Source organism: Paenibacillus swuensis, assembly GCF_001644605.1.
Taxonomy (GTDB): Bacteria; Bacillota; Bacilli; order Paenibacillales; family DY6; genus Paenibacillus_N; species Paenibacillus_N swuensis.
On sequence record NZ_CP011388.1, the window covers coordinates 80,001 to 137,500 of the forward strand.

A 57,500-nucleotide genomic window follows, 5' to 3' on the forward strand; every position below is an offset into this window, starting at 1 on the left:
CGAGTGGAATCCGTTCGGGAATATCCTGCATGTCGTCCAAAATATTTTGCACAACACCAATGGTTTCTGAAGTAATCTTCATATGTTCCGCGTAATTTAGCATGAAGCCCGTAACCTTACCATTCGCGTCTGTCTTCCAATCAATCAGTTTCTGCGAATTCTCCCCTTGCGCAATACGATCCGATATGGCTTTATTAATGGCCTGCGTCGCGATTTGCTTTACCCTGATTTTGGCGACTTTCATTAATGGAGGCCGGAGATTTTTCTCGATAAAAATAAAACTTTGCAACGAAAAGAAGAACATGATCACAAGCACGACGAAAAACACCTTTTTCCTGCTGCCGGGCTTGACTGTCTGGCTTCTCCATCTTTTTCTGCGCATCATGAGCAAGCACCCCCTGCACTTAAAGGATATGCCGCGCCCGTACAAAAAAGAAGAAGCCCCTCGAAGGGACTTCCCTATTGGATTACTGAACTCAATATTAAGTTGCCTCGTATGTATATTGAATGAGACTTAGAAGCTCTTCCCGCTGTATGCTTTGCAATAACTTGGATAAAACTTCGGTACCGTCGCCTCTTTCTTGTTCGATGACCAGATCCGTGAAGGCTAATGCATCCCAATGTTCTTTTTGGCCAAATGAGATCAGGCTCGCAGGTAATGAATGTCCTGTTGCAAGGCTGGACTCTATAGAACGTTGCACCTGATTCTGTGGATTCGTCCATCCGGTTAAGTGCCCCGCTTGGCGAAACCAGTATTTCGCGTTGGAGTAGTCTCCCTCCATCCTGTGCATAACGCCGTGCCAGTAGGCTCCGAGGGAATCCTGTTCGATCTGCTGGGCAAAGGCATGGGAACGGTTCAGAGAATCATTTAATAAATGTAAGCCTGCTTTTAACGCGACCGAAGCTACCAGATGTTGATTTCCTTCTATAGATAAAGAAGCAATTTCATCATCAAGCTGAGCATTCCAGACTGTTGTCGGTGTCAGGGGTTGCATGGGTGTACGCGCTTTGAAGATGTTTATCATCTGTTCAGGTGTCGATGTGCTCATTAAACACGCTCCGTTCAATTATAGAATGATATAGTTTCATTATAGTTGGAAATTTCTTTTTTTTCATGCGAAAATATATTAAACACAAATCTATTAAATGGAGAACAACATGAACGAATTCCCGATATATACATACAAAGGCGTGCTGGAGGAGAATTTCCCTTTCAAAATCAGTGTTCGTGAAGGCGCCGTTGTGAATACCATCCTGCACGCGCATGAGCATCTTCAACTCTGTTATGTGATGACAGGCAGTTGTTTACATTATACGGTGGGCAAAGAATTTAACCTTACCAAAGGTGATTTACTCTCCATCCCTCCCGGTTTGGAGCACAGGCTGTCCAATCGTGAAGAGTGGCCGATTCAGCTCATTCAAATTGACTTCATGCCCCATTGTATCAGCGAAAACATGAAGGACCTCTCCCTCATGCACACATTCATGGACTTTGCGTATATACAGCCCTTTATATCCGAGGAGAATGTGTTACCGAAGCTCCATTTTGCAGGGCATAAACAGATTCAGATTGAAGGGCTGATTGGTACGTTACTGACGGAATGGGCAGATCAGGAAGAGAACTTTCAACTGGCAATCAAAGCAGAGCTGCTGAAGCTTCTGGTGATGATCGGCAGAGAATATACCCGTTATAAAGAAGGCAGTGGTGAGAAACAGAAGATTGCTTATCATCACGAGGCATTCTATGAGGCTATAAGATATATCGATAAACATTATGATGAGGATCTAAGGCTTGAGGAGCTTGCGGCGTTGTCTCATATGGCCCCGTCTTCGTTCAGTACCATGTTGAAGATGGTAACCGGGACAAGCTATATAGAGTATGTGACGATCCTGCGGTTAAATAGCGCTGCCGATTTATTAAGGACAACCGACCTGAATGTTACGGAGATCAGCCTGCGAACAGGTTACAATCATCTTGGACACTTTACCAAAATGTTCAAAAGACATACGGGGCTCACGCCCGGCGAATACCGTAAACTCCAAAATACATTCACACCACCTAATTAACATTGAAACGCCCACCTCCTGAGAAGTGAGCGTTTCAATGTTTTCTTATATGACTACCAATATCCCTTCCCCTTGCCTAACAACCGCGTAACAGCTTCCGCAAAATAATAATCGCCATAAATCAACGAGCAATCGATATCCGATCCTGCGGGATGGTGTCCGCAAGCGTTAACCAGCAGACCTTCGTTGTCAGGCAGTTCCTTCGTGCTGTAATTATGATATAAACTTTGCAACGTGTTATCGGCGAATTGAACATACTTTTCCTTCTCTTCTCCCTCTACATGTTCCGCAAGTTCAAGCAAGGAGGCTGCCGCAATGGCTGCCGCGGACGTGTCTCGCAAAGCTTCCGAGGGGTTCGGTACAGAGAAATCCCACAATGGAATAAAATCCGGTTCCACACGGTCTATATACACCTCCGTCAGCTTACGTGCAAGTTCGAGGTATTTCTTGTCACCGGTGTACTTATAAGCATAAGTGTAGCCTCCGATCGCCCAAGTCTGACCGCGGGCCCAACAGGAATCATCGGCATAACCTTGAAAGGTTTGGCCAAACTTAGGTTGCCCGGTGGAAGGATCAAACACATACGTATGGAAGGTGGTGAAGTCCGGACGAATAATGGTGTTCGCGCAAGTGTCCGCGTGCGCTACCGCAACCCGCCGGTAATCTTCATCTCCTGTTTCTTCATACGCCCAGAACAATAAAGGAAGATTGTACATACAGTCAATAATGATTCTGCCTCTGTTTTCTTCACTGAATGCTTCACCTGACTCCCAGACGTTCCACGCTTGAATGAACTGCCCCGCTTCATTAAATCGCTCCTTTAGCCGGTCAGCCGCATCCAACGCGATCTTCCGTGCTTCCAGGTTTCCGGTTAATTTGTAATCCGCTACGAAAGTCGGCATGTAGAGAAACCCGATATCATGATCCAATGTTTCTTGTTGCTCATACAGTCTTTGGGTAAAGCGACTTTTGGAAGCCCGCGCAGCGGCGCTGAACTGTTGATCCCCGGAAAGTTCATAGCACAGCCAGTTTAGTCCGGTCCAGAATCCCCCGACCCAGAACCCGTTATCCGCGAATTTATATTTCCCTTCCGCCGTACCTGTTGGAAGCTGATCTCCGAAAGAGAGAATATTCTGTTTCGTCTTTGTCAGAATAAATTGTGCGGCCTGCTCCAATTGAGTTGTCATGCTTAAACCTCCATGCGCTTTTTCTTTTATGATAAGCCATAGGTTTTTGTTTTTCTTACACTTTTTGATGAAAAATGTGCACTTTTCTAAGCTTGTTTACGATAGGCCGATGGTGTGACACCTGTGTGTTTCTTGAATACGTCAATAAAGTGGCTCGCATTGTTGAAGCCGGATCGGGAGTACACTTCGGTTATTTTCATCTCGGTTTGCAGAAGCAAGCCCTGTGCGCACTTCACCCTTAGGGAATTGATATAGAATGTGAAAGGATGTCCTGTAATGACTTTAAATATACTGCTGAAGTAAGCTGGTGACATGTAGGCTATAGCCGCAACTTCGGCAAGGTGAATTTCTTCTGTAAAGTGATTCTCCATATATTCAATGGCTTTAATCAGCGCCTGTTTCTTGCTCTGGAATAGATTCCGGTTCTCTCTTCCGCTCAGAACTTCGTTAAACTCTCTCCCCGCAATGATTAATAATCGGAGCATCTCCGCACGAACAGCGAGTTGAAACATAGGTTGTTGCTGTTCCAACTCTTCCCTGATTCGATTAATGGTTCGCTCAACCTGTTGTTGCGACTCTAGCCGCAAATGCAGTCTCGGCAGAACATGTTCAGCCGAATTCAGCAGGGGGTGCAGATAGGCGAAATCTATAATCTTCTCTAGTTGATCTGTATGAATCAGTTCCTCTTGCAGGAAACTGGGCAAAAAGTCGATTTGTGCAATCCAAATTTCTTGACCATTCACCTTCTTTAGCCTATGGGTCATGTGAGGAGGGATGGAGAAGAAATCTCCCTTATATAACATGACCTCCATATTATTAATGTAATGATGACAGGAGCCTTTCAGCACATAGCAGATCTGGAAGAAATCATGCGCGTGAGCCTGCTCGGGCAGGGTGTCAGCTTCTCGGTATGTAAGGGTGAACGGAAACGGCTCTTTCAGAAAATGGATATGTCTGTAAAATGTAGTTAACCCTGTATGTAACTGTGTATTGATTGAGTTCATTGTGCTCATTGGGTTCCTCCGACTCTAAAACTTCTGATGCTACTGGATAAAATACCATAAGTACTTCAAAAAATACCGCAATTATTATATTCATTTAATCATTAAACTAGAGTAAAAGTTAGATTTAAGGAGGATTCACAATGAATTTCTTTATCACTTTACAGGAAGGCCCGCTTCGCGACCAGTTCTTTCCCGGAAATATCATAGATAAATTGAATGCGCTTGGGAATGTATCATTTAATGAACAGGGGCGAACGATGACGGAGGAAGAACTCGCGGAAAGCTTACGGGACACGGACGTCTGCATCACTCACAGTTGGCTCGGGTGTCCCGTTTTTAATGAGGTTTCTCTAAAGCATGCCTCCAGACTAAAACTGATTGCCCATGTTTGCGCTTCTGTCGGCCCCTTCATCACAGAACAAGTTTATAGCCGAGGCATTAAAGTAAGCAGCGCCAACGCTATTATGGCCCGATATGTCGCTGAAGGTACCCTTGCTTATATGTTGTCTTCGCTTAGAGACATTCCCCGGCATGATCATGCGATGAAACAAGGTTCCTGGACTTCTTTTCCGAAAGTCAGTCTAATGAACAAGAAAATCTCATTAGTCGGATTAGGCACCGTCGGGAGATACTTATTGGAAATGTTAAAGCCGTTTCAGGTATCCGTACGCATCTATGATCCTTATATTACAGAGGCGGATTTGTTGCCTTATCCGGAAGCCGAGCTGCTTTCCACGTTGCAAGAAACTCTGGAGTGGGGAGAGATTATATCCTTACATGCCTCCCGAACTAAAGATACATTCCATCTGTTAAACAGTGAGATGCTTCGCTTCATTCCGGACGGAGCCCTCTTGATTAACACTTCCAGAGGAGCCCTCATCGATGAGAAAGCCTTGATTGGGGAGTTAAGTAAGGGAAGGTTCCGCGCGGTACTCGACGTTTTCGAACAGGAACCGTTGCCGGCTGACAATGACCTGCCCGCGTTAGAGAATGTCATTCTTCAGCCTCATTGCGCCGGAGATACGGATTATGCAGGCTATACGCAAGGATTAATTGAGGAAATTGAACGTTTCATCGCAGGAGAACCTTTGCAGTTAGCTATACCCTATAAGCAATTTAAACTCATGACAGTGTAACGGAGGCAACCATGAAGCTTAGCTACACCACGTTGGCCACCCCCGGATACACGGCGAAGGAATCAATATTTGCTGCCAAAAAATACGGATATGCCGGAGTCGACTTACGTGTATCCGATCTCCAAACAAACATTGACATTAACGAGGTCAGGGACACAGCACAAGCTCAAGATATTGCCATAAGCAGTCTTCTATGTTATCCGCCCCGAATCCTTCCATCCCAATCGTCTTGGGAAAGCTTTAAACAAGATTTATTGCGAGATTTAAAATTGGCCGCCGCTGTCGGCGCTCCGTCCATTCGAACGTTCTGTCATATTCCGGATAACCTGACAACCGAGTGGTATTTTGCCAAAACTACGGAATTGTTGATTGAGATCTTGGAGCGGGATTCGTCGGATGTAAATATTTATATCCAAAATCATCGAACCCATGCGACCACACGACAAATCCTTAAATTATTGGACCTTGTTTCCCATCCCCGTGTCGGATTGCTGTTCTCACCGGATCATTGCATGAAACTGGAGGAGGATCTGCTGAAGCATCCTGAACCGTTGCTGCCCTACGTCCGTCAGCTTTACATAGCCGATGTTTATCCGAAAGAGGATGCGTTTCCCGATGTTCTGCCTGGATTAGGCAAAGTCCCGCTCGAGGAATTGGTGCATCAATTTAAAGAAGCCCGATTCCAAGGATGGGCCAGTTTTAAGTGGGAAAAGACGCATCATATGGACCTGGCTGGCCCGGAGATCGCCCTGCCTCATTTTATCAACTTTATGGCGAGAGTTCCCCTATAATATAGAAACAGCCCTCCCGGGAAATAACCCAAGGAAGGCTGTTTTTTTATATTCTAGAATGAGGTAGAACGACTGTAACCTTCGCGAGTCACGAGCCCCCGCGGCAAATCACCTGCTGTAAAGCGCTTCAGGTCTTCGACGACAAAATCGCCCATCGCGGTCTTGTATTTCCGCGCGAATCCGCCGATATGAGGCACACATAATACGTTATCAAGCTGAAGGAGCGGACTGTCAGGGAGTAGAGGCTCATTATGGTAGACATCGATAGCCGCGAAGAGGCGGCCGCTCTGAAGCTCATCCAGTAACGCTCGCTCATCCACTATGCGCGCTCTTGCCGTGTTCACAAACAGTGTTCCGTTCTGCATCAAAGCCAGCTCACGCGCCCCGATCATGCCTTCTGTGGAAGATGTCCATGTATTGTGAAGCGAGACAATCTGGCTGGTACTCAGCAGCTCCTCCAGACCACACAGTTTCACACCCATCGCTTCAGCCTGTTCCTGAGTGCAATACCGGGAAAACAGCTTGATCGTAACCGGAAATCCTTTCAGGAATGCAATAACATTGCTTGAGATTTCGCCGTAACCGATAAGCCCTATGGTCTGACCCCCAAGTCCCATCACGGTATCCTTGGCATTATTGCACCATGTCCCTTGTTGTAGTCGTGAACGGTACCCTGTCAAATCCCAAGCTCCAGCCATCATAAGGGCTACCGCCGCCTCCGCGGTTGATTTAGCCAATACAGGGTTAGCACTTGCAACAATAATATTTGTATCGTAAATATCCTCATTCACTACAGCTACAACCGTTCCCGCCACATGACCGACATATTTTAAATTAATACCTCTAGCCAACACTTCCGCCGTTACTCGCGGTGATCCCCAAGACGTGAGATAGGCGTCATAAGGAGCTATACGTTCCGCCAAATCCTCCGAAGTTACTCCTTCACCGATCTCGAACATATCAACATCAGAGAATGTACGTAAGTTGTTTAGAACCTGTTCTTGAAAGAACATATCCATTAATTCTTGGTTGTTAATGCCAATTAGCGTCCTCATGAGGTTCGTCTCCTCCCTTCGTATGCGTTCATGCGTTTCGTATATTCAGGAAAAATAACCTCTGGCTCCATGCCCGGAACCTGAAGTTCCTTCCGCCACTTCGTCTCCCACTCCAACGAATAGAATCCGTCGTAGCCAGCTTCTTCAAGTGCCTGGAGAATAGACTGTATCGGGGCTTCGCCTTCGCCGAACACCGTATACGTCCAGTCATGATCCAACGGATCCTCGGAACGAACTCCGTCTTTCATATGGACATGCGCGCAATCTTTGCCCAACAGTCGAATGGTGTCCGCGAATGACTCACCGTCCTCCAGCGGATGCAGGATATCGTAGATGACTTTGAAATTTCCCCTCCCGACCTCATCCAGTAAAGGACGGAGCACCCTTCCCATCGCGTATTCATTATGTGTTTCCAACCAGATTTCTCTTCCGTGCGCTGCCGCCGTATCACAAGCTTCCCGCAGAAGCAGCACCATATTCGCTTCATCCAAGGGTTGGAGCGGGGTGTTAAAACGCGCAGCGAAGTTTCCCAGGAAGACGCGAACCCCGATTGCTCCGACAGCCTCGGCAAGCAGAATCGCTGTTCGAAGATGCTCCATCTGAGGCTCTTCATCCCGAGCCCCTAGAAAGCACACACCTGTCCCTAGATCCGTAACCGCGATTTCCGCTTTCCGAAAGGCTTCGCCTACTGCCCTGGCTTTCTCAAGCTCCATTCCGAGGAAGATCAGACCCTCAGGGCCTTCTCGCAGTTCAATGCCGTTAAAACCATGTTCCTTGCAAACCGCAATATGCTTGTCTATGGACCAGCCATCGCATGGAAGCGAGCTATATGCTAATTTCATCAACAGAAATAACCTCCAATTCAAGTCTCTAGCACTCTAACTAGACTATACCTTGGAGGTCATGCGGAATAACGTACTATTCTACCGGAGTTCATCACAATTTCTACGACATTACTTTCCGGACCGATACTGCAAAGGAGTAAGACCCGTCGATTTCTTGAAGACGCGATGGAAATGGCTTGTATTGTTAAAACCCGTATCAAAACAAATCTGAGTCGTGCTCAAGTCCGTCTCGCACAGCAAATCCATGGCCTTGCGAATTCTCAGGTCATTGATATATTGCACAAAGGTCTGCCCTTTAAGCACTTTAAACATGTAGCTGTAATAGTTTGGCGATAGCGCGGCCCGCCGAGCGATGTCATCCAGTGACAAGGTTTCGTGCAGGTTCTCATGAATATAGCGCACCGTGTCCAGTAAGAGTCTGCGTGAACTGTTTCCCTCGAGAGTTTCATGACCGCCTTGATCTGTATGGCGTAGGGCTGTATTCTCCTTGCTTTCCCGAAACAAGGTAACCAGCAATTTCAATAAATCCCCTTTGATCACATGTTGATAACCTTGCTCCCGCTTCTCATGTTCCGTTTTCATGTTGTTCAGCAGTTCCTCAATTACGATCTGGTTCCTTGGCGAGATGCGTATTTTTGGAAACAGCGGGAAAACGAGATCTTCCTCCTTGCCTCCAAGAACCACAGGCATGTAATCCAGTTGCACAAGCTCCACTTCCTGTCCCTCGACCGGCTCGATCCTGTGGGCTAAAAAAGGTGGGATCGCCATGAGATCCCCTTTCACAAGGGCAAGAGACTGTCCCTCAACATGATGCATGCAGATACCCTTTGTAATATAGCATAACTGCAAGTGCTCATGAGCGTGATACTGACAGTTAATCGTTTCTTTGGTCCTGAGTTCCATCTTGAAAGGAAAATCAGCTTCCATCATATCCATATAGTAGTAAATCAGCGGCGTGAGCATAGCGATTCAGGCTCCTTTTCAGGATATATACACCATTTTATCACATTAACAGAGCTAACCCATAGCAACCCTTCGCATGTAAAGAATCTCAAGATGGTTGCTGAATTTCTCATCGTTTCTAGGGAATCAATACGTCTATAATAGAAAGACAGATAAACATGATTACAGAGGAGAACTGAACATGGGACAGACAAGCAAGGTGCGGATCGCGGTTGTAGGATTAGGGTTCGGTTCAAGCTTCGCCAAGATCTATAAAGACCACCCCGATGTGGAATATGTGGGTTTATGTGAGATTAATGAGACAAAGCTTCATGAAATAGGGGATGCGCTTGGCATTGAACGCAGACATACAAGTCTTGACGAGGTCATCGCTTCCGATGCTTATGACGCCGTACATCTATTAACTCCGATTCCGTTGCACGCCCAACAATCGCTGGCGATTCTGAATAGCGGGAAGCATTGCGCGTGCGCCGTCCCCATGGGTACGACCCTGGAGGAACTGCAAGCTATTGTGGATGCTTCCAGAACAAATCAGAGAAATTATATGATGATGGAAACCGCGGTGTATACATATTATTTCCTTATGGTGAAGGAGATGGTGGAGCGCGGCGAGTTTGGCCGCATTCAATTTTTGCGCGGCGCCCACTATCAGGACATGGAGAATTGGCCTGCCTACTGGTCCGGACTTCCTCCTATGCACTATGCTACGCATGCGGTATCTCCGTTACTTGCAATCAGTAAGAGCAGAGCCACCAAAGTTCACTGCTTCGGATCCGGCTATATGAGGGATGAGTTAAAACAAAAACACGGTAATCCTTATCCGATTGAATCCGCCATCTTTCAATTGGATGACGGTCTGCTAAGCGCGGAGGTTACGCGGACCTTGTTCCATACCGCTCGGGGCGGATTGGAATCATTTAATGTATACGGCGAGGAAACAAGCTTTGAATGGCATTTGCATAACGAATCTCCCATCTTGTTCAAGAAGAAAGAACAACCCCCCGGGGCTTGGGGTTTACAGTTCGAACCGCATCCGGTTTCGGAGAAGCCTGACTTTCGCCACCTTCTGCCCGAGCAAATCGCTCATCATGTGAACGGAGGACATCACGGTTCCCACCCTTACTTGGTGCATGAATTTATAAGCAGCATCGTGGAGAAGCGAAATCCTTGGATTGATGCGGTCACTTCCGCCAATTGGACGGCAGCCGGGATTTGCGCCCATCAATCAGCCATGAATGGCGGCGCTGAAATGATTATTCCTTCTTTCAGGTAGTTATAAGAGCCACGCTCTTGCGTAAATCGCAAGAGCGTGGCTCTTTGTTGTTTCTACACCAGTTGTTCTTTCTTTCTAAAGTCAGGAAGTTCGACTTTCACCCCGCCTTGCATCGCCGATTCATGGGCGCATAACCCCGCGCATGTCCAGTTGGCCGACGTAAACACATCCGGGAACGGGGCCCGCTCCTGCACAATACTCATGAGGAATTCATGTGTTAAGTGTGGATGCGAACCGCCATGACCACTGCCTTGCGTAAAGGAAAGATGCTGATTTCCGCTATCATCGTAAACCCCTTGGGTCGTAAACTTGCGGATTTCTTCCGGCAGCAAATGTCCGTAATCGGGTACGGTTACCCTTTCGCCTTTCTCGCCGGTGAAGAGGATAGGTTCTTCTTTCTCTTGCTGTTGCCATTCGAAGCTCATCCGGTCGCCATAGATATCAAAACTCTCGACATATTCCCTGGCGGTTTCAAACAGCGAACGGGTGACTTCCATCGCCACAGGCGAATCCTTCAGTTGAAACAAAGCCGATTCCACCGCGAACGGACTGCCATAACGATTGGCCAAGTTACTGTCAATCTCTCCGGAACCAAGGCATACAACACTTCCCGCTTCCTGGTCGGCAAGTGCAAGCAACGGGCTAACAGCATGCGTAGCGTAATGCATCGGGGGAAGACCTTCCCAGTAGCCGGGCCAGCCCGCCATCTCCTGCTGATGAGCTCCCCTCATAAATTGAATCCGCCCCAGTTTCCCGGTGTCCCGCAGTTCCTTCACAAAGAAATATTCACGGGTATAGACCGCGGTCTCCATCATCATATAGTTCTTTCCGGATTGTTGCTGAGCCGCGACGATGCGATAACAATCCTCCACCGAAGTTGCCATAGGCACGGTGCAGGCCACGTGCTTGCCTGCCAACAGCGCCTTAATGCTTTGATCCGCGTGATCCGGGATCGGGGTATTAATATGAACCGCATCAATATCCGGGTCCTGAAGCATGTCCTCATAGCTTACGTACCTTCTTTCAATGCCGAAGTGGTCTGCCACTTCGTTTAACTTATCAGCGGAACGTTGGCACAAGGCCACTAGTTCGGCATGGGGATGAAGCTGATAGATCGGAATGAATTCCGCTCCGAATCCTAAACCGACCAGGGCTACTCTAATTTTTGATGTCATTCATTATATCCTCCGCTTCCCTATTAAGCTTATTCAAAACCTAATCCTAGAATATCGCTAGGTCAGGTCGCAGTCGATGAGGAAATACGTTAACATCTTAAGCTTTTTTACATTGACAATAAAGGTAGAAAGTTTTATATATTAGGAAAGAGGTAATGTTAAGGAGATTATTACATGAACAATATTACACTTCCCGTTAAATCATGGGCAGAGCTGACCGACAAGCCTGTGAAGCATGTCGCCCTCCTCATTGAAACCTCCAACGAATATGCCCGCGGTTTGTTAAACGGGATCATTTCCTATACACGTACACATCGTCCCTGGTCTATATACCTAGGTGAACATAGTCGTCTCGATACGGATTTCTCATGGTTATCTCACTGGAACGGTGACGGGATATTGGCTCGCATTGAGACCAAAGAGATGGCCGAGCTTGTTCATTCTCTAAATTTGCCGACTGTGGATTTAAGCGCTTCCCGACTGTTGCCGCATCTGCCCTGCGTGGAAACGAATGATTGTACCATTGCTAAGTGGGCCGCTGAACATCTTGTGAGTCGCGGATTCAAATATTTTGCTTTCTTCGGGGATGAGGCTTTTCCTTGGTCGGAAGCGAGATTCCGTTATTTTAAGCAACAATTAGAGCAACAAGGGCATGAAGTTCATCTCTATCATCACCGAGCGAGTTCAACAGTAATCGAAGATCGTAAAGCGATGGCGGAATGGATTCAGCGACTCCCCCGGCCCGTGGGAATTATGGCCTGTTACGACACCGCGGCTCTGAAATTGCTGGAAGCCTGCAGATTAGCGGGAGTGAGTGTCCCTGAGGATGCCGCCGTCATTAGTGTGGATAACGACAGCTTACTCTGTAATCTATCGACGCCATCGCTAACCAGCATTCAACCTGACACGTTAAAGACAGGATATCAAGCGGCGGCTTTGCTGGATCAGATGATGTCCGGCGTAACCATTGAGCCTGCGGTGTATGCCGTTGAGCCGGTTGAAGTCGTTACCCGCATGTCCTCCGATATCATCGCGGTGGATGATCGTTATGTTGCGGAGGCCGTTCAATATATTCGTGAACATGCCTACGAAGATATCAAGGTTCAGGACTTGCTCCGGGTCATTCCCCTCTCCCGCAGATCGTTAGATCATCGTTTCTTGAGGGCCTTAGGCCGTACCCCCCATGAAGAAATTGTAGCAGTGAAGATGAAGCTGGTGATTCGGCTGCTGGTAGACACCGATTGGACATTACCTGTAATCGCGGAACAGATCGGCTTTAAGCATGCCGAGTACATGAGCGTCGCTTTCAAGAAGTTCACAGGCGTTTCACCTGGATCTTACAGAGAACTGCACACAGGAACCTCGCCCCAGCAACATTAACACAAAGAAGAAGCTGCGCGTATGGAGTGCACAGCTTCTTCTTTAAATCCTTTAGCGGTTCAATTGAACAATAACCGCTTCATTCGGCGGCAGGACAGCCGCGTATGAACCATTGCTTCCTTCCGGACCGGCGCCGTATAATGTCTTCTCCAAGTTCCATCCGTTCTGCAAAGTCAGTGTCGCCTCTCGGGGTTCAGGCGAATAATTAATCATCACCGCGATACAGGAATCGGCATCCTGCATATGCTCGGTAATCCCGACCTGAGGAACATCCACCGTCACCACGCGTTCATGTCTGATTTCTTTCGTAATTGAATCATACATTTTCCAGTAAGGAAACTCGTCCGGCTTATAACTGACGCCGGTTTGCTGCGACATCGCGAGCTCCAGGGGCAGGGAACAGAAATAAACAGTACCTTTCCCGTAAGACGCTTTCGTCAGCACCGGATTTCCATCCGGCTCAGCGGCCAGCACTTCAGCTCGATCATTGCGATACTCCAGCTTGAAGCTGCCTGGAAGCTTAAGCCCCACATCGCCATCCGCGCCTTTAAGTACAGCCTCCGCCTCTTGATCGCGGCGCCTGCGATTCTGTACGGTCAGACCGGTCAACTCAGCGAAATTCAGCATATATCCGTCATTGGACGAGATATATAAGGTCGCGCCGTCACGCACTTTGCCCAATAATTGCTCCCATCGTTGCTTCGCAACACCAAACACCCCGGTAACGCAAGGTAACAGATAAAATTCGGCATCCGGTAAAGCTTGCTCTTCGTATCGGAAATCAATATCAAACCCGGCTTGCTTCGACAGCAAGAACGCGCCCAGCGCTGTCGCCCAATAATCTTGCGCGCTGTTGAGGATACAGATGCCATCCACCCTTCTTGCCGGAAGACGATCGAACGGAAGCTCCTGAATCAGCTTCTTAATCCTGCCTAGCTCCTGCAGCGCCGGCTTCACTCGGCCCTCTTCTGTCATAAGCCCGAGTTCACCTTCGCAAGCTACCCAATCATACGGCGCATGTTGCAGTTTCGTTTGATCGTTGGCGCACCACCACAGCAAGCCGTTCAGTCCGTGAGCCCACTGGGAGAACATACTTGTGCGCGCGAAACTCGCCGCCACCTCTTCGCTGCATACCATCGGTCCCATTGTACCCATTTCCTCGGCAAAACAGGGCTTTTCCCCAATCTGTCCGTAGAACAAACTTTCTACAGTCGCGTGAATGGTGGGCCGCATGGTCGTTAACGGATCGTAATCCATGTATTCGGTCCAGAACGGGTAAGGATGAGTGGTCAAGATATCCGTCAGTTCCCCTTGATCCTGCATAGTCCACGCTCCGCCAGGCGATAGGCTGTGCATGCCGGAAATGAGCGGTCGGTCAGCATCGACGGCCTTAATCGCGTTCGCGATGGAAGCTGTCCACACATACGCCTCTTCCCGCTTGTTGACTTTACCCATTACGTTACATTCATTCCCCAAATCCCATGCGATGATGGTGGAAGAGAACTTCATTTGTTTGACAAAATAGTTCACGAACTTCACTTGCCACCGGATCGAATCCGGGTCTGTCAGGATCGGTTTCCCCTGCAAAGCGGGAGGCACGAACAATCTTCCGCTCATCCATCCGGTAATCAAACCTACGATGATTTTCAGATTATGGCGCTCCGCGATTTCCGTAAACTGTATAAATCTCTCCATCATGGGCTTGGACATTCCCGCGCGTCCCGCCTCATCCTCAGGCAACCGTTCTTCACCGAACCGATAGCCGAAATGCTCGCCTTCTCCCGCATACATACTATGAATCGGCTGAAAATCCGGCCACAGGGGGAAGACGCGAATCACTTCAATGCCGGCTTCGGAAAGCCTCTTTAAATCGATGTCAACCTGCTCTGGCCGCCAATCTGACCACATGGCTGTTCCCGCATGAGATGCCCAATAATTGCAACCTACAAAAAACGTACTGGGAAGTTGTAATAATACATTGTTGCCCATCTATAATTCGCCTCCGAATATTTAAATTAAAACCATACTCAGGTTACAAAATATAGCGGTTTCATTCTATAATAAACCTATCGAATAATATAACGATTCTATTTTTCCGGGCAAGGGAGTATACGAACAGCATGAAGCCTTATTTTGAACAGAATAAAAACCAGAGCGGTGACAAGGGTGTCGACCGTCCGTTCTATGTAGGTTACCTTTCCACGGAGCAAGAAGGATATTCTATTCCACCTCATTGGCATTATCATGTGGAGATCATTTATATGGCGCTTGGGTGCGCGGTGCTTACGACTGGGAGCCAAAGCTACGAGCTTAAGGAAGGAGATATGGTGCTCATCCATCCCTGTGAAGTACATTCGGTGACGGTGCCGACTCACATCCCTTCGCTGCATTATGTGGTCGGCTTCGATCCGGAGCTGCTCCGGCCTATGCCGAACCTGGCGTTACAATTCGGTTATCTGCTCCCCTATGCAGCATCGTTACCTCATCGGAACAAGGTGATATCCACGGAAGTTGAAGGGAAGAATCAAATTCGCGACTGGATCGAGGAGATGCATGATGAGTACCGGAATAAAGCTCACGGGTTTGAATTGGCGGTTACGTCGATGCTATACAAACTTGTTGTATGGATGTTGCGCCAGGGCGGAGAACGTGATGGGGAACATCCAACGCTCTCTATTGAAGATCCGGTAAAATTGGAGTTGTTCCGTAAGACGTTGGTGTACTTGAATGAGAATTGTCATGAACAGCTGTCGGCAACAGACGTCGCTCAGATCAGCATGATGAGTTACAGTCGTTTTGCCTATTGGTTTAAGCAGCTCATGCAAACTTCCCTCACTTCTTATATTCTCTTTCTACGCCTGCGCAAAGCTGAGCAACTGTTGCTGAACAGATCCCAAAGCATTACGGAAATCGCATTGGAAAGCGGATTTAATTCGCCAAGCTACTTTATCAAGCACTTCAAGCGCGCCAAAGGCGTTTCCCCCATGCAATACCGCAAGCAAATGCTTCAGCATACGGAAACGGAATCTCTTAAGAAATAAAACCTTGAGCTCAACGGCGTACTACTACTAAATCATACGGTCCACCACTGCGGTATACTACTAATTAGTTAACTTCACTTGATCCACATAAATCGTGCCTATTCCTCCCCACCCACCGGAGAATTCGATGTTATCAGCATTGCGGAAGCCGATACCGGATGCCTTTAGTTCATTATTGACATAATAATCAACTTTATCTGTTACGGGATTAGCAACCAGCTTGATCGTGTACCAAGTGTTAGGCGACAACGTCTGGAGCACTGTATCCGACCCTCCATTATTTCTATAGACTAGTCTGGAGGCTGCAGTAAACATTTCCACGGCATAAGTATCGTTATTCATCAATCCAAATTTGGCAAAAGGAAACAGCGTATTATAGATGAACTTCCACTCCGCCTCAATGAAGCCATGCTGGTCCGGGAAGAACTTTTTGGAAAAGTTGCCCCAGCAGTATTGGTGTCAGTAATCTTTAGGCATTTATCGGTCGTACCGGGAACGTCAAATACGGTAGCGCTGGAATTTGCAGAGTTCGAAATCGTCCAGCCGCTAGGCGGGCTTCCGGTTGTATGGGTATTAAAAAATTCTCATCAACCAGCTTGATACCCACTTTGGTAATTGTGGGGAAGCTCCATGCATAATGATGCCCAACATAAATAATCGACCTTCTCTCAGCTGCATAGGACTCGTAGTCCGGATCGTCGTAGTAGGAGGACATGGCTTCGAATAAATCGTAGCTCCACATCGCTGTTGTATCCGGAACCCCAGGGTTCGTATAATGAGGCCACTGACCAGGATTTTTTAAATAATATAACAGATAATCAAGAGCACTTTTCAGTGTTCTGCCGCTTGGAGAAGTCCACTGGAACAAATCTGTGCCTGTGGCTTCTTTCGCAATATGCGCTGCAGCTGTCATCGGCGCTAGTGCAAAGTAGGTATACCGAAGCCCACCATCTCCTCGTGCGGTCTCCTTGGGCATTGAACCATCTGCGGCAATACTCTTATCAATTTTGCCATTTAGACGAGTGATCTCATTATTCAGGTTTACTGTATCGTCTCTGTAATAATAGGCAGCCATGGCGCCATATGTACCCCAGTCTCCCCAGTTGTTCTCATGATTCTTAATATAGTTCGCAACCTTGGCAATATATACTGTATCAACCCAGTTCGCGAAGGCTGTCTTGCCTTCTGTGCTCCAACCGCCATATTTCTTAAGCAACTCAGCAGCGTGAATAAACCAATGCCTGAGTAGGTCATGACTAAAGTGCCGTCAAACCCACTAACCGAAGTATTATTAAAAGCCCAGTCATTTAGAAAAGTCTTTGCCTTGTCAGTATAAATGTTGTTGCCGGTAATTCGATACGCCAGAGCAGTGGTATAAGCAGCTCTCACATCCCTGTTCAGGAGCGCCGATGCGGCATTGCGTCCTGCTTTACTGGTAATAGCTTAGATCCGCTATAGCACTCGACTCTTCCGACATGTAGCTATCTGCTCTGGCAACCAGCGCATTCTTGGAATCCAACCAAGGTTGGATTCCATTCGAGGCGTTCCCTTTCGCCGAACTCAGTTGGAGCTCCGAATGCATTCCTCCTGAATGGTTAAAAGCCATTGCACCCGAGGCCGATACCAATTGAGCAACTAAGCTCAGGGACGTTAACATTAGCACCGGTTTACGAAACCATTTTCTTATGTAATTGTTCCAGCCGTACCTTTGCCTGATTTGTAATCGTTTTCACGAATAGAGAAATAAAAACTTCAAACTTCGGCGTATGAATGATGTTTATGTAAATTCAATCCCTCCTCCTGAATGCATTATGTATGTAAACACATGGCACAACAGCGATTATGCTATCATGCCATGTAGGATACAATGATTGTGATTATTTCAATGACTTTTTGGCTTATTGCTCCGGCCGAACCATATTGAAACCCGTTTTGTAATCATCGAGTGAAGTACTCACCTGATATACTCTTGCCTGATCCGTATAGTTGGTACGCTGTAATGTGCTGTTACTCCAGTATTGTCCGAAGGTGAAGTTGGGCGCCTTCACATCTATTCCTGCCAAGGAGCTGCTGTCCTGATATTTGTCAAACCATGTACTTCCATAGTAATTCAGGACTTGTTTATATCCGCCGCCATCTTCTGCCATCCAGATCTTAATAAACCCATCCGTGGTATGCCTGAATTTTGCATGTATGACAATGTCCGTCCATACACCCTTTTTAATGGGGATGAGAGTAAATTCTTTGTTGATCAGGCCTGCGCATGAAGCTTTCGCGGGGTCCTGATGCTGTAGCGAATATCTCCAATTCCCTTCCCAGAGTGTTAGGTGATGACCGGATCCCCCATGCCCTGACATTTCACAATTCGGCTTGGTAGCAGGGGCCGTTGTAATATTACTGAACCGCAATTGGCCAACGATTTGCCTCAGGGTATCCGTAAAGGTTCCATCATCCGGAATAAAGTAGGAAAGGCCATAGTAATAGCTGTTCGTCTTGGCATCGTACTTAGTCCAGTCATCATCAATCTCGGCACGTTTCGGATCCCCTGATGTAACATGCTTAAAGGAACTTGTCCCTCTCCTAACCGGATTGGACACATTTGTAATGGAACTGGTGCCCTGAATAACTGTTTTGAATGTTCCAAGATTGTCTAGCGCATACTCGATTATGGTACCACTTGGCGTACTCATACCTATAATCCGCACATCATCGAAGCAGCTGCTGCCGTATACAGAGAGCAGCCCTGCCTTACCGCTCGTAAAGGCAGTATCCTGCACCTCAAGTTCAAGCTTGCCATCCACATAAAAACGGATCGTGCTGCCGTTCATTTCGGCACGGAAAGTGTACCATTTATTCGTATTAAAGGTAAATGCCTTGCTCTGCAGAATAGTCAGGTTAGAATTATTTTTTTTCTTAATCCGAAGCTCGCCTGGTGCTTCATAAGTAAACATGTAGTAGTTATCCGCATCCGTATATCTGCCCATCAGTCCGACGGATTGAGTGGTGGGATCCCCCCAATAGTTGACTCTCACCTTGGATTCTACAGAATAGTTGGACCATGTGGATTCCCCCGCTACTACCCTGGCTAGTGAGGTGCTATAACCCGCCCCGTAGGTTTGGGTCCCTTCGCTTGTGATAAACCAAGTACCGCTAACCGTAGTAAATTCGTTTGCCACTCCATTCTCGAAGCTCTCCCAATGAGGCAGTGCCAAGGCAGCTTGGGCGCTTGGAGTGCCGAAGAGTCCACCAGTTGTCATGAAAGACAGTGCCACGACTAAACATAATGTCAATAATTTCTTGTTAAAAAGTGATCCCATACATTAATCATCTCCAGTTCATTTTCTGTAATCGCTTACAATCTTCTTAAAAACAATTCGATCTCTGCGATGAAATAGGCTACCCATCCCCCCCCTCTATAAACTGGTATTATATGTATACACATGGCAGGACAGCTATTCTGCTATCTTGCCATGTGAGATACAATTATGGATTTGCTTGCCGTTTTTTACTTCTTGCGCTTGGTTACAACCGCCAATACCTTGCTTGCACCCGATTCATTCCCTGCCGCATCGATAGCCTTCACCGTCATTCTGTACAAAGTGCCATCTTTCAAACCAGTAACATTATATGTGGTACCCGTTATTGTGCCCAGCAGCGTACTGCCGGAGAACACCTTGTAGCCCGTTACGCCAACAGCGTCTGTAGATGCCATCCAGCTTAACTTAAATGAGGTGTGTGTTATGAGAGATGCCTTAAGCCCAGCCGGAACTGTCGGTGCTTGTGTATCTGCCGGGGGTACTACAACGGCTGTATTCGTTGTGACAACCAAAGCCTCGCTTGCATCCGATTCATTCCCTGCCGCATCAATAGACTTAACCGTCATATTGTAGTCAGTTCCGGCAGTCAAACCTGTAACTTGATAGACTGTTCCGGTTACTGTATCCAGCAGCGTGCTGCCGGAGAATACTTTGTAGCCGGTTACGCCAACATTATCCGTGGATGCCGTCCAGCTTAACGTAAACGATGTTTGCGTTACTTTGGATGCTGCCAGGTTGGTTGGTCCTGTCGGAAGCTCCTGATCTGGAATATCTTCTCCTAGTACACCGATTTCGGAGAAGCTGTTCCAGCCACTGAGCGAATTTCCATGTCCAACCACCCTAAAGTACCTTGCGTCTACGGGGTCAAATGTAAATGTCTGCGGTTCCAAGGTTAAACCACTGCTTACACCCGTGTAAACCTGTTTCCAGGTTACTTTATCCGTGGATACCATAAGGTCGAACTTTGCCGTTCTCTTATTTCCGCTAGCAAATGCGATCCGTGCAGTATGGATTCTTTTCAATTCGCCAAAATCATACTGAATCCAGGCTCCGTCAGGAAGCAAACCCCAATAGCTAACCAAATCGTTGTCTAGAGTCGTGTAGTCCCCGGTCGTTGGAACCTTTAGGATGCCTGAAGATTCCGATTCCTCAACCAGGTTCACATGGACATTGCCGACCCCTGTATTGAGTACCATATTGTATTTAATGGTATACGTTCTGTGATTGCTGCCATCCTCCGAGGTGACATCAATCTTAAACTCTCCAGGCAGTTTGCTCGGTGCTGTAATATTTACTTTTGCATAACTGTCTGAAGGAATAACTGTTAATTCCGGCGGCACTGTAGTTTTTAATGTGTATTCGTAATTCAGCGTGTCGGCAGAGAAATTATTCATCAAGATGCCGTTCTGATACACTCCGGCAATACTGGCATCCGTACCTTTGGTTCTCTCGCTAACCGTAATGTTGGATACCTCCGTAGTCATGGTGTTTATATCAACTGTTATTTTTTTGTCTCCAACTTCAAAGGTATACACCGAGCCAACACGATTAGTCAGACTTACTTGCTTCGGTGTACTGGTTTTGCTCGACCATGCGAATGCAGAAACGTTCTGCCATACAGCGGTATTGTTCTGTAAACGGTACGCCAGCTTAGGAGTAGCCTTGTTATCACGATCATAGTAATTAACGTTCTCTGCTTTCACCGTTACACCGTCCGGGGTTAACGGGGTAAATTCAAGCTTGGACTTCTGGCCTACGGTTAAGTACTTCGAACCTGTTTTAATAAAAGTGTTTTGCTCCGGGAAGAACCTTAATTCCAGATTTTGTGGAGCATTTAGGGCGAGATCATCTACCACAATCAGTACATCCGGCTTCAGATAGATCATATGCCTTTTATACTTAGTCAACCCTTTGTTCACATGATATTGTGACGCAGCATCACCAACAAAATAATCTAATGCCAGTGTTGAAATATGCTTATCAATGGTAGGTGCAGCATGTTGGGCAGCCATTTGCTCCGTATCGCCACCGCCCCACAATGGACCGTTCCCTAAATCACCATTGGCATTGCCGTCTCCCAGCTGGCCAAGATTATTGATCAGGAGGGTGTTGTGGCTGCTTGTATACTTTGCTGCGTAACCATCATCTCTGATTTGCCATTCGCCATTGCCGAATATGCTAAAATGATTTTGATCCGGATGTACATGTCCTCCATTTGCATATCCATCTTTACTGCCTGGGTTCAACTCTATCGATTTTTTCCCGACATAAGCCCCCGATTTGAAATTAACTAATGACTCATCACCTGACCAGTCGCTCCTAGCGTACACCAGTCCCAAATCATCAAACAATTTTAAGGATGGCTTACCCGCCGTACCAGGATCAACCGGTAAGAGAGCATGATCGTAGAAGAGCAAATCACCAAAATCCATTGTATTCCTTGAATCTATACCTTTTTGGATGAATTGCTCAACAAGCCACTGTGCCGTACCATCCTTATATAATCTGGCTAAATTTCGAATTAATGAATTATTTGTTTGGCCGTAATTATCCCTGAAGGTATCTTGTGAATCAACCATAAAGTTCAGAGTCGAACTGGCATTAATCGGCAGCGAGTTATATAATCTGAAATCAAAGGTATGTTTAACCCCTTCGGATTCAAAATAATTGATACCTAAGAGCTTATTGGTTACCTCCATGTATTTTAATAAACCGCTTGTACCATAACTCCAATATCCGGGTCCCTCTTGACTGCTGCCATCATCCGATAAATAGCCCATAACATTGTCCAGTTTTTCTACTGCTAAGTTAAACCATCTTTTCGCTGCAGGGTAATCCCCATAAATAGCTGCCCCTGCAAGCTCAAGGCCACCTACAGTCAACCAAAGATGATTATTCAAATAACTGTACATGAACCAACTATACTGCTGATTTTCACCGGCTAAGGTATTATACATGTACTCGCCCATATAAATCAGCTTGTCAAGAATTAACTTCCGTTCAGTCGCATTTAAACTGTCTTGTAACCAGTCATATACGATGGCAAGTGATTCTAGCTGATGTGCGGGTGCAAGGTCACTGTTCAGATTCCACTGGGTACTTGTTGGTTCATGACCCTTCCCCCAAGTATTATAGCTGACAGATGCCATGGCCCACTGTTTGGCTGCCATAAGGTATTTATTGGGGTCATTGGGCGCAGCTGACGCTGTGTCAGAAGTTACGAGAATCGTATCCATCTTGAGCTTAATATGTTTGTATTTGATATCCAAGTTGTGTCGACCCTTAGAAAGGTTATTCAATGTGGTAACTTTTACCCACTGCCACTCATGAATCTTACTAATCGTAGGTGCTGCAGTTGAATATGCTCCACTGTCAACGCTATAGAAGAAGCCATTTTTACTCACGTTATCCGTCTTCACTCTTACCCATACATCATAGCTTCCTTGGCTTGCGTCAAATGAGTAGTTGATATCGCCTGTTGCACCATTCGCAGGGGTAGCTGTTACATCAGAACCCGTTTTCACAGTAACATATTTAGCTCTGGAAGCCGTCGTATCATCCGAATAGATCATCATAGGAGAGGTTACGATCGCATCCTCCACTTCCTTCCAATGCTGCTCAGTGCCAACCCCGGAAGGTGTAAACGCCGCATCCGCCGTTATCATGAGTTTATCCAACTTGGCAGTGGTCATGACTTTTAGGATATGCTCACCTTCTGCAAGGGAGGAGAAATCGGCTACTTTAACCCATTTCCAGGCTCCTGCTGTAAATGCAGGGGCTTGCAGATAGTTTCCGATGTCTGCTGCCAAGTGGAATACAGGATTTGCAGAATCCGTGGATACTCGGGCCCATACTTTATAAGCCTGTGTGGCTGGAAGAGTAACCTTGAATTCCACATCCGCTTTTTCAGCAGGTGTTGGTAGTGCTGTAATGCTTGTTTTACCGGTATCCACATATTTGCCGCCGGAAGCAGCATCATCTGTTCCAGATGCAGTGGTACCGGTGAAAGTTGAGTCCTCCGCTTCAAACCATCTTGTATCCTCTACTGATTTTTTTTGTGTTAACAGTGCTGAAGTGGCTAGGTTTTGAGTAGTACTGGCAACAAACTTTTGCCACAATTCCCCCAGATCACCATCTGTAAAATTAACGGCTGGAGGCGTCTTTAATAGTTCATTAGCTTCTTGCAGCGCAAATTTATTCCATAATGCGTTGTGCGAACCATTAGGTAAAATTGCGGCTCTAAGCTCACTCACCCTTTGGGCATCTATAAAAATTTTTGGGTGAACATTAGCGTAAGTATTGAGTAAAGTTTGATTAATATTGGGAACATTCTTTGCAAAATTAAGTACAGGCTTCCTTGGAGCAAGAGCGGGATTCGGAATCGGCCCTGCCGCAAAAATATTTGTTAACAAAGCATCCGTTTGAATATTTCCTGTGCTGTCTTTCAGTGTATTTCCCAAAACCTTGATTACATTGCTGACGCCCAACAGAGGGTTAAGGAAATCAATAACCAGTTGATTTCCGTTCAAGCTGACATTGTCCCATACTGTAAGAGGTTTAAAGGTTACCCCTTTATCATTAGAAACCATAATGGCATTTTTCAGATTCGCAGTAGTGTTAAGCGTAGGAGCTTCACTTAAGGTAACCGCTACCTTCTTTTGATAATTTGTTACATTCACATTGTTTGCCGTAATCTGAGCGCCGTAAATTGTCTTGTAGACAACAAGAAACGGCTGCTGTCCGACATATCTTTCTTTCGATTTAATATTTCTCTGCGGAGCCCCAAGCACGTTTACCAGAACGACGTTCACTTTCTTGCCAAGAGCCTTCTGCGCAAGAGCATAGGCGGTAATATCGGCTTCAAAATATCCACCGGTAGTTGGCGTCATAACAAACTCGCCTACTTTTTCCCCATACGCACCGCCATCCGGCCTGGTATTCCAGGTAAGGGTCGCCTCATCCCAGGTATCTGTGTTGACTGCGTAAACGTAAATATTCGATGTTACGCTAGAAGATTCGCTGTATACCTTCAATGTCACTGTAATACCGTTGGTATCAGCAGGTATTGAGGATAAACCAGCCCGCAAATACCCTCTTTTGGAATTTGTCAATGCGGCGTCGGTTTCCCTTAAAATGATTTGGTTAGGAGATGTCGCTCCATTGTAAGTCACATCTCTTTCCGCTAATACACTTGATACATAAGCGTCTGCTTCGGGCAAAGTGTTCGCAAGCACCTCTTTATTCAGAACAACCGGTACTCCTGCCAAGGGCGTTGAGATCAGATCGGCTGTATTGGTATTCTCATACGCATCTTTAAGCGCACCTGCCAAGACCTTGATCTTATTGGTAGCTCCTGATAGCGCACTAGCCAAAGTAACTGTCATTTGTTTGCCATTAATTGCGACCGTATCTCCTGCTGCTAATGCCTGAAAGCTCACGCCATTAGTAGCAAGATTGACCTTACTCTTCAAATTGTCCGACGTATTATCGGTCAGGTTCTCATCGAAGTTCAAAGTGATGCTCTTAAAGTCCGCACTTACGCTTGAACTTTGAATTTGAGGGGCTTCAATATCCTGATCCACAACCAGGAATGGCTGTGCGCCGACATATGCTTCTTTGGTATACATTTTCACGGATTGCGAATTACCGGTGCTATTTACAAATAGAATGCTTGCTTTACCATCCTTGACTTTCTCGTTTACAATGTAACTGGTTATGGGTATTTCATAATACGCTTTAGCAGCACCGGCCTGGACAATAAAGGATCCGAGCGGTACAGCATCCGATAGCGGCTTAGTATTCCAGGTCACTGTCGTTTCATTCCATGTATCATCCGATACGGCATATACACTCACCGTAACCGGTTGTGAATTGGTTTCCGGGAACGCATGTACTTTAACCCTTGCACTGGAAACTTTAGTGCTGGGTACATTCGTCAAATCAAATCTCATCAATGCCTGCCAGGTGTCAGCGGGATTATTGCTTCTCAACGCCGCTTGGCTGGCCCCCGGATTATCATAGTTCGTATCCGCAAAGGGCTTTCCGGATGCTGTATCCATCGTCGTTCTCGATATAATCCCTGCATCAGCCTCCGGCAGGAAGGGAGACAGTGCAGCCGCTTCCGCTTTCAGTTCAGGGAACGGAAGAATTCCCCCTATTGAAGTTAACAGCATGGTTAAGATCATTAGCATGCTAATTGATCGACTTGCCTTCTTCTTTCTCACTAATGATACCTCCTTTTGAAATAAGTAAGCGCCAATAAACTAATGATTCATTGCACTAAGATGAGCACGCTTTCACAAATGCGTGTTCGATACAACTGAGATCCGGTTTAAGCAGATCTTTCATTGTCCCTCCCCTCTCTTTATCATTTTCATTATAGATCTCTTGGTAAAATTTCCTGTTAGAGTATATTTGGAAGAATCAATGAGAATCTTTAGAAGTTGTTCAAGATGAGAGAATTTACTTTCCAAAACATGCTATGTTTAGAGTACCAGAAAATCGAGGATACCTTAGGAGAACGACATGAACGAATTTCCGATATATCCATACAAAGGCGTGCTGGCGGAGAATTTCCCTTTCAAAATTAGTGTTTGTGAAGGTACCGCAGTGAATACCGTCCTGCACGCTCATGAGCATTTGCAACTCAGTTATGTGATGACAGGCAGTTGTTTACATTATACGGTGGGCAAAGAATTTAACCTTACCAAAGGTGATTTACTCTCCATCCCTCCCGGTTTGGAGCACAGGCTGTCCAATCGTGAAGAGTGGCCGATTCAGCTCATTCAAATTGACTTCATGCCCCATTGTATCAGCGAAAACATGAAGGACCTCTCACACATGCACACGTTCATGGACTTTGCGTATATTCAGCCTTTTATATCCGAGGAGAATGTGGTACCGAAACTCCATTTTGCAGCACATAAGCAAATTCAGATTGAAGCTCTGATTGGTTCACTAAGAACGTAATGGGCAGATCAGGAAGAGAACTTTCAACTGGCTATCAAAGCAGAGCTGCTGAAGCTTCTGGTGATGATCGGCAGGGAATATACCCGTCATAAAAAAGGCAGTGGTGAAAAACAGAAGATTGCTTACCATCACGAGGCATTTCATAAGGCCATTCGTTATATAGATAACCATTATGATAAGGAACTAAGGCTGGAAGAGCTTGCGGCGCTGTCCCATATGTCCCCTTCTTCATTCAGCAGCATGTTAAAAATGGTAACCGGGTCAAGCTATATAGATTACGTGACGAATCTACGGTTGAAAAGCGCTGCCAATTTACTTAGGACAACCGATTTGAATGTGACAGAAATCAGCCTGCGAACGGGATACAATCATCTTGGACACTTTACGAAAATGTTCAAAAGACATACAGGACTCACTCCCGGTGAATACCGAAAACTCCAGAACACATTCACACACTATTGAAACATAAAACGCTCACTTCCTGAGAAGTGAGCGCTCCAATGCTGTCTTACATGACTACCAATATCCTTTACCCTTGCCCAACAACCGCGTAACGGCCTCTGCATAATAATAATCGCCATAAATCAACGAGCAATCGATATCGGATCCAGCGGGATGGTGCCCGCATGCGTTAACCAGAAGACCTTCGTTGTCAGGCTGTTCCTTCGTGCTGTAATTTTCATATAAACTATTCAATGTTTGTGCGGCGAATTGAATATACTGTTCCTTCTCTTCTCCTTCTACATGCTCCGCAAGTTCGAGCAAGGAGGCAGCCGCAATGGCTGCCGCGGACGAGTCGCGCAAAGCTTCCGAGGGGTTCGGCACAGAGAAATCCCACAATGGAACATAATCCGATTCCACACGGTCTATGTATACCTCCGTCAGCTTCGGGCAAGTTCAAGGTATTTCTTATCCCTGGTATACTTATAAGCATAAGTATATCCTCCAATCGCCCAAGTTTGACCGCGAGCCCCACAGGAATCATCGGCATAACCTTGAAACGTTTGGCCGAACTTAGGTTGCCGGTGGAACTGGTCGTATGGTTACTGCGAAATTCTTGAGATCTTGACGGGGATTACACTACGCTTACTACTCAAGACCCTGGTAAATTGGACTTGTTCCGTAAGACCTTGGTTTATTTGAATGATAACTGCCATGAACAACTTTCTGCCACCGATGTGGCTCAAATCAGTATGATGAGTTACAGCCGTTGTGCCTTCTGGTTTAAACAACTGATGCAAACTTCGCTCACTTCTTACATACTCTTTCTCCGCCTGCGTAAAGCAGAGCAGCTGCTAATCAGCATGTCCCCAAGTGTGACCGAAATCGCGTTGGAAAGCGGCTTTAATTCACCCAGCTACTTTATCAAGCAGTTTAAACGCGCCAAAGGCATTTCCCCCCCTATGCAATACCGTAAACAAATGTTGCAGCATACGGTAAAGGAGTCTCATAACAAATAAACCTCAAGCTCAGCGGCGTTAAGCCGTTGAGCTTGAGCTTTACTTCAGTCAATATGCCCCCCGCTGCCGCATGGCTTCATAGAGCAGGACGGTCGCAGCCATAGCCACATTCAGCGATTCCGCTTCACCGCGCATCGGAATGATTACACGATCCGTAACGAACGCTTCCGCCTCTGGACTTACCCCAGCCGCTTCGTTCCCTACAATGATCCAGGTAGACGCCTTGAAATCCTGCGCATAGAGAGGATGTTCCGCCTGCAGGCTTGTCCCGACTACATTCACACCGGTATCCGCTGCGCGGGGCAACCATTCACTCAGTGCGCCTTCCACAACAGGCAAATGAAACAAAGAACCCATCGTAGACCGTATCGTCTTGGGATTGTAAACATCCACCGTTCCCTTGCCCAAAAGTACACCTGTTGCGCCCACCGCATCCGCGGAACGAATGATCGTGCCTAAGTTGCCGGGATCCTGCACACCATCCACGACAATAACGAGAGCCGCTTCTTGTTCATCCAACAAGCACTGGGGCGACAGCTGCCGCTTCTGCACGATAGCGAATACAGGTTGCGGTGTCTGCGCATCCGTACACCTCGCAATGACCGCGTCCGATGCGGCAATCCACTCTCCGCCTTCGCCTGCCCAGGGCGCTAACTCTTCCGGGATGCCCCGCTCCAGGGAATAGACTACCGTCTCCACCTCAGCGCCTGACTTCAGAGCTTCAATCACCAGATGAGTGCCCTCAATCAGGAATTTACCTTGTTGTTCTCTGCCTTTCTTTTGCAACAACTGAACCCAAGCCTTGGCCCGTGTATTCGCAACCGACGTAATTTCCATATATGCTAAACTCCAGACGTTTTTTTATGCTATAAGTATATCACGATCCTTGTCATTTCCCCAAAAAATTGGTCAGCCGCTTGGATAATTTTCGGAGTTTATACACACAGTAAGATGGTGAATATTTGAAGACGGAGGGTTATGGCCGATGATTTTAATTACGTTAAGGCAAGCTGTGTTGCAAAAAGTTCAGGACAAATCCAACGAAGACATTCAGGATATGATTAACAATTCGGTGGACGCGAGCGAACAGGCTCTCCCCGGTTTAGGTGTTATGTTCGAAACGATCTGGAAGCATTGCGGTCCGGAAAAGCAGGCTGAGCTGGTAGGCTTGCTGCAAGAACATATTCCCGCTGCTGCGGAAGTCCATAAATAGACAAGCAAAAAAAGCGTCCCCAAGCTCAACGATTCCACGTTGTTCTTGTAAGGGACGCTTATTTGAGTTGTTCATCGCTCGTAACTAGTAAAGCACACTGAATCCGCTTCCTGCAGGAATCGCTTGCGGCTTCTCACAAGTGCTTTCCATTACATAATGCCGGCCTTCCGTCGACGCGTCATGGAAACCGTGCATCGCTTCAAGCACATGATAGGCCATCTCGCCGTTCGCCCGATGTTGACGCCCGGAACGAATGGCATACGCCAAATCGGCTACCCCGATGCCGCGGTTGTTATCCGTAAATCCGTGAGTCAACGGGATTTCCGTCCATTCGGAAGAGCCTGCACGCCGCAGCTGTACCTTGCCTCCGAAACTGTTCGGATCGGGAACGCTCAACGTGCCCTCCGTGCCGTAAATTTCAATACTCGGTAAACCGCAGCCGGCAGGCGTATCAAAGGAGGTGATAAGCGTACCCACCGCACCGCTTGCGAAATCTAGGACACCCGCAATATGGGTAGGCGTCTTCACCGCGATTTTCTCGCCATATTTAGGCTGACTTGTAATCGTGCGTTCTTCATGTGTAACTTTCGCTGATCCTGTCACGCGGACAATCGGTCCAAGCAATGTCACAAAGGCGGTTAAATAATACGGTCCCATATCAAACATCGGCCCGCCGCCTGCCTGATAATAAAAAGCCGGGTCAGGATGCCAGTTCTCATGACCTCCGCACATCATGAAACCCGTCGCCGCGACAGGCGCACCGATCTCGCCGTCCTCAATCAACTTACGGCAGGTTTGGATTCCGCCGCCCATAAAGGTTTCGGGAGCCGAAGCCACACGCAACCCCTTCTCATTCGCCAACGCCAACAAGGCGCGGCCCTCTTCGCGGGTAACGACAATTGGCTTTTCCACATAAACATGCTTGCCCGCGTTAAGCGCCTTCATACATATGTCGGCATGCGAAGCCGGTATGGTCAGGTTGATAACGATCTCAATGTCCGTATCCGCTAACAACTCATCGACACTGTACGCCTTGGGAACGCCGAATTCTTCGGCGCGGGCTTGCGCGCGATTCACATCCAAGTCCGCGCAGGCCACCAAGTCCAAGTTCTCGTATTGCTTACAATTTTTGAAATAAATACCGCTAATATTACCGCAACCTATAATACCCACTTTCACCTTATCCAACCGGATCACCGACTCTTTCCATTTAAAATGCCTTTCACTGACTCTTATCGCGTCGCCCAAAGGAACCCTCTTCGCATCATTTCCAATGTTTCCGGCATACTGACGATGTTCGCCTGATGACCAAGGGAATTGTAGTATACCTTGCCTTCGCCGTATTTCTTTGTCCATGCGACAGGCATCTTGACATCCCCGAAGCTGCTGGTTGCCAATACTTCATTCGCCGGGTCCACATGCATGTAATATTGCTCCGAGACCACCGTGAAGTCTTCGATTCCTTCAGTCAGCGGATGATTGCGGCTTGTCATTTCAACTTGATACTGGACGCCGTCATTACCCGGATGGGCTACCCATTGCCCCCCTACCATGTATTGAAATTCGGTTTCATTCCGGAAGGAATCCCCCATGCCTCCGTGACAACCGGCAATGCCAGCACCATTCGTTACCGCGTTCAGCAACGGTTTCAGTTGCTCCTGTGTAATGGTGCCCATTGTCCATACCGGAACAAACAGATCAATTTCCGCCAGCTTCGCTTCATCCAGCAAGCAGTCCAGCGTATCTGAAATCTCAACCTCGAATGAAGCTTCTCTCAGCAGGTTGCCAAAAATTTCAGATACTTCTTTCGGTTGATGACCGTCCCAACCGCCTTGAAAAATTAACGCTTTCTTCACTGTGCTTCCCCGCTTTCGAATTTACGTGTACGTTTACGTGTGCGTTTACGTGTGGGTTTATAATAAAGTGCGCCTATCTCAGGTTTACATTTCGTCGATTCGCACCCACCGGCGATCATCGATGGACTTGTCGACCGCTTCCAGCACGGCCTGACATTTCACGCCGTCATGAAAATTCGGCGAAGGTTGTCTGTCATTCTCCATCGCGTCAAGCAGTTCCACCATCTCATGGATGAAGGTGTGCTCGTAGCCGATCGTATGCCCTGCCGGCCACCACGCATCCGCATAGGCATGCGCGCCGTCCGTAGCGAGTACACGGCGGAAGCCCTGCACGTCCGCATCGTCACTGGTGAAGTAGACTTGCAGCTCGTTCATCCGTTCGAAATCAAACTTCACGCTGCCGAGGCTGCCGTTAATTTCGAACGAGTTCGTGCAACGGTGACCCGGAGCGAAACGGGTCGCCTCGAAGCTGCCAAGCGCGCCATTCGCGAAGCGCGCGAGGAATAAAGTGGCGTCATCCACGGTGACCGGCCCTTTAGGTGCATCTTCGCTGCCCTTGGCGCTGAGTCCCGACATGGAATCCGCAATCGGCCGCTCCTTGACGAACGTCTCGCTCATGCCGATGACCTCTTCCATGTCGCCGACCAGGAAATGCGCCAAGTCAATCAGATGCGCCCCCAGGTCGCCGTGCGATCCCGAGCCCGCCACTTCTTTATCCAGCCGCCAGACCAGCGGGAAGTTCGGGTCGACGATCCAATCCTGCAGGAACCACGCGCGGAAGTGGTGAATCTTGCCGAGTCGTCCCTCCTCCACCAGCTTCTTCGCCAGCAGAACCGCCGGCGCGAAGCGGTAGTTGAAGCCCACCATGTGCGTCACGCCCGCTTCTTCCGCCGCCGCGAGCATTTCGCGGGAATCCGCCAGCGTCAGCGCCAGCGGCTTCTCGCAGAACAGATGCTTGCCGGCTTTAGCGGCGGCAATGGCGATTTCTTTGTGCGCGTTGCTCGGGGCGTTGATATCGATGAGATCGATATCGTCGCGCTCCACGAGCTTGCGCCAGTCGGTTTCGGCGCTTTCCCAGCCGAACTGCGCGGCCGCGGTTTCCAAGCCTTGCGGGTCTCTGCCGCAGATGGCTTTCATCACGGGCTTAGCCGTGCCCGGGAAGAACATAGGAAGGGTGCGGTATGCGTTGCTGTGTGCCTTACCCATAAATTTGTAACCGATCATACCGATACGAATAGATTTAGCCATAATAAATCCTCCTTTAATTATGATCCCATTGGGAAGAACGGCGAACGACCAGCTTTGTCGGTAACAAATGAATGCGTTGTTTGGAATGTTCCTCGCTTAACTCGTTTACTGCGGACATCTCATCCATGAGAAGTTGAACCGCCTGGCGCCCCATTTCGAAGAAGGGCACGTCCACGGAGGTTAGCGGCGGGTCTGTCACCTTCGCCGTATCGGAGTTGTCATAGCCGATCAGAGCTATATCCCTGCCCGCTTCAAGACCTATCGCCTTCCAACCCTGTAACAAACCGATCGCCATCCGGTCATTGGCAGCGAACACCGCATCAGGGCGCGGGACCTGCTCCGCAATGACTCGCGCAAGCGCTTCACCGCTCTTCCGGCTGTAGTTCCCTTCATAAAGAAGGTCCGTACGAAAAGCCACACCGGCTTCGTCTAACGCTTTGCGGTACCCTTGCAACCGATCCCTGCTGTTCGAATACATGGTTGGCCCGTTCACAAAACCGATCTCCCTTGCGCCTTGCTGCAGCAAATATTGAACCGCTTCGTAGCTGCCTTGAACATGATCCGCGTCTACGCCGTTGTAGTTCGACCCCTCAAACCTTTGATTCACCAGGCAAAAAGGGTATCCGTTCCGCTCCAAGTCCTCCAGCGCCTCACGTTCTTCGAGGGTATCCCGGGCCCCCAGAATAATGCAGGCATCCACCTTCTGCGTCTGAAAATACAGACTGTAATTCATTACCCCTTCCTGGGGAGTAGTGAACAGCAGCAACAGGTCATATCCGTGCTGTTTCACGGCTTCCCCTACCCCGCTGAGAATTTCCGAGAAATAGTAGGTGGAGAAAATATGGACCTTAGGCACATAAGGGAGAATAACACCGATATTGCCGCTCTTGCGTTTCACGAAATTCTTGGCCAGCGCGCTGGGATGATAATTAAGTTCCTTCGCCGCCGCAAGCACCCGGTCCCGTGTTTTCTCCGCAATCGGCCCCACGCTATTAAGCACCCTGGACACCGTTGCTTCCGAGACACCCGCCCGTTTGGCTACTTCTTTCCTGCTGATGGCAAGCCCCCCGTTATTCAGTTCTATTGATGGTTCCGTTCAGTCCGTCAAAATGTACACGTGTACATTTTCGCTTGAAAACGCTTTTCTGTCAATAGGAATTATCGAGCGAACATAAATAGCCCCGTTCACTGAACGGGACTATCTTTCGCTTTATATTGTTAAGGGGCCGTCTCCAAAAACTTCGCGCTCGGGTTCTTGTCAATCGCAGTACGCATGGCGTACTCGTTCTCAAACAGAGCGACGTAGTTGTCGTTCTTGTCTTTCACGAGCTGCGAATTAATCCGGAACTTCGACGGATCAATCTTCTCATCCACAATCCAACGCGCGAACTGGAACGGCATGCGCTGCAGTTGAATCTCCACGCCGTATTCGCCTTTCATACGGTACTCGAACACTTCGAATTGCAGCTGGCCTACTACGCCGAGAATGACGTCCTCGAATCCAATCGTTTTGAACACCTGCACGGTGCCTTCTTCTGTTAACTGGTCAATGCCCTTCTGATACTGCTTGTGCTTCAAGGCATTTTTGACGACCACTTTCGCAAAAATCTCCGGCGAGAACGTCGGCAGCTCATCATACACGAAGTTTCCGCCTTGAACTAACGTATCTCCGATTCGGAAGATACCCGGATCAAATAATCCGATAATATCGCCCGGATAGGCGGTGTCTACAATATCCCGGTCTTGGGCAAGAAACTGCTGCGGCTGGGCCAGCTTAATATCCTTGCCCGCGCGAACATGCTTAACCGCCATGCCGCGTTCGAACTTGCCCGAGCATATGCGCAGAAACGCCAGTCGGTCCCGGTGAGCCGGGTTCATGTTCGCCTGAATTTTGAACACATAGCCTGAGAATTTCTCTTCCGTCGGTTCCACAGGTCCGTTGCTGCTGTTGCGAGTTGTCGGAATCGGAGCCAGTTCCAGGAAGTTTTCCAGGAATGTCTGGACGCCGAAATTGTTGATCGCGCTGCCGAAGAAGACCGGTGTCAGCTCGCCCGAACGAATCAAATCATAGTCATACTCGTCCCCCGCGACATCCAACAACTCCAGATCCTGCTGCAGCTGATCGTAGAAATAATCGCCCGCCATCTCTTTAATGATCGGATCATCATAGCCGCTGACTTTACGCACGGCAATTGTGGAATGATCGTCGCCCTGAAATAACTCCACTTGCGTCTTCGTACGGTCATAGACGCCGCATAATTCCTTACCCATACCGATCGGCCAGTTCATCGGATAAGAACGGATGCCAAGCACCTGTTCCAGTTCCTCTAGCAAATCAAACGGGTTCTGACCTTCACGGTCCAGCTTGTTAATAAATGTAAAAATCGGGATGCCCCGTTTGCGGCACACCTGAAACAGCTTCTTCGTCTGCGCCTCGACCCCTTTGGCTACGTCAATCAGCATCACTGCGCTATCCGCCGCGGTCAGTGTGCGGTACGTATCTTCGGAGAAATCCTGGTGACCCGGGGTATCGAGGATGTTGATTTTGTGTCCCTCGTAATCGAACTGCATCACGGAGGACGTTACCGAGATTCCCCGTTGTTTCTCAATTTCCATCCAGTCCGACGTGGCGTGACGGCTTGCTTTACGCCCCTTCACCGTACCGGCTAAACGAATGGCGCCCCCGTATAACAACAATTTCTCGGTCAATGTCGTTTTTCCGGCATCGGGGTGAGAAATAATTGCGAACGTGCGGCGCTTCTTGACTTCTTTCAATAGCTCATCTGCCAGTGTTTTACTCATCTATGCGTTATTCCCTTCATCCTAGTCATCGTATTGTATATCTAATTCGCCTGTAAGGACGGCGGTGCCTGAAATCGTAATCTCTATTATATCGTTTTTTCGCATCGCTTGCACGAAAACCTTCCCATCCTTGCCGACTTCCCGTCCCTGTTCTACCCAAACCTCCGCGCTGGCTTGTTTCGGATGCATATATTGCAGCCAATAAGCGCCCATGACACCGGAAGCCGTTCCCGTAACAGGATCTTCAATCGTACCCGAGTAGGGAGAGGAAAAGTGTCTGGCGTGCATGTGACAATCGGGATGAATGGTTTCGGCGGCAAAAGGGTGCAAGGATGCTTTCGGGATCTGCGTCAAGATGGACGGGAATGTCTTATTGTTCGGTATCATCCGTTCAAAAGCTTCTAACGTGCGTATTGGAATGAGCAGAGTCCAGATCCCCGTGCTGCCGTAAACAATCGGATATTGCTCATCCCAGTCGGCTGTCGTGAGTCCAATGGATGCCATTAACTCGCCAACATCGCCTTCGAAGGAGATGAATTCCGGAGCGGCTTGGCGCATGTATATGGCTACCCCCTTCTCCGAAGAAATGAGTTTCATCGGCAACAACCCTGCCTTGGTTTCCACCAGAATTTCGGCATCTTCCTCGAGCACGCCACGTTCCCACAAAGCTGTGAGCGACGCAACGGTGGCATGACCGCATAAATTCATCTCGTGCCCCGGAGTGAAATAACGAAGCCGTAACGTACCCAGCGCGGATGTTTGCACGAACGTCGTTTCGTTAAACCCGACCCGGCGGGCAATTTGCACCATCTGCTCCTCGGTAAAGGCATCCGCATCAAACACGACGCCTGCGGGGTTTCCTTTTCCGGGTATGTCTGTAAACGCGTCATAATGATAGACTTTGACCTGCTTCTGTCCCATCGTTCCCTTCTCCTCTCCAACTTAGCATAACATCCATAATAAAAAGCAGGTAAATTCCTCCCCCTTGCGGTTGGATTCCTTCACCTGCCTGCACTTTAATTTTGACTATCCCTGTTTCCCGGAAATCCAGATGACATCGTCTTCCTCTTGGCCGTTCACAGGCCACCACTTAAACCCGTCTTCGGCAAGCAGCGAATGCGCCTGGTCCGGACCCCACGAGCCCGCAGGATAATGATATAAGTCCGACGATCCTTCCATCCACGCTTGCGCGATGCGATCCACAAAGGACCAAGCCAGCGCGACCTCATCCCAACGTGTGAAATACGTAGAATCTCCCCGTGCCGCATCGTTAATCAACCGCTCATAAGCTTCCGGAGTATTGTGTCCGATTTCACAGCTCTGGCAGAATTCCATCGCAATCGGGATGATCGTCCCTTCGGAGCCGGATTTCTTTGTGTTAATTTTGATGAAAATGCCTTCCATCGGATTCACGCGGATGACCAGCAAATTCGGTTGCAGCACATTCTTCTTGGCAAAGTAAACATTCTCCGGGACATTCTTAAACTCCACTACGATTTCGGTCGTCTTGACCGGAAGACGCTTGCCTGTCCGCACGTAGAATGGAACGCCTGCCCAACGGAAGTTATCCACGAATACCTTAGCCGCGAAATAGGTTTCCGTTGTCGAAGCCGGATTTACGGAATCCTCTTGACGGTATGCCGGAAGTTGCTTCTCTTTCAGGGCGCCCTCGCTGTATTGTCCGCGAACCACGTTCTGGCGCACTTCATTCGGCGACGCATATGCGCGAAGAGAGCGAAGCACCTTCACCTTCTCATCGCGAATATCTTCGGGCATCATCCGGCTTGGCGGCTCCATCGCGATCATTGTGACCATCTGCAGCATATGATTCTGTCCCATATCGCGCAGCGCGCCGGACTTGTCATAATACCCGCCGCGTTCTTCAACACCCACGGTTTCACTCAAAGTAACCTGAATATTGGCGATGTGTTTGTTGTTCCAGAGCGGTTCGAAGAACGCGTTGGCAAACCGCAAAGCTTCAATATTCTGTACCATTTCCTTACCCAGATAATGATCGATCCGGTAAATCTCATCCTCGCTGAATACCTCGCGGATTTGCGCGTTCAGCGTCTCAGCTGATTTCAAATCATAACCGAACGGCTTCTCAATAATAAGACGATGCCAGCCGGAGGAATCCAGCAGACCGCCCGAACGCAAATTCTGAGACACGTTGCCGAACAGTTCCGGAGCCAGTGCCAGATAGAACAACCGGTTGCCGGGAATGTTGAACTTCTGCTCCAGGGTATGCGTCAAATCCTTCAGTTCATGGAAACCAAGCACGTTGGAGCTGTCCAAGGACTTGTATTCAAAATGCTCCGCAAAACGTTCCCATTCATCGTTCAAGTCCGCCTTGTAACGGCAAAACTCCTGAATAGATTCATATAAGTCCGCTCTGAATTCCTCATTGGTCTTGTTTCTTCTGGCGATTCCGATTACAGCGAAGTCTTCTGCCAGCTTGCCTTCGCGGTACAAACTATAGATAGCGGGGAATAACTTGCGGCGCGCCAAGTCCCCCGTAGCTCCGAAAATTAGAAATGAGGCATTCGTAGCTATATTAAACTCGTTGCTCGAACTATTCATCATCATCATTCTTTCCTATGTAATTTGATGCGATTTCTCGCCTTATGTTCGTTAGTTTAGCACATTCATTATCGAAGTGCTATTCGATATCCCATTTCAACACTATAAAAATATTTAATGCCAAACCCGCATAAACCTTATAATTTATCGCTTTTTTAAATTAGGCCCGTATACCCGGGCACCTGTCCATACGGAGCAAACACCTACTGAATATTGTGTACAAAAAGCAGGAGGTGTAACCGCTATGTATCCTCTCCACCCTTTATGCGAAGAAGTTGTGAACCCGCATTGCGGTCAAATGGTATGCGTAATGATGAAAGACGGTTCAAGACATGTCGGTGTTCTGAGCAGACTGCATAACGGTCAGGTTATTCTTAATGATTTTGATTCACCTGCCGCGATTACCCAAGTTCAAGCGCCCAAAAAGAAAATCGGCAAGAAAGCTAAAAACTCCAAAGCAGCCAATCCTTCCAAATCGACTCCTCTTCAAGCGACAACCTCCGGTTTCGGCGGTCCGTTCGGTTACGGCTATGGTCCGGGGTACGGCGGGTTTGGCGGAGGCTTCGGCGGCTACGGTTACGGCTTTGGCTTTGGCTCCAGACTGGCTTTCGATATCGCCGCCATCGCTTTTCTGCTGTTGCTCATCTAATTAACTCAAAGGAGCTAAGCCAAAAAAAAACGCATGGCAAGATTCGGAGTCATTGTTCCGAATCGCCTTGCGTTTTGTTGGATTTGAACCTATTCCGCCAACCCGTTCTTAAAGGCGTAGATGGCTGCCTGCGTCCGATCTTCCACTCCAAGTTTCGCCAACAGATTCGTGACGTGAAACTTCACCGTCTTAATGCCGATGAACAACTCATCCGCCAACTCCTGGTTGGATTTGCCTTGGGACAAGAGCCGCAACACTTCCATTTCTCGCTCGGTGAGTTGCTCATGAGGAGCCGCGACGGCTTTAGGCTGCCGGAAACGGTTCATCATCTTGGAAGCCACCTGGGACTCCAGAATGGACTGCCCGCGGGCTGCCGCATGAATGGCTTGGGCGATTTCACCCGCTCGGGATGTTTTCAACAAGTAGCTGAACGCCCCCGCTTCAATAACCGGATACATTTTCTCGTCATCCAGAAAGCTGGTGAGCACAATCACTTTGCAGTCCTGGCAAATTTGCAGCAAGCGGCGGGTCGTTTCAATTCCATCCATACCGTCCATCACCAAATCCATCAACACCACATCCGGATTATATTCCTGCGCGAGACGGATGCCGTCCATTCCATTGCTCGCCTCGCCTACCACTTCAATACCTTCCTCTGTGGACAGCACCGCGGCGAGGCCGATTCTCACCATCTCATGATCATCGACAAGCAATACTTTAATGGTTTCGGCTTCAGACATGTCCTTCTCCTCCTTCTACAATAACGGGAATTCGTATATCGATTCTCGTCCCTTTTCCTGGCGCGGTTATCAGATCAATGGCTCCACCGATTTCATTCACTCGCTCCTGCATGGAAACCAATCCATAAGCCGCTTGTTTCTGTGATTCCAAGTCGAAGCCGACGCCGTTATCTATAATGAGCAACTTCACGGTATCTCCCCGTTGTTGCAACCGAATTTCCATTCTCGTCGCCCGGGAATGACGAAGTGTGTTGGACAGGGCTTCCTGCACAATCCGGAACAGATGATCCTCGACACCTTTCACCAGACGAATATGGTCGTCCATCTCAAATGTGATATCGATGGGCACCCGATCGCTCAATTCACGCACAAGCTCCTGCAAGCCCTGCGAAAGCTTCTTTCCTTCCAGGTGCACCGGACGCAAGTGAAGCAGCAAAGCGCGCATCTCGGACTGGGCGACCGACGCCATTTCCTCAATCAGTCCGATCTGCCGCTGCGCTTTGTCGAAGTCGACTGTCAACGTTCGGCCCACCGCGGTCGCGGTCATAGAAATCGCGAACAGTTGCTGGCTTACCGCGTCATGAAGCTCCCGGGCCAACCGCTGCCGCTCTTCCGTAACGGCGGAAAACCGCGCTTTCTCCGCCAGCTGCGCATTGTTGGTGGACAGTCGTTGCAGAGAGTTCACCTGCTCCTCCCACTTCCGGCTGATCCGTCCCAGTTGTTCACCCAGCCGGCCGATTTCATCTTCGCCGAGATCGGGCACCGGACGAGCCAGGTTTCCTTTTTCCAGATAAAGCATCGATTCATACAGCACTTCAAGACGCCGATTCAGCTTATGAAATTGCCAGAAACCGTAAGCGGCCCCGATCATCACCACAGCCGAACCCAGCGTTAATCCGAGATGTAACCCTCCTTGCCAGGTTAACCTGTTTAAGGGGAAACCGAACACATACATAAAGTACAAGAAAATCCCGCACAAGAGCACGCTTAACAGGATGGCTTCACCCATACCGCGCCAAACCATGTTGGTCAACCGTTTATTTTCCACCCTGCGCATGCTCCTTTCGTTCATTTCGTAATTACAGAATTCGAATATCTAAGTCTCCTACGATATACGACAAAGAGAGTTTCACTTTCTGCGTACTGGTTTCGTAGTTGGCGGATTGCCAGATGACCTTGTTAAGCAGACCTGTTTCTTTCTCCGAGCGGATATCCACTTGGCCGAACAATACGGATGCATGCACGATGAGCCCCATATCTTCCGGTACGGTTATATCCACGTCCCCTACAATGCCTTGCAGGATCAAGGTTACTTCCTTCTCCTCGGGGAGCGCTTTGGACAAGTCCATATGAATTTCGCCGACAACGTTCCAGATGCTCATATGTTTGAGAACCCAAGGCTCCCGGTCCCACCGTAAACTCTGGATAAAGCTCTGTTTTTGCGTATAGGTGGCGTGTTTATGAGTGCGTTTGGATTTCCAATAAAAGAGTCCCAATGACAATACTAAGATGGCGATAATTAAGGTTAGGTGCTCCGATATGATAATTAAAGACCCGATGGCAATCAATATATAGCCTGAGCTTTGCCTGGAGGTGCGGATTCGGTGAGCCCCGAACCAGATCATGCACAGCGCGACGATGGTGAAGAATCCTAGCAGTTTACCGAACAATATGATGATACCGAACACGATCAGCGCGATGGCTGTATTTCGTTTACGGTTTTCCATGCCGCACCTCCTTTAAGGTTATCGTTCATAACTTGGCAAAAAAGCCACAGGCTTATTACTCACCGCCCAGTGGCTTTTTTCTCCAATTGCAATTCATCATATCATACAGGGAGCACATGGCTCAAAGCTTATTTTTGAAGCTCGATACCCTTGTTCTCTTCTTCCGCCGGAGTATTGTTTACTTTTCCCTTAAGCTTCCGAAGCTCCTCGTCCAGCTTCATGGAAAGCTCCGGGTTGGCAGCAGCCGCGCTTGCCGCAGCATCATTGCGGCTAAATCCGTTCACGGTACGTGCAACCGAAGCTTCCGCTTCCATTTGCATAATCTTCTCTTCCATGCGCTGGAAGCCGCGGGCTGCCGAGCCGCTTTCAATGGCAGCGACATTGGTAACCTGAGCGATCTGCTTCTGCGCCTTGGCTGCCTGAGCCCGAGCGGTTAATTCATTCCGCTTGTTGCGAAGACGGTAGTATTCTTCCTTCATTTCATGCAACTGGGCGACCAGCTCTTCAACTTGGGCTGCGGCCTGCTCATGAAGCTCATTGAATTCAGCTGCTTTCTGATCCTGCACGAGCTTCTCTTCAAGCAACGCTCTCGCCGCTTCTTCATTACCGTCTGTCAATGTGCGGCCTGCTTCCTCCACACGAACTGCGCTGACACGAACCGCTTCGTCCAGGCGTTGCTTTAACTTGCGCTCGTTAGCCATTTGCTTGGCTACCGTCAGCTCTGCTTGGTGAATCTCGCTTTCCATATCGCGTAAATATTGGTTTAGCATTACGGATGGATCTTCCACCTTATCTAACACCTCATGAATCGAAGCTACCGTCATTTCTTTAATTCGTTTAAATACTCCCATTGTTTACACTTCCCCCTTCTCATATTTGGCCACTTTGGCCCGAAGCTCTTCAATTTCTTTCCACATCGCCTTGCGTTCAACATCCTTCATCATCTCATCGATGGTATTGGAAGGCGTTTGCTGTTGACCATACTGACCTTGTTGTCCATATTGTGCATGTTGTGCATGTTGTCCATATTGTGCATGTTGGTTCTGCTTAACGTGTCCTCCGCATGCGTTGGCCCAACCGGGTTGAAACGGGTCCCTGCCGAAGGGTCCATGGGGTACATCGAATTCTTTAGGAATGACCAGCGCGGCCAGTATATAAATCGGTATAATAACCCCTCCGGAGAAGAATGCTGTTATCACGAACAACAATCTCAGCAGGGTAGCGTCGATATGAAATAACTCGGCCAGTCCGCCGGCGATCCCGAACAGCTTCTTATCTCTTTGCGAGCGGTAAAGCTTCTTCATGATTTCATCCAACCTTCCTGTTCAAGTTTCGCTTTGAGCTTCAACATTTCTTTATCCAGCGCGGCCTGCATAGCAGAACCGGCATGAGCGGCCAGCTCTTGCCCCGATTTGCGCAACTCACGCAAGCTCTTGGTCTCAAGCTCCAGATCCGTCAGCTTCTCTTCCAGCCGGTCGAAGATTCGTGCACTGCCACCCGCGCCGCCTAACCGCTCGTTCAGCTTCTGTTGAAGACGAATCGATTCGAGGCGGGCCACATAGAAATGCCGTTTATCATATACACTTTGGTAATCCGCTTTCAGGCTGCGAAGCTGCTCTTCCAGCTCTTTCAACGATTCCGCGCCTTGCTCGTAAAGCGCCAGATATTGTCCGGATCGCTCTTCTTGCAGCACCTTCTCCTGAAGGGCGATTCGAGCCAAATGGTCTTCGCCCGCTTTAAGCGCCAGCTTCGCTTGATCTTCGCGCTTCGTCTTCAGTTGCTCCGCTTGCAAATATTGCTGCCGTAACTGCCCCACATGCTGTGAAAGCTGACTGTATACTTTCTCTGACTCTATAATTTGATCACTCTGCGCCGTTAAGTATTGATCAATCAAGCGAACGGGATCTTCTGACTTCTCCAGCATGTCGTTGAAAGTCGCTAACGTGACATCCCGCATTCTCTTCATTACGCTCATTCTTTCTCCTCCTATTCACATCGTTACACACTTGAACTTCTCTTTAGCATAGATACGCCGTAAGCGATAAAGCCTGCCGCGAACAAGATCCAGATTAATCCGGACAACTTCCCCAGAAGGATGCATCCGCCGATAATCAGCAAGGTCCAGCCGATAAAACCTTTTCCGTTGCGAATGCCCATATATCCGAGGCCTGCCATGATAACCGGGATGATGAGACCAAACAATCCGCCAAGAATCCCTAACTTACCGAGTACGATCATTGCACCTAATGCGATCAACAGAAGCGCGAAACCATTCTTTCCATTCATTCTCATTTCTCTCACCGCCTTTCGTGTGTTGCTGTTTCTTATGTCTTTATTCTAGACGAATAACGAGGCTGCCAAAACGGACCCCCGACGGTATTTATACCTAGACTTAAGTCGGGTTGTCTCATGGGCTTCAGGCGGTCTAATCCTTATGGGCAAAATAAAAACCCGCGGCTGGAAGCCCCGCGGGTTTCAATAACTTCTATATCGTCATGGCTCCAAAGCCGCCGTCAACACGGATTAAGGAACCGGTAACAAAGCCCGAGGCCCTCTCGGAAGCCAGCCAAACGACCGTGCCCTGCAGCTCCTTCGGCTCGCCGAATCGATTCATCGGTGTATGCGCCATAATAGACGCCACCCGCTCCGGTGAGAGAATGGCACGGTTCTGTTCCGCCGGGAAGAAGCCCGGAATGATGGCGTTCACCCGGATGCCATGCGGCGCGAACTCGCGGGCCAGAAACTGGGTTATTCCGTTTACGGCATGCTTGGACGCCGAATACGTGAACACGCGGGACAACGGCGGGCCGGAAGATACCGAAGAGACGGTAATGATACTTCCGCCGCGTCCGTTTTCCGACATCGCTTTGCCGAAGGTTTGACACGCAAGCATCACACTCTTCGCGTTTACATCCATAATCCGGTCCCATTCATCTTCGGTAATTTCAAAAAATGGCGTCGCGCTATTCACGCCTGCCGTATGTAACAGGATGTCCGGCGTCCCGCTCCATGCCGTGATTTCCTTGCAGACGCGTTCCAGATCATCTTTGGAGACAGCGTCTCCTTGAAACAGGCGCGCCTTCTCCGATGCAAGCAGCGGCGCCAGCAAGCCCTCGGCCTTCTCCGGATTGCGAACCACGAGCGCCGTATGCGCCCCTTGGCTGTGGAGCGCTTCCGCCATAGCCGCTCCCAGCGTACTGCCTGCGCCGATGATGACGGCGGTACGCCCGGTAAGATCAAACATTGAAGACATATCCATGAGCCATCTCCTCACTTATGGTGAGCTGCCGCGCTTTTCTTCTTGTACCGCACGTCCTCTGCCGTCTGTTTCTTCCTTCATCTTCTTCCGGTATGCCGCAGGATTACAACCGGCCACAGCCGTAAACATCCGGCTGAAGTGAGCCGCGTGTTCAAATCCTACCGCTTTATAGACATCGGTTACGGACTGCTCGGGATGTAACCTGAACATCATTTTGGCCTGATTAATGCGTCTGTTGTATAAGTATTTGAACACGGTCGTTCCTGTGACTTCCTTAAACATATGGGATAAATACGGCTTCGTTAAATGTAAGGCTTCGGCTATTTGGTCCAGCGTAATCTCCTTGGCGTAATGTTGCTCCAGGAAGGTGATGACATGCTGTACATGCTCTTCCTTCTGAGACCGGTAAGCCGTTTCCCTTACAGGTTGGGTGCACCAATGCCGAATAAGCTGAAGTAATTCAAAGAAACGGAACGTGAACCGTCCGTAATCCTCCGACCCGCCCTCGTGGATCCGCTCTTTGTGGATGACAGAAAGCTCACCCCATGTTTTCTCCAGCTCTGCTTGTTTGGAAGGCTCCAGGGATAATCGAATGTTCTGCAACTCTTCAAAGGGCTGCAACAATTCGGACGCTTTCTCAGGCCTGAGTACAGTAAACAGATAAGCCGGGTCAAAATGTAGAATAGACCGGACATAAGGGACATGCAAGGACGGATGAGGACTATGTAAAGTCATGCCGTGCATGAGAATCAGGTCACCCGTCTGGAGCTTCATCAGTTGATCGCCGATTAAATAATTGCAGTCACCGCTATGAAAGTAATAAATTTCGTAGAACGCGTGGGAATGAAATTGCGCGCCTACCAAAGGTTCAGAAACTCTGTATTGAATCTCAATCGGTTGCTGCCATTGCATGGAAAGCGGCACTTCCCTTTCCCCCTTGTACATGAATCCGTTGTGACAACCGGTAATATACAAGAGTGTATCATGTTGATTGGGTATTCGCCCAAAATTCTATATATTTAATAAGGGATTCGGATAGATTGCTGTTGGGCAAGCATACACAGCTCCGCGGCTTTAAAGGCGTGCTCCTGGGTCATCGCGGTTTCTGTGCGGTCCAGACAGTCCCGGATCAGTTGTCCGAAGAAGGGATAGCCTGTCTTTCCACTAGCGGCATAATGATACTCGCCTTCCCCGTTGACCAGATACACGTGATCTCCGCTTGACTCCCGGGCTATATCTACATATTTTCTTAATTCGATAAACCCGTCCGTGCCCATAATGATCGTTCTGCCATCTCCCCAACTGCTTAACCCGTCCGGAGTAAACCAGTCTACCCGGAAGTAGTTCGTAGCCCCGTTATCGCCCACCAACGTGGCATCGCCGAAATCCTCGAACTCCGGGACGTCCGCATGGTGATAATTGGCCACTTTACTGTGAAGTACCCGCGCGTCGGCGCAACCGGCGTAATAGAGAAATTGTTCGACTTGATGACTGCCGATATCGGTCAGAATCCCGCCGTATTGTTCCTTGCGGAAAAACCAATCGGGTCTTGTGGCCTGATTTAACCGATGAGGTCCTGTGCCCATAACCTGCAGGACGCGGCCGATAGCCCCTTGCCTGATCAGCTCTCCCGCGTATACACCGCTCTCTGAATGCAGCCTTTCGCTGTAGTAGACCATATACTTCTGTCCGGTTTCCCTTGCTTTAACGCGTACCGCCGCCAATTGCTCCAGAGTCGTGAAAGGTGTCTTGTCGGTAAAGTAATCCTTGCCCGCGTCCATTACACGCATGCCTAGTGTTGCGCGCTCCGAAGGAATGGCCGCGGCGGCGACAAGCTTGACCTCTTGATCGTCCAGAATCTGCTCTTGAGATTCGGCAATCTTGACTTGAGGGTATCTTTGGGCAAACTGAGCCGCGCGCAACGGATCGGAATCCCATACCCATTTCAAGGTTCCGCCCGCTTCCAATAAACCGTTCGTTTGGCCGTAGATGTGGCCGTGGTCCAAAGCCATCGCCGCAAATACGAACTCACCAGGACCACAGACTAGTTGCGGCTTTTTTAAAGAAACAGGCGCGTAATTCATACCGTCTTTGCTTTGCATTATACTCATCGGCTTCCACTCCTCACTTAAGCTAGGTTGTCGTTACTTTATGTCGCGAACTTTCTATTCTCTTGCGTAACTCCGCTTCATGGAGATCTTCATCCAACGGCAGATCCACCCAATCGTCCAACCATGTGGACAAATGCATCGCATTGGATAGCGTTAAGCCGTGGATGCCTTCTTCCCCGGGCGCTACCAGTGGAGTGCCTTTAAGAATGGCATCGGTGAAGTTTTGCAGTATTCCCGCATGCTCGGGACTTGGTCCGAAAGCGGGTAACTCAATTTTCCAGCACTCCGGGGCGCCAAAGGCCTGGGTATTCCGTTGGTTAAAATCCTGCTCGGACTCACGCAACCTCCAGAAACTTAGCATCCCGTCTTCAATGACGACTTTTCCCCTGTCTCCGGTTACTTCGTATCGGTTGGTTCCCGGCGCTTCCGCAGTGGAAGTCACGAATAAGCCGGTAGCTCCGTTCTCATATTCCACATAGGCGGTAACGTCATTCTCCACTTCAATATCCCGGTGTTTGCCGAACTGACAGAAAGCTCGCATCCGTTTAGGCATCATCCCGATGGTCCATTGCCATAAATCCAGCTGGTGAGGGCACTGGTTAATTAAGACACCTCCGCCTTCTCCGCTCCATGTAGCGCGCCAACTCCCGGAATCATAATACGCTTGCGGACGATACCAGTTCGTTATAATCCAGTTCGTACGCCGGATCGTACCCAGCTCTCCTTCTTGGATCAGCTCCCGTAACTTGCGGTACATCGGATTCATACGTTGATTGTATACGATGCCAAATACATTGCCGCTCTGCTGTGCCGCTGTATTCATCTCCCGAACCTGCTTAATGTACACACCCGCCGGTTTCTCAATTAATACGTGCAGTCCGGCCCGGAAAGCCTCCATAGCTTCTGATGGGTGCATGTAATGGGGTGTGGCGATCAGTACCGCGTCAATAGCTCCAGAGTGCAGCATATCCTTTACATGCTCAAACACTTGCAGATGACTCCACTTTTCTTTCACTTCAGCTCTTTTTTGCGCCGACACATCACATACCGCCGTTAATTCCGCCCCTTGGATGGCTCCGGAGAGGAATGTGTTCATATGTCCCATGCCCATATTACCAGCGCCAATAATGCCGTAACGCACCACAGTTGCACTCATGCTAATTCCTCCATCCATTGGTTTATTTGGTTCACGTAATTTTTTAACATGTCTTCCGAAGCATAGGAGCCGCTGAAATCCTCTACACCGTACCAACCTTCATAACCGACAGCCTTTAAATCGGCCAGCACTTGTTTCCATGGCACGATCCCGCTAGCGACAGGCAACCATGTTGACGACCAGGTCAAAGGCTGCATAATATCACGTTCCTTCTTGCTTATTCCCCGGGCAATTTCCGTGTTCGGCTGATTGGCGTCCGGAATCCACCCGGCATTTTTAATATGAACATGCGCGAGATAAGGACCTAACAGTTCCAATCCCATACGATAGTTCTCATACCCTTCAATGACCATGTTGCCCGGATCATACAATACACCGACATACTCCGGGTTATGAGCACTGACTAACCGATGAGCGAGGGAAGCGCTTGGCACAATCGTATTGTGGTGTGTCTCCACCAACGCTTTAATTCCATAGGTGCGGCTAAGCTCCTCAACCTGAGTTAAGAACAGGGATGCCTCATCATATAACTCTCCGTATGGACGTGTTCGATTGTAAGCGGGTACCCCTACTCTGACACGATCCGCTCCCAGCCGCTTTGCTAAACGGTACACGGTTTCGGTGCCTTCCAAATCTCCGCACTGCACATATGGCGTTACCGCCACTGTTTCTAAGCCTGCTTCGCGGACCGCGTTATCGAAACGCGCCAGTTCCTCTTCATTTGCAGACAGTGGCAATGTAGCCCGGTTGTTACCCCAAAAACTCGGCTCCTCGTCAACCAATGCCGGATCCATATCCGCACATCTCCATTCCAGACCGCGAATGCCGACTTTAGCAGCCAATGTACATAACTCCTCCGGGGTGTGTTCAGGGGTGGCAACTGTAAATACAGATAATTTCATTGACATTATTCCGGCCTCCTATGTAGTTTTAATCTTCTCAAGCGTTTCCCATATACCGTTTAGATACGTGGCACCCAATGCTCGGTCATGCAGTCCATAGCCGGGACGCCCTTCTTCTCCCCATATCATCCTCCCGTGATCAGGTCTTAGAGGACCACTGAAACCTTGTTCATGGAGTGCTTCCAGTACTCGTACCATGTCTACCGAGCCATCGGATGAACGATGCGAAGATTCCTGAAACGACCTCGGGCCGGTGCGCAAAATATTTCGTGTATGTGCAAAATGTAATTTCCCCCGCGATCCAAAATAACGAATAATTTCAATGAGATCATTGTTTTCCGCAGCTCCCAGGGAACCTGAACAGAACGTAATGCCGTTAGCCGGGCTGTTCACATGTTCTGTGATTCTCTTTAATTGCTCCAGGTTACTCACGATCCGGGGGAGACCGAATATGGGCCATGGCGGGTCATCGGGGTGGATGGCCATCCGGATGCCGGATTCTTCAGCAACGGGAATGACTTGCTCGAGGAAATAAGCCAGATTGGCCCAAAGCTTCTCTTCATCCATATCCGCGTAAGCGTTGATTAATGCTTCCATCTCATGCTTGGTGTAGCTTGCATCCCAGCCCGGCAGAGACAGATCCCCTTTAACCGGATCCATCCTGAGCATTGTTTCATCTTCATAAGTAAGCGTATAGGAACCGTCCGGTAAGAGATGGGCCAGATGAGACCGTGTCCAGTCGAACACAGGCATAAAGTTGTAGCAGACGACGGGTACGCCCGCTTTTCCTAATTCACGCAGCGTTTGATTATAATTGTGGATGAGTTGATCCCGAGACGGAAGTCCAAGTTTAATATCCTCATGTACAGGTACACTCTCTATGACCGATATGCGAAATCCGTGCGCCTCAACTTGGTCTTTCAAGGCATCGATCAAATGCGCCGGCCATGCCTCTCCGACAGGTACATCATATATGGCGGTAACAATACCTTGGACGCCTGGAATCTGGCGTATATTCGATAAAGTCACAGGATCCGAACTCCCGAACCAGCGAAATGACATTTGCATAAATGCAGGACTCCTCTTCTATATTTTTTGATATGGAAAGGCTTTCAATTTAAGAACAGCTTCATTGTAACACAACCTAATCCCAGTAAAAGTAAGAATTGGCGTCACCTTAACTACAGTCAAGTGAAAAACGAAAGTCCCCTATGAGAGTCAACGGCTTTGAATATTCGAATAGCAAAAAAGAACGACCTCGTGAATCAAGGTCGTTCTAAACGGACGTATCTTATTCAATCAGGGCAAATCAATGAGAATGAAACTTCCGCCTTGTACTGAACTAATATTTAAAGCTGTAGTTTCAGTAATCCTCGCGGAATCCCGGTTGTGCAGCTGCGTACTTCCATTAATAGTAATCTCGCCTTCAGTCACAAATACGAATATTCGACGATTCTGGGCTTGATTAAACGAAATTTCTTTGCCCTGCTCCAGACGCGACATATACATCGTCATATCTTGGTGAATGTGGGCGACTTCTGCCGATGACTGATGAGACACGATCGGTAGCAGGATATTGACTGTTTTGGCAAGATCATATGTTGTCGTTTCGTATGAAGGCTGAACCCCTTCCTGATTGGGCATAAACCACATTTGCAGCAGATTCATATCCTCGTTCTCTGAAGGGTTGAATTCTGAATGCATGACACCCTTGCCTGCGGACATTCGTTGAATTTGACCATATGTTGTAACGGCTGTATGGCCTAGACTATCCTGATGCTGTAATTGCCCACGAAGCACAACGGACACGATCTCCATTTCACGATGAGGATGCATACCAAAACCTTTACCCGCTGCAATTATATCGTCGTTAAGCACCCGCAATGGGCCGAAATTCATATTGTCGGAATCATAATAATCGGCAAAGGAAAAGCTAAAATGACTTTGAAGCCAACCATGGTCAGCAGAATAACGTGAACTTGCCGGATATACTGAGATCATCTCATCACACCTTTCACATCTTATAGTGTAAACAAGTTATTGAATCATTGCATCCAAGGAAAACTCACCTGCACCGATCATTGCCACTCCTATAGCTACTACAATCAGAACCAAATTATATTCATAACCGTTTTGTGTAACCCATAAGCCGTTAGATCCATGAACCTTAGCAATTGATACTACCATCGTAATAACAATAAGCGCCGCGCCAACCCAAGTGAACAAACCGACTGCTAACAGCAATCCACCCAGCATTTCACTGGCACCTGCCATAATGGCCATCGTCATACCTGGTTTCATCCCAATGGAGTCTAGCCAACCTGCTGTGCCTTTTAAACCGTAACCGCCAAACCAACCCAATAACTTCTGCGCACCATGCCCTACAAACAACAAACCAACTACTACCCGTATAATCAATAATCCTAAATCCATCATTTCCATCTTTGTTTCCTCCTGTACTTTATTTTAGTGTGTAACTTATATATTTATATTAACTTAATTTACTTACTTTTGTCAAGCTACTTAACTTATTTAATTTACTTACACTTACTGGATGGTACTCACTTACTTTATTAAAGTTATTATGGTAAAATAGATACAGAGGTGATGGACAATGGATTATTCAAAAATGTGCCCCCGCTACGAATCCGCCATTGACTTACTAGGTAAGAAGTGGACCGGCTTGATTATTCGGGTGTTGTTGGGTGGGCCCCGTCGATTTAAAGATATTAAAGAACAGATTCCGGATATGAGTGACAAAATATTAACGGAACGCATGAAAGAGCTTGAACAAGTCGGCGTTATACGCAGGAATGTTTATGCGGAAACACCCGTGCGCATTGAATATGATTTAACGGATAAAGGAAAGGGCCTGGAGCATGTTATTGAGTCGATTCAAGACTGGGGCGAGAAGTGGATGTAACTGCTAAAGAAACCGTTCAACGGCCATGGCCATGAACGGTTTCTTTGCGGAAGTATAGGTAATTTAGAAGAAATCCATCAAATATGTTGTGCTAGGCGGGATTCGTTGCTCCAGCCGCTGAACCTGGTCGTAATCTCCCTGAATTCGTCCCAACTGATACAACTCGAGCGGTTTTAAATAACCTAAGAACAGCGCTGAGAGCGTTTGGATATCCATTCGAAGCTGCGGCCTTTCGTCTGTAGAAGCTATTTCCGGTTTACCTTCACTTGATATATCGATAGCAAACGTGCCTTGATTCCATGGTGCAAACGGATCCTCAATAGCCAGCACTATGATCTCCTTGGCATTCAGATCTGAGGTCGGAGCAAATGTATACTGGCCTAGAAAGCCTGTGAAATCTACAATTCTCCCCATAAAATACGGTACAGTTTCCTGCGTTATACGCGGATTCCTCAGCTTGAATGGTAATCTGTCATCCGCAGGGGCTGTCAACTTCACCTTCTCGATCATCGAATCATGATTACCTACGAAAGACCATAATGCATCTTCCGATTCCAGATCAAGACAGACCATTTCATGAATAACCATCTCTTTGTCCTTCACCTTGTATAGTATATATCCCCGGTCTTGCCCCTCCGCATTCTGGTACACCGCGAATTGACCACCCTTTCGCTCAAATACGGATCGCTCCCACCATGAATCTGAACGCACCAGAGTGCCGTTATATCGTTTAGCGAATGCTTCGTACACAGGATTTATCCGGGACGCGTCAGGTTTAATTCTTGTAATCGTACCTGGGTATGCTGTGCGCACGGGAAGTTTAGCCGCATCTACTATGTATTTCTTATACTCAATATAAGTTTCCCAACCATATTTACGATAAAACGGAAATTCGAACGGGTGAAGAAAGGATAACGTCTGACCATTTTCTCGCATCAGTAAAAGAGCGTGTTGCAACAATTGGGTTACCAGCCCCTGACGGCGATATTCGGGCCATGTCGCTACACCCGCTATGCCTCCCATAGCAACAGGCGTTTGCTGGATGTATGTTTCCAGAGGGAGCAATACGAGTTTCGCGAGGAGCTTGTCGTCCTCAAAACAGCCCCAGATTCGTTCCGGTTCAAAATACGCCTTCCTCTCTTCACGCTCAGCTTTAGTCATCTCAAACTGAAAGGCGAATTCGGAAAGTTCCAAGCTCAGCTCAAACTCATCAGCGGTTAATGGACGTATGTGCATAATGCTGCCTCCTTTAGGATGTTGGTTTCATTATGACACAGCCCTCTGCATTTTCAACAGAAAGCTTGATTAAGCCCATTTTATCCAGAAACCCTCACGCTTGATTGCTCTAGTGAATATACTGCCATTACATCTAACTCACTTATTTTTAGGAGGGCGGGACCTCGATGGTGCAGAAAAGGTTCAAATGGCAATTTGAGATGGCCTACATTGTAGGCGTTGGGCTCGGATTAGTGGCGCATCTGTTGGAAAAACTATAAGTTCTCACCGCACCTTCCGGATGGATAGGTGCCTTTTGTCATATATGTACATAGGCACAAAAAAACCATCAGAACGTTCTGATGGTTTCTTTCATCTTACTAGTAGTGCCGGTGAAGGGACTCGAACCCCCACGGTTTCCCTCACGATTTTGAGTCGCGCGCGTCTGCCATTCCGCCACACCGGCTAATCATGTAAAGATGGCGCGCCCTAAGAGATTCGAACTCCTGGCCTTTTGATTCGTAGTCAAACGCTCTATCCAGCTGAGCTAAGGGCGCAAATGTTGCTGCTTGGTAATAATGGTGCCGAAGACCAGACTTGAACTGGTACGGTGGTCACCCACCGCAGGATTTTAAGTCCTGTGCGTCTGCCGATTCCGCCACTCCGGCGAGTGTTGTGGAGGCGCCACCCAGACTCGAACTGGGGGTAAAGCTTTTGCAGAGCTCTGCCTTACCACTTGGCTATGGCGCCATGAATTAGATGGAGCGGAAGACGGGAATCGAACCCGCGACCCTCGCCTTGGCAAGGCGATGCTCTACCGCTGAGCCACTTCCGCAAGTAATATAATGGCTGGGGATCAAGGATTCGAACCTTGGAATGACGGAGTCAAAGTCCGTTGCCTTACCGCTTGGCTAATCCCCAACAAACTTGCTGTTTAATTTAAAAGTTAGGTAAAGATATTATGGGGCGATCGATGGGACTTGAACCCACGAATGCCAGAGCCACAGACTGGTGCGTTAACCCCTTCGCCACGACCGCCACATAAGTTTAAGTTGGCAGGGGCAGCAGGAATCGAACCCACACCAAAGGTTTTGGAGACCTTTGTTCTACCTTTAAACTATGCCCCTATATGGTGGAGGATGATGGATTCGAACCACCGAACTCGTCAGAGAGCAGATTTACAGTCTGCCGTGTTTAGCCACTTCACTAATCCTCCAAGTTAAAGCTGGTGCCGTCGAGAGGACTTGAACCCCCAACCTACTGATTACAAGTCAGTTGCTCTACCAGTTGAGCTACAACGGCATATGATATTGTATCCGAGTGATTCTAAATTTAACCGAACCGCTAGATTGTAAGTGGTGGCTCGGGACGGAATCGAACCGCCGACACGAGGATTTTCAGTCCTCTGCTCTACCGACTGAGCTACCGAGCCTTACAAGTAATAAAGATTAAATGGCGGAGCCGACGGGATTCGAACCCGCGGTCTCCTGCGTGACAGGCAGGCATGTTAGGCCTCTACACCACGGCTCCACACTATGTTGCATGTTCATCTCATAAATAGAGACTATTGCGGGGGCAGGATTTGAACCTGCGGCCTTCGGGTTATGAGCCCGACGAGCTACCGAGCTGCTCCACCCCGCGTCATTAAATATAAGGTATATATGGTGGAGGCTGAGGGGATCGAACCCCCGACCCTCTGCTTGTAAGGCAGATGCTCTCCCAGCTGAGCTAAGCCTCCATAAAAACAAGGACAAGTAGTATCTTAACATATACTTTACACTAAGTACAAGTCATAATTTCTTACAGAAAAGTTAAACTGTAGAAAGAATGGTGACCCGTAGGGGATTCGAACCCCTGTTACCTCCGTGAAAGGGAGGTGTCTTAACCCCTTGACCAACGGGCCGTACTACAGCATATGAGGTAAAGCTACGGAGAGAAAGGGATGCTCTCCACTACGTTTCGAGAATGCGATGTGGTCCTTACGAAGCTTATGCTTCACCGAACCCCGCGGGTCTCGAATCCCATACATATGAGGTAAAGCTACGGAGAGAAAGGGATTCGAACCCTTGAGACGCTTGTGGCGCCTACACGATTTCCAATCGTGCTCCTTCGACCAAACTCGGACACCTCTCCAAATGGCTCCCCGAACAGGACTCGAACCTGTGACAACTCGATTAACAGTCGAGTGCTCTACCAACTGAGCTATCAGGGAATATCAAGGTTTGCACCCTGAAAACTGAATGTGAATGAATGAGAGCTTTGCTTGCAAAGCTAGCTTCGTAAGCATGCTCAACGCGTTAACCTGTTAATTCAGGTAATTGGATAAGCCCTCGACCGATTAGTATTCGTCAGCTCCATGCATTGCTGCACTTCCACCCCGAACCTATCAACCTCGTCGTCTTCAAGGGGTCTTACTGATTGGGAAATCTCATCTTGAGGGGGGCTTCGCGCTTAGATGCTTTCAGCGCTTATCCCGTCCGTACATAGCTACCCAGCGATGCCTCTGGCGAGACAACTGGTACACCAGCGGTACGTCCATCCCGGTCCTCTCGTACTAAGGACAGCTCCTCTCAAATTTCCTGCGCCCACGACAGATAGGGACCGAACTGTCTCACGACGTTCTGAACCCAGCTCGCGTACCGCTTTAATGGGCGAACAGCCCAACCCTTGGGACCTACTTCAGCCCCAGGATGCGATGAGCCGACATCGAGGTGCCAAACCTCCCCGTCGATGTGGACTCTTGGGGGAGATAAGCCTGTTATCCCCAGGGTAGCTTTTATCCGTTGAGCGATGGCCCTTCCATGCGGTACCACCGGATCACTAAGCCCGACTTTCGTCCCTGCTCGACCTGTATGTCTCGCAGTCAAGCTCCCTTATGCCTTTGCACTCTTCGAATGATTTCCAACCATTCTGAGGGAACCTTGGGGCGCCTCCGTTACTCTTTAGGAGGCGACCGCCCCAGTCAAACTGCCCACCTGACACTGTCCCTCACCCGGTTTCACGGGCGCAGGTTAGAACTCCGATACGATCAGGGTGGTATCCCAACGGCGCCTCCGGCGAAGCTTGCGCTCCGCCTTCTCAGGCTCCCACCTATCCTGTACAGATCGTACCAAAGTCCAATATCAAGCTGCAGTAAAGCTCCATGGGGTCTTTCCGTCTTGTCGCGGGTAACCTGCATCTTCACAGGTATTAAAATTTCACCGGATCTCTCGTTGAGACAGCGCCCAAGTCGTTACGCCATTCGTGCGGGTCAGAATTTACCTGACAAGGAATTTCGCTACCTTAGGACCGTTATAGTTACGGCCGCCGTTTACTGGGGCTTCGGTTCACAGCTTCGGATTGCTCCTAACCGCTCCCCTTAACCTTCCAGCACCGGGCAGGCGTCAGCCCGTATACTTCGCCTTACGGCTTCGCACAGACCTGTGTTTTTGCTAAACAGTCGCTTGGGCCTTTTCACTGCGGCCCCCTCGGGCTATTCACCCTACCGAGGCACCCCTTCTCCCGAAGTTACGGGGTCATTTTGCCGAGTTCCTTAACGAGAGTTCTTCCGCGCGCCTTAGAATACTCTTCTCGCCTACCTGTGTCGGTTTGCGGTACGGGCACCATCACCTGGCTAGAGGCTTTTCTCGGCAGCCAGAGTACATGTTCTTCGCTACTTATATTTCGCTCCCCATCACAGCCCAGCCTTACGATGTGCGGATTTACCTACACATCAGCCTCACTGCTTGGACAGGCTATTCCATCAGCCTGCAACGTTCCCCTTCTGCGTCACCCCATTGCTCATAACGGCTTACGGTGGTACAGGAATATCAACCTGTTGTCCTTCGACTACGCCTTTCGGCCTCGCCTTAGGTCCCGACTAACCCTGAGCGGACGAGCCTTCCTCAGGAATCCTTAGGCTTTCGGCGGACAAGATTCTCACTTGTCTTTTCGTTACTTATACCGGCATTCTCACTTGTATGCTGTCCAGCGCTCCTTACGGTACACCTTCAACCCACATACAACGCTCCCCTACCACTGATCTTACGATCAATCCATAGCTTCGGTGGCGTGTTTAGCCCCGTTACATTTTCGGCGCAGAGTCACTCGACCAGTGAGCTATTACGCACTCTTTAAATGGTGGCTGCTTCTAAGCCAACATCCTGGTTGTCTGTGCAACTCCACATCCTTTCCCACTTAACACACACTTGGGGACCTTAGCTGATGGTCTGGGCTGTTTCCCTCTTGACGATGGATCTTAGCACTCACCGTCTGACTCCTGGCTATAAGTCTATGGCATTCGGAGTTTGACTGAGCTTGGTAACCCTTGGCGGGCCCCGCACCCAATCAGTGCTCTACCTCCACGACTCTAGAATCCAAGGCTAGCCCTAAAGCTATTTCGGGGAGAACCAGCTATCTCCGAGTTCGATTGGAATTTCTCCGCTACCCCCACCTCATCCCCGCATTTTTCAACATGCGTGGGTTCGGGCCTCCAGTGAGTGTTACCTCACCTTCACCCTGGACAGGGGTAGATCACTCGGTTTCGGGTCTACACCCACGTACTTAGTCGCCCTATTCAGACTCGCTTTCGCTGCGGCTACGGCTTCTCACCTTAACCTTGCACGTGAACGTAACTCGCCGGTTCATTCTACAAAAGGCACGCCATCACCCATAGATCGGGCTCTGACTTTTTGTAAGCACACGGTTTCAGGTTCTATTTCACTCCGCTTCCGCGGTCCTTTTCACCTTTCCCTCACGGTACTGCTTCACTATCGGTCGCTAGGAAGTATTTAGCCTTACCAGATGGTCCTGGCGGATTCATACGGGGTTTCACGTGTCCCGCACTACTCGGGATCCGTCTCGGAGAGAATGGACTTTCAGGTACAGGGCTGTTACCTGCTATGGCGGGCCTTTCCAGACCTCTTCGCTTAACCCATTCCTTTGTAACTCCATGTGAGACGTCCCACAACCCCGGTAAGCAAGCTTACCGGTTTAGGCTCCTCCGCGTTCGCTCGCCGCTACTGACGGAATCACTATTGTTTTCTCTTCCTCAGGGTACTTAGATGTTTCAGTTCCCCTGGTATGCCTCTTCTTAACCTATGAATTCAGTTAAGAGTGACTGTACATTACTACAGCCGGGTTTCCCCATTCGGACATCCCCGGATCAAAGCCTGCTTACGGCTCCCCGAGGCATTTCGTCGTTCGCCACGTCCTTCTTCGGCTCCTAGCGCCTAGGCATCCTCCGTGTGCTCTTAGTAGCTTATCCAGACGAATTTGCTGATTGAAGCGTTAAGCTTCATATCCAACATTCGTTACTTCGGAAGCATCCTAAAATATCTTAGAGATGTTACTAGCGGATCTTGCGATCCTTGCGTTGTTTACACATTCATTCACTATCCAGTTTTCAAGGAACAAAACAAAACATACTGAAAGGGTTTAACCTTTCAAAACTGAACTTGAGCGAAATAAGCGGTATT

The 57,500-nt window shown here is 48.6% G+C and carries 50 protein-coding genes, 17 tRNA genes, 1 rRNA gene and 1 pseudogene (1 of these 69 only partly in view); 12 read left to right on the forward strand and 57 right to left on the reverse strand.

The features are described 5' to 3' along the window. Together yunB and SY83_RS00485 are read right to left on the reverse strand one after the other, a co-directional pair. Positions 1 to 385, reverse strand: the 5' portion of a protein-coding gene (gene yunB, locus SY83_RS00480) for a sporulation protein YunB (RefSeq protein ID WP_407944603.1). It extends 413 nt beyond the left edge of the window; the window shows 385 of its 798 coding nt (coding positions 1-385); the start codon lies at positions 383 to 385; the stop codon falls past the left edge of the window. A gap of 97 nt (positions 386 to 482) precedes the next feature. Continuing rightward, complete coding sequence (locus tag SY83_RS00485) at positions 483 to 1,049, reverse strand: hypothetical protein (RefSeq protein WP_068603293.1); 567 nt, start codon at positions 1,047 to 1,049, stop codon at positions 483 to 485. 97 nt (positions 1,050 to 1,146) lie between these two features. On the opposite strand from SY83_RS00485, the gene SY83_RS00490 reads away from it, so the two are divergent. Continuing rightward, complete coding sequence (locus tag SY83_RS00490) at positions 1,147 to 2,067, forward strand: AraC family transcriptional regulator (RefSeq protein WP_082882226.1); 921 nt, start codon at positions 1,147 to 1,149, stop codon at positions 2,065 to 2,067. 53 nt (positions 2,068 to 2,120) lie between these two features. On the opposite strand, the gene SY83_RS00495 is transcribed toward SY83_RS00490, so the two are convergent. Both SY83_RS00495 and SY83_RS00500 read right to left on the reverse strand, forming a co-directional pair. Further along, positions 2,121 to 3,254, reverse strand: coding sequence for a glycoside hydrolase family 88 protein (locus SY83_RS00495; protein WP_082882227.1), 1,134 nt, complete (start codon positions 3,252 to 3,254; stop codon positions 2,121 to 2,123). A gap of 86 nt (positions 3,255 to 3,340) precedes the next feature. Then, a complete protein-coding gene (locus SY83_RS00500) occupies positions 3,341 to 4,267 on the reverse strand; it encodes an AraC family transcriptional regulator (RefSeq protein ID WP_068603298.1) in 927 nt (308 codons plus the stop codon). Positions 4,268 to 4,398: 131 nt separating this feature from the next. Here SY83_RS00500 and SY83_RS00505 point away from each other — a divergent pair, with 131 nt between their 5' ends. Together SY83_RS00505 and SY83_RS00510 are read left to right on the forward strand one after the other, a co-directional pair. Next, positions 4,399 to 5,394, forward strand: coding sequence for a hydroxyacid dehydrogenase (locus tag SY83_RS00505; RefSeq protein ID WP_068603300.1), 996 nt, complete (start codon positions 4,399 to 4,401; stop codon positions 5,392 to 5,394). 11 nt (positions 5,395 to 5,405) lie between these two features. Further along, entirely contained in the window at positions 5,406 to 6,185 is a 780-nt protein-coding gene (locus SY83_RS00510; RefSeq protein WP_068603302.1) for a sugar phosphate isomerase/epimerase family protein, read from the forward strand. A gap of 53 nt (positions 6,186 to 6,238) precedes the next feature. Here the strand turns inward: SY83_RS00510 and SY83_RS00515 are convergent, their stop codons facing one another. The 3 genes from SY83_RS00515 to SY83_RS00525 all read right to left on the reverse strand — a co-directional run bounded on the left by SY83_RS00515 (position 6,239) and on the right by SY83_RS00525 (position 9,048). After that, complete coding sequence (locus SY83_RS00515; RefSeq protein WP_068603304.1) at positions 6,239 to 7,240, reverse strand: hydroxyacid dehydrogenase; 1,002 nt, start codon at positions 7,238 to 7,240, stop codon at positions 6,239 to 6,241. After that, positions 7,237 to 8,082 (reverse strand): sugar phosphate isomerase/epimerase family protein, encoded by an 846-nt coding sequence (locus SY83_RS00520; protein WP_068603306.1) that lies wholly within the window; start codon positions 8,080 to 8,082, stop codon positions 7,237 to 7,239. The genes SY83_RS00515 and SY83_RS00520 overlap by 4 nt, the downstream gene beginning before the upstream one ends. A 111-nt stretch (positions 8,083 to 8,193) precedes the next feature. Beyond that, entirely contained in the window at positions 8,194 to 9,048 is an 855-nt protein-coding gene (locus tag SY83_RS00525) for an AraC family transcriptional regulator (RefSeq protein WP_068603308.1), read from the reverse strand. Positions 9,049 to 9,229: 181 nt separating this feature from the next. On the opposite strand from SY83_RS00525, the gene SY83_RS00530 reads away from it, so the two are divergent. Beyond that, the gene (locus SY83_RS00530) at positions 9,230 to 10,321 is read left to right on the forward strand and encodes a Gfo/Idh/MocA family protein (RefSeq protein ID WP_157279755.1); all 1,092 of its coding nucleotides are present in this window, start codon (positions 9,230 to 9,232) and stop codon (positions 10,319 to 10,321) included. 53 nt (positions 10,322 to 10,374) lie between these two features. On the opposite strand, the gene SY83_RS00535 is transcribed toward SY83_RS00530, so the two are convergent. Continuing rightward, a complete protein-coding gene (locus tag SY83_RS00535; RefSeq protein WP_068603310.1) occupies positions 10,375 to 11,496 on the reverse strand; it encodes a Gfo/Idh/MocA family protein in 1,122 nt (373 codons plus the stop codon). A gap of 174 nt (positions 11,497 to 11,670) precedes the next feature. On the opposite strand from SY83_RS00535, the gene SY83_RS00540 reads away from it, so the two are divergent. Next, positions 11,671 to 12,876, forward strand: coding sequence for an AraC family transcriptional regulator (locus SY83_RS00540; protein WP_068603312.1), 1,206 nt, complete (start codon positions 11,671 to 11,673; stop codon positions 12,874 to 12,876). A gap of 51 nt (positions 12,877 to 12,927) precedes the next feature. Here SY83_RS00540 and SY83_RS00545 read toward each other — a convergent pair whose 3' ends face one another. Beyond that, positions 12,928 to 14,865, reverse strand: a complete 1,938-nt coding sequence (locus tag SY83_RS00545) for a glycoside hydrolase 5 family protein (RefSeq protein WP_068603314.1) — start codon at positions 14,863 to 14,865, stop codon at positions 12,928 to 12,930. A 131-nt stretch (positions 14,866 to 14,996) separates the two neighbouring features. On the opposite strand from SY83_RS00545, the gene SY83_RS00550 reads away from it, so the two are divergent. Next, positions 14,997 to 15,917 (forward strand): helix-turn-helix domain-containing protein, encoded by a 921-nt coding sequence (locus tag SY83_RS00550; RefSeq protein ID WP_068603316.1) that lies wholly within the window; start codon positions 14,997 to 14,999, stop codon positions 15,915 to 15,917. 60 nt (positions 15,918 to 15,977) lie between these two features. Here SY83_RS00550 and SY83_RS23415 read toward each other — a convergent pair whose 3' ends face one another. From SY83_RS23415 to SY83_RS00565, 5 genes and pseudogenes are all read right to left on the reverse strand, one after another. Beyond that, a complete protein-coding gene (locus SY83_RS23415; RefSeq protein ID WP_231891331.1) occupies positions 15,978 to 16,259 on the reverse strand; it encodes a hypothetical protein in 282 nt (93 codons plus the stop codon). Positions 16,260 to 16,386: 127 nt separating this feature from the next. Next, a pseudogene (locus SY83_RS23420) lies at positions 16,387 to 17,306 on the reverse strand (alginate lyase family protein). 40 nt (positions 17,307 to 17,346) lie between these two features. Next, entirely contained in the window at positions 17,347 to 17,499 is a 153-nt protein-coding gene (locus SY83_RS23430; protein ID WP_231891333.1) for a hypothetical protein, read from the reverse strand. Positions 17,500 to 17,815: 316 nt separating this feature from the next. Then, entirely contained in the window at positions 17,816 to 19,174 is a 1,359-nt protein-coding gene (locus tag SY83_RS00560) for a heparin lyase I family protein (RefSeq protein WP_197479927.1), read from the reverse strand. Positions 19,175 to 19,422: 248 nt separating this feature from the next. Further along, on the reverse strand, positions 19,423 to 25,458 hold the full coding sequence (locus SY83_RS00565) for a CBM96 family carbohydrate-binding protein (protein ID WP_068603320.1): 6,036 nt from the start codon (positions 25,456 to 25,458) through the stop codon (positions 19,423 to 19,425). 301 nt (positions 25,459 to 25,759) lie between these two features. Between SY83_RS00565 and SY83_RS00570 the strand changes: the two genes are divergently transcribed. Beyond that, complete coding sequence (locus SY83_RS00570) at positions 25,760 to 26,203, forward strand: cupin domain-containing protein (protein WP_068603322.1); 444 nt, start codon at positions 25,760 to 25,762, stop codon at positions 26,201 to 26,203. 63 nt (positions 26,204 to 26,266) lie between these two features. Beyond that, positions 26,267 to 26,665, forward strand: coding sequence for a helix-turn-helix domain-containing protein (locus SY83_RS00575; RefSeq protein WP_068603325.1), 399 nt, complete (start codon positions 26,267 to 26,269; stop codon positions 26,663 to 26,665). Positions 26,666 to 26,719: 54 nt separating this feature from the next. Here SY83_RS00575 and SY83_RS00580 read toward each other — a convergent pair whose 3' ends face one another. Then, positions 26,720 to 27,064 carry a hypothetical protein gene (locus SY83_RS00580; protein ID WP_068603327.1) on the reverse strand — a complete coding sequence of 115 codons (345 nt, stop codon included), beginning with the start codon at positions 27,062 to 27,064 and terminating at the stop codon, positions 26,720 to 26,722. 317 nt (positions 27,065 to 27,381) lie between these two features. Between SY83_RS00580 and SY83_RS00585 the strand changes: the two genes are divergently transcribed. Next, entirely contained in the window at positions 27,382 to 27,663 is a 282-nt protein-coding gene (locus SY83_RS00585) for a helix-turn-helix domain-containing protein (protein WP_197479928.1), read from the forward strand. 48 nt (positions 27,664 to 27,711) lie between these two features. Here SY83_RS00585 and SY83_RS00590 read toward each other — a convergent pair whose 3' ends face one another. Next, positions 27,712 to 28,500, reverse strand: coding sequence for a TrmH family RNA methyltransferase (locus SY83_RS00590; protein ID WP_068603331.1), 789 nt, complete (start codon positions 28,498 to 28,500; stop codon positions 27,712 to 27,714). Positions 28,501 to 28,648: 148 nt separating this feature from the next. Here SY83_RS00590 and sspI point away from each other — a divergent pair, with 148 nt between their 5' ends. Then, on the forward strand, positions 28,649 to 28,876 hold the full coding sequence (gene sspI, locus SY83_RS00595; protein ID WP_231891334.1) for a small acid-soluble spore protein SspI: 228 nt from the start codon (positions 28,649 to 28,651) through the stop codon (positions 28,874 to 28,876). A gap of 84 nt (positions 28,877 to 28,960) precedes the next feature. Here sspI and SY83_RS00600 read toward each other — a convergent pair whose 3' ends face one another. From SY83_RS00600 to zwf, 7 genes are all read right to left on the reverse strand, one after another. Continuing rightward, positions 28,961 to 30,064 (reverse strand): Gfo/Idh/MocA family protein, encoded by a 1,104-nt coding sequence (locus SY83_RS00600; protein WP_068610687.1) that lies wholly within the window; start codon positions 30,062 to 30,064, stop codon positions 28,961 to 28,963. A 44-nt stretch (positions 30,065 to 30,108) separates the two neighbouring features. Further along, positions 30,109 to 30,732 (reverse strand): ThuA domain-containing protein, encoded by a 624-nt coding sequence (locus SY83_RS00605; RefSeq protein ID WP_068603333.1) that lies wholly within the window; start codon positions 30,730 to 30,732, stop codon positions 30,109 to 30,111. An 84-nt stretch (positions 30,733 to 30,816) separates the two neighbouring features. Continuing rightward, positions 30,817 to 31,980, reverse strand: a complete 1,164-nt coding sequence (locus SY83_RS00610; protein ID WP_068603335.1) for a Gfo/Idh/MocA family protein — start codon at positions 31,978 to 31,980, stop codon at positions 30,817 to 30,819. Positions 31,981 to 31,993: 13 nt separating this feature from the next. Next, positions 31,994 to 32,989, reverse strand: coding sequence for a LacI family DNA-binding transcriptional regulator (locus tag SY83_RS00615; RefSeq protein ID WP_231891335.1), 996 nt, complete (start codon positions 32,987 to 32,989; stop codon positions 31,994 to 31,996). 209 nt (positions 32,990 to 33,198) lie between these two features. Continuing rightward, on the reverse strand, positions 33,199 to 34,782 hold the full coding sequence (locus SY83_RS00620) for a peptide chain release factor 3 (protein WP_068603339.1): 1,584 nt from the start codon (positions 34,780 to 34,782) through the stop codon (positions 33,199 to 33,201). Positions 34,783 to 34,803: 21 nt separating this feature from the next. Next, positions 34,804 to 35,703 (reverse strand): PhzF family phenazine biosynthesis isomerase, encoded by a 900-nt coding sequence (locus tag SY83_RS00625; RefSeq protein WP_068603342.1) that lies wholly within the window; start codon positions 35,701 to 35,703, stop codon positions 34,804 to 34,806. A gap of 105 nt (positions 35,704 to 35,808) precedes the next feature. Next, complete coding sequence (zwf, locus tag SY83_RS00630; protein WP_231891418.1) at positions 35,809 to 37,365, reverse strand: glucose-6-phosphate dehydrogenase; 1,557 nt, start codon at positions 37,363 to 37,365, stop codon at positions 35,809 to 35,811. Between the two features lie 241 nt (positions 37,366 to 37,606). Here zwf and SY83_RS23205 point away from each other — a divergent pair, with 241 nt between their 5' ends. Next, on the forward strand, positions 37,607 to 38,011 hold the full coding sequence (locus SY83_RS23205) for a hypothetical protein (protein WP_068603344.1): 405 nt from the start codon (positions 37,607 to 37,609) through the stop codon (positions 38,009 to 38,011). A gap of 89 nt (positions 38,012 to 38,100) precedes the next feature. Here the strand turns inward: SY83_RS23205 and SY83_RS00640 are convergent, their stop codons facing one another. The 15 genes from SY83_RS00640 to SY83_RS00710 form a co-directional block, all read right to left on the reverse strand. Beyond that, a complete protein-coding gene (locus SY83_RS00640) occupies positions 38,101 to 38,751 on the reverse strand; it encodes a response regulator (RefSeq protein WP_068603346.1) in 651 nt (216 codons plus the stop codon). Beyond that, positions 38,744 to 39,823: a sensor histidine kinase gene (locus SY83_RS00645; RefSeq protein WP_231891336.1), complete on the reverse strand. Its 1,080-nt coding sequence runs from the start codon at positions 39,821 to 39,823 to the stop codon at positions 38,744 to 38,746. Before SY83_RS00645 ends, SY83_RS00640 begins: the two co-directional genes overlap by 8 nt. Positions 39,824 to 39,830: 7 nt before the next feature. After that, positions 39,831 to 40,478 (reverse strand): cell wall-active antibiotics response protein LiaF, encoded by a 648-nt coding sequence (gene liaF / locus SY83_RS00650; RefSeq protein WP_068603348.1) that lies wholly within the window; start codon positions 40,476 to 40,478, stop codon positions 39,831 to 39,833. Positions 40,479 to 40,606: 128 nt separating this feature from the next. Then, complete coding sequence (locus tag SY83_RS00655) at positions 40,607 to 41,329, reverse strand: PspA/IM30 family protein (protein WP_068603357.1); 723 nt, start codon at positions 41,327 to 41,329, stop codon at positions 40,607 to 40,609. A gap of 3 nt (positions 41,330 to 41,332) precedes the next feature. Next, positions 41,333 to 41,782: a PspC domain-containing protein gene (locus SY83_RS00660; protein WP_068603359.1), complete on the reverse strand. Its 450-nt coding sequence runs from the start codon at positions 41,780 to 41,782 to the stop codon at positions 41,333 to 41,335. Next, a complete protein-coding gene (locus tag SY83_RS00665) occupies positions 41,779 to 42,453 on the reverse strand; it encodes a PspA/IM30 family protein (protein WP_068603361.1) in 675 nt (224 codons plus the stop codon). Before SY83_RS00665 ends, SY83_RS00660 begins: the two co-directional genes overlap by 4 nt. A gap of 23 nt (positions 42,454 to 42,476) precedes the next feature. Continuing rightward, positions 42,477 to 42,770: a LiaF transmembrane domain-containing protein gene (locus SY83_RS00670; RefSeq protein ID WP_068603362.1), complete on the reverse strand. Its 294-nt coding sequence runs from the start codon at positions 42,768 to 42,770 to the stop codon at positions 42,477 to 42,479. Between the two features lie 193 nt (positions 42,771 to 42,963). Further along, positions 42,964 to 43,731, reverse strand: a complete 768-nt coding sequence (locus tag SY83_RS00675; protein ID WP_407944619.1) for an SDR family oxidoreductase — start codon at positions 43,729 to 43,731, stop codon at positions 42,964 to 42,966. A 21-nt stretch (positions 43,732 to 43,752) separates the two neighbouring features. Continuing rightward, positions 43,753 to 44,661: an AraC family transcriptional regulator gene (locus SY83_RS00680; protein WP_231891337.1), complete on the reverse strand. Its 909-nt coding sequence runs from the start codon at positions 44,659 to 44,661 to the stop codon at positions 43,753 to 43,755. 95 nt (positions 44,662 to 44,756) lie between these two features. Further along, positions 44,757 to 45,839, reverse strand: coding sequence for a Gfo/Idh/MocA family protein (locus tag SY83_RS00685; RefSeq protein WP_068610692.1), 1,083 nt, complete (start codon positions 45,837 to 45,839; stop codon positions 44,757 to 44,759). 31 nt (positions 45,840 to 45,870) lie between these two features. Continuing rightward, entirely contained in the window at positions 45,871 to 47,004 is a 1,134-nt protein-coding gene (locus tag SY83_RS00690) for a Gfo/Idh/MocA family protein (RefSeq protein WP_068603367.1), read from the reverse strand. Then, positions 47,001 to 47,912 carry a sugar phosphate isomerase/epimerase family protein gene (locus SY83_RS00695; protein WP_331709967.1) on the reverse strand — a complete coding sequence of 304 codons (912 nt, stop codon included), beginning with the start codon at positions 47,910 to 47,912 and terminating at the stop codon, positions 47,001 to 47,003. The genes SY83_RS00690 and SY83_RS00695 overlap by 4 nt, the downstream gene beginning before the upstream one ends. A 12-nt stretch (positions 47,913 to 47,924) precedes the next feature. Next, on the reverse strand, positions 47,925 to 48,974 hold the full coding sequence (gene uxuA, locus SY83_RS00700) for a mannonate dehydratase (RefSeq protein ID WP_068603369.1): 1,050 nt from the start codon (positions 48,972 to 48,974) through the stop codon (positions 47,925 to 47,927). Positions 48,975 to 49,205: 231 nt separating this feature from the next. Next, positions 49,206 to 49,907: a pirin family protein gene (locus tag SY83_RS00705; RefSeq protein WP_068603371.1), complete on the reverse strand. Its 702-nt coding sequence runs from the start codon at positions 49,905 to 49,907 to the stop codon at positions 49,206 to 49,208. 36 nt (positions 49,908 to 49,943) lie between these two features. After that, complete coding sequence (locus SY83_RS00710; protein ID WP_068610695.1) at positions 49,944 to 50,342, reverse strand: DoxX family protein; 399 nt, start codon at positions 50,340 to 50,342, stop codon at positions 49,944 to 49,946. 178 nt (positions 50,343 to 50,520) lie between these two features. On the opposite strand from SY83_RS00710, the gene SY83_RS00715 reads away from it, so the two are divergent. After that, positions 50,521 to 50,829 carry a winged helix-turn-helix transcriptional regulator gene (locus SY83_RS00715; RefSeq protein WP_068603372.1) on the forward strand — a complete coding sequence of 103 codons (309 nt, stop codon included), beginning with the start codon at positions 50,521 to 50,523 and terminating at the stop codon, positions 50,827 to 50,829. A 63-nt stretch (positions 50,830 to 50,892) separates the two neighbouring features. On the opposite strand, the gene SY83_RS00720 is transcribed toward SY83_RS00715, so the two are convergent. The 19 genes from SY83_RS00720 to SY83_RS00810 all read right to left on the reverse strand — a co-directional run bounded on the left by SY83_RS00720 (position 50,893) and on the right by SY83_RS00810 (position 57,289). Then, entirely contained in the window at positions 50,893 to 52,065 is a 1,173-nt protein-coding gene (locus tag SY83_RS00720; protein ID WP_068603374.1) for a GNAT family N-acetyltransferase, read from the reverse strand. Positions 52,066 to 52,431: 366 nt separating this feature from the next. Further along, positions 52,432 to 52,510, reverse strand: a tRNA-Leu gene (locus SY83_RS00725). A gap of 14 nt (positions 52,511 to 52,524) precedes the next feature. Beyond that, positions 52,525 to 52,601, reverse strand: a tRNA-Arg gene (locus SY83_RS00730). Positions 52,602 to 52,623: 22 nt separating this feature from the next. Next, a tRNA-Leu gene (locus SY83_RS00735) sits at positions 52,624 to 52,712 on the reverse strand. An 8-nt stretch (positions 52,713 to 52,720) separates the two neighbouring features. Beyond that, a tRNA-Cys gene (locus SY83_RS00740) sits at positions 52,721 to 52,794 on the reverse strand. A gap of 10 nt (positions 52,795 to 52,804) precedes the next feature. After that, positions 52,805 to 52,879, reverse strand: a tRNA-Gly gene (locus SY83_RS00745). 11 nt (positions 52,880 to 52,890) lie between these two features. Continuing rightward, positions 52,891 to 52,965: transfer RNA gene (locus SY83_RS00750), tRNA-Gln, on the reverse strand. A 41-nt stretch (positions 52,966 to 53,006) separates the two neighbouring features. Then, a tRNA-His gene (locus SY83_RS00755) sits at positions 53,007 to 53,082 on the reverse strand. Positions 53,083 to 53,097: 15 nt separating this feature from the next. Then, a tRNA-Trp gene (locus SY83_RS00760) sits at positions 53,098 to 53,171 on the reverse strand. A 3-nt stretch (positions 53,172 to 53,174) separates the two neighbouring features. Further along, positions 53,175 to 53,260, reverse strand: a tRNA-Tyr gene (locus SY83_RS00765). Between the two features lie 10 nt (positions 53,261 to 53,270). Then, positions 53,271 to 53,346, reverse strand: a tRNA-Thr gene (locus SY83_RS00770). A 54-nt stretch (positions 53,347 to 53,400) separates the two neighbouring features. After that, positions 53,401 to 53,476, reverse strand: a tRNA-Phe gene (locus tag SY83_RS00775). A gap of 21 nt (positions 53,477 to 53,497) precedes the next feature. After that, a tRNA-Asp gene (locus SY83_RS00780) sits at positions 53,498 to 53,574 on the reverse strand. Between the two features lie 37 nt (positions 53,575 to 53,611). Next, positions 53,612 to 53,685 (reverse strand) — tRNA-Met (locus SY83_RS00785). 21 nt (positions 53,686 to 53,706) lie between these two features. Next, positions 53,707 to 53,782, reverse strand: a tRNA-Val gene (locus SY83_RS00790). Positions 53,783 to 53,872: 90 nt separating this feature from the next. After that, positions 53,873 to 53,947 (reverse strand) — tRNA-Glu (locus tag SY83_RS00795). A 140-nt stretch (positions 53,948 to 54,087) separates the two neighbouring features. After that, positions 54,088 to 54,177, reverse strand: a tRNA-Ser gene (locus SY83_RS00800). 3 nt (positions 54,178 to 54,180) lie between these two features. Further along, positions 54,181 to 54,256 (reverse strand) — tRNA-Asn (locus tag SY83_RS00805). Between the two features lie 106 nt (positions 54,257 to 54,362). Then, positions 54,363 to 57,289: ribosomal RNA gene (locus SY83_RS00810) — 23S ribosomal RNA — on the reverse strand. Positions 57,290 to 57,500: the final 211 nt, after the last annotated feature.

Bases quoted from the DNA above. Each gene is read 5' to 3' on its own strand.
- SY83_RS00485 (WP_068603293.1), bottom strand. From the start codon at position 1,049: ATGAGCACATCGACACCTGAACAGATGATAAACATCTTCAAAGCGCGT.
- SY83_RS00490 (WP_082882226.1), top strand. From the start codon at position 1,147: ATGGAGAACAACATGAACGAATTCCCGATATATACATACAAAGGCGTG.
- SY83_RS00495 (WP_082882227.1), bottom strand. From the start codon at position 3,254: ATGACAACTCAATTGGAGCAGGCCGCACAATTTATTCTGACAAAGACG.
- SY83_RS00500 (WP_068603298.1), bottom strand. From the start codon at position 4,267: ATGAGCACAATGAACTCAATCAATACACAGTTACATACAGGGTTAACT.
- SY83_RS00505 (WP_068603300.1), top strand. From the start codon at position 4,399: ATGAATTTCTTTATCACTTTACAGGAAGGCCCGCTTCGCGACCAGTTC.
- SY83_RS00510 (WP_068603302.1), top strand. From the start codon at position 5,406: ATGAAGCTTAGCTACACCACGTTGGCCACCCCCGGATACACGGCGAAG.
- SY83_RS00515 (WP_068603304.1), bottom strand. From the start codon at position 7,240: ATGAGGACGCTAATTGGCATTAACAACCAAGAATTAATGGATATGTTC.
- SY83_RS00520 (WP_068603306.1), bottom strand. From the start codon at position 8,082: ATGAAATTAGCATATAGCTCGCTTCCATGCGATGGCTGGTCCATAGAC.
- SY83_RS00525 (WP_068603308.1), bottom strand. From the start codon at position 9,048: ATGCTCACGCCGCTGATTTACTACTATATGGATATGATGGAAGCTGAT.
- SY83_RS00530 (WP_157279755.1), top strand. From the start codon at position 9,230: ATGGGACAGACAAGCAAGGTGCGGATCGCGGTTGTAGGATTAGGGTTC.
- SY83_RS00535 (WP_068603310.1), bottom strand. From the start codon at position 11,496: ATGACATCAAAAATTAGAGTAGCCCTGGTCGGTTTAGGATTCGGAGCG.
- SY83_RS00540 (WP_068603312.1), top strand. From the start codon at position 11,671: ATGAACAATATTACACTTCCCGTTAAATCATGGGCAGAGCTGACCGAC.
- SY83_RS00545 (WP_068603314.1), bottom strand. From the start codon at position 14,865: ATGGGCAACAATGTATTATTACAACTTCCCAGTACGTTTTTTGTAGGT.
- SY83_RS00550 (WP_068603316.1), top strand. From the start codon at position 14,997: ATGAAGCCTTATTTTGAACAGAATAAAAACCAGAGCGGTGACAAGGGT.
- SY83_RS23415 (WP_231891331.1), bottom strand. From the start codon at position 16,259: ATGAATAACGATACTTATGCCGTGGAAATGTTTACTGCAGCCTCCAGA.
- SY83_RS23430 (WP_231891333.1), bottom strand. From the start codon at position 17,499: ATGCATTCGGAGCTCCAACTGAGTTCGGCGAAAGGGAACGCCTCGAAT.
- SY83_RS00560 (WP_197479927.1), bottom strand. From the start codon at position 19,174: ATGACAACTGGTGGACTCTTCGGCACTCCAAGCGCCCAAGCTGCCTTG.
- SY83_RS00570 (WP_068603322.1), top strand. From the start codon at position 25,760: ATGAACGAATTTCCGATATATCCATACAAAGGCGTGCTGGCGGAGAAT.
- SY83_RS00575 (WP_068603325.1), top strand. From the start codon at position 26,267: ATGATCGGCAGGGAATATACCCGTCATAAAAAAGGCAGTGGTGAAAAA.
- SY83_RS00590 (WP_068603331.1), bottom strand. From the start codon at position 28,500: ATGGAAATTACGTCGGTTGCGAATACACGGGCCAAGGCTTGGGTTCAG.
- sspI (WP_231891334.1), top strand. From the start codon at position 28,649: ATGATTTTAATTACGTTAAGGCAAGCTGTGTTGCAAAAAGTTCAGGAC.
- SY83_RS00610 (WP_068603335.1), bottom strand. From the start codon at position 31,980: ATGGCTAAATCTATTCGTATCGGTATGATCGGTTACAAATTTATGGGT.
- SY83_RS00620 (WP_068603339.1), bottom strand. From the start codon at position 34,782: ATGAGTAAAACACTGGCAGATGAGCTATTGAAAGAAGTCAAGAAGCGC.
- SY83_RS00625 (WP_068603342.1), bottom strand. From the start codon at position 35,703: ATGGGACAGAAGCAGGTCAAAGTCTATCATTATGACGCGTTTACAGAC.
- zwf (WP_231891418.1), bottom strand. From the start codon at position 37,365: ATGATGAATAGTTCGAGCAACGAGTTTAATATAGCTACGAATGCCTCA.
- SY83_RS23205 (WP_068603344.1), top strand. From the start codon at position 37,607: ATGTATCCTCTCCACCCTTTATGCGAAGAAGTTGTGAACCCGCATTGC.
- SY83_RS00640 (WP_068603346.1), bottom strand. From the start codon at position 38,751: ATGTCTGAAGCCGAAACCATTAAAGTATTGCTTGTCGATGATCATGAG.
- SY83_RS00645 (WP_231891336.1), bottom strand. From the start codon at position 39,823: ATGAACGAAAGGAGCATGCGCAGGGTGGAAAATAAACGGTTGACCAAC.
- liaF (WP_068603348.1), bottom strand. From the start codon at position 40,478: ATGGAAAACCGTAAACGAAATACAGCCATCGCGCTGATCGTGTTCGGT.
- SY83_RS00655 (WP_068603357.1), bottom strand. From the start codon at position 41,329: ATGGGAGTATTTAAACGAATTAAAGAAATGACGGTAGCTTCGATTCAT.
- SY83_RS00660 (WP_068603359.1), bottom strand. From the start codon at position 41,782: ATGAAGAAGCTTTACCGCTCGCAAAGAGATAAGAAGCTGTTCGGGATC.
- SY83_RS00665 (WP_068603361.1), bottom strand. From the start codon at position 42,453: ATGAGCGTAATGAAGAGAATGCGGGATGTCACGTTAGCGACTTTCAAC.
- SY83_RS00670 (WP_068603362.1), bottom strand. From the start codon at position 42,770: ATGAGAATGAATGGAAAGAATGGTTTCGCGCTTCTGTTGATCGCATTA.
- SY83_RS00675 (WP_407944619.1), bottom strand. From the start codon at position 43,731: ATGTCTTCAATGTTTGATCTTACCGGGCGTACCGCCGTCATCATCGGC.
- SY83_RS00685 (WP_068610692.1), bottom strand. From the start codon at position 45,839: ATGCAAAGCAAAGACGGTATGAATTACGCGCCTGTTTCTTTAAAAAAG.
- SY83_RS00690 (WP_068603367.1), bottom strand. From the start codon at position 47,004: ATGAGTGCAACTGTGGTGCGTTACGGCATTATTGGCGCTGGTAATATG.
- SY83_RS00695 (WP_331709967.1), bottom strand. From the start codon at position 47,912: ATGTCAATGAAATTATCTGTATTTACAGTTGCCACCCCTGAACACACC.
- uxuA (WP_068603369.1), bottom strand. From the start codon at position 48,974: ATGCAAATGTCATTTCGCTGGTTCGGGAGTTCGGATCCTGTGACTTTA.
- SY83_RS00705 (WP_068603371.1), bottom strand. From the start codon at position 49,907: ATGATCTCAGTATATCCGGCAAGTTCACGTTATTCTGCTGACCATGGT.
- SY83_RS00710 (WP_068610695.1), bottom strand. From the start codon at position 50,342: ATGATGGATTTAGGATTATTGATTATACGGGTAGTAGTTGGTTTGTTG.
- SY83_RS00715 (WP_068603372.1), top strand. From the start codon at position 50,521: ATGGATTATTCAAAAATGTGCCCCCGCTACGAATCCGCCATTGACTTA.
- SY83_RS00720 (WP_068603374.1), bottom strand. From the start codon at position 52,065: ATGCACATACGTCCATTAACCGCTGATGAGTTTGAGCTGAGCTTGGAA.